The organism is Streptomyces sp. 3330, from assembly GCF_031456635.1.
GTDB lineage: Bacteria > Actinomycetota > Actinomycetes > Streptomycetales > Streptomycetaceae > Streptomyces.
In genome coordinates this window covers 170,834-228,504 of the sequence record NZ_JAVDVA010000004.1, presented here as the reverse complement: position 1 = coordinate 228,504, position 57,671 = coordinate 170,834, and the positions used below count along the sequence as shown (strand labels likewise).

General features: G+C 73.1%; 45 protein-coding genes and 3 pseudogenes (2 of these 48 running past the window's edge). 23 read left to right on the top strand and 25 right to left on the bottom strand.

Annotated features, from left to right (window positions below; all coding sequences use genetic code 11):
- The 8 genes and pseudogenes from J2X68_RS09055 to J2X68_RS09020 all read right to left on the bottom strand — a co-directional run.
- A protein-coding gene (locus tag J2X68_RS09055; protein WP_310431944.1) for an alpha-amylase family glycosyl hydrolase crosses the window boundary here: on the bottom strand, positions 1–1,030 show its 5' portion. It extends 419 nt beyond the left edge of the window; 1,030 of the gene's 1,449 nt are visible here — the first part of the coding sequence; its start codon is at positions 1,028–1,030; the stop codon falls past the left edge of the window.
- Positions 1,027–1,269 (bottom strand): hypothetical protein, encoded by a 243-nt coding sequence (locus J2X68_RS09050; protein WP_310431943.1) that lies wholly within the window; start codon positions 1,267–1,269, stop codon positions 1,027–1,029. Before J2X68_RS09050 ends, J2X68_RS09055 begins: the two co-directional genes overlap by 4 nt.
- A 26-nt stretch (positions 1,270–1,295) precedes the next feature.
- A pseudogene (locus J2X68_RS09045) lies at positions 1,296–1,670 on the bottom strand (glucosidase); the annotation flags it as partial.
- 274 nt (positions 1,671–1,944) lie between these two features.
- Positions 1,945–3,342: a cytochrome P450 gene (locus J2X68_RS09040; protein WP_310431942.1), complete on the bottom strand. Its 1,398-nt coding sequence runs from the start codon at positions 3,340–3,342 to the stop codon at positions 1,945–1,947.
- 380 nt (positions 3,343–3,722) lie between these two features.
- On the bottom strand, positions 3,723–4,163 hold the full coding sequence (locus J2X68_RS09035) for an OsmC family protein (RefSeq protein WP_310431941.1): 441 nt from the start codon (positions 4,161–4,163) through the stop codon (positions 3,723–3,725).
- 287 nt (positions 4,164–4,450) lie between these two features.
- A complete protein-coding gene (locus J2X68_RS09030) occupies positions 4,451–5,866 on the bottom strand; it encodes a DEAD/DEAH box helicase (RefSeq protein ID WP_310431940.1) in 1,416 nt (471 codons plus the stop codon).
- 191 nt (positions 5,867–6,057) lie between these two features.
- Positions 6,058–6,261 carry a cold-shock protein gene (locus J2X68_RS09025; protein WP_020125862.1) on the bottom strand — a complete coding sequence of 68 codons (204 nt, stop codon included), beginning with the start codon at positions 6,259–6,261 and terminating at the stop codon, positions 6,058–6,060.
- A gap of 269 nt (positions 6,262–6,530) precedes the next feature.
- Entirely contained in the window at positions 6,531–9,554 is a 3,024-nt protein-coding gene (locus tag J2X68_RS09020; protein ID WP_310431939.1) for an AAA family ATPase, read from the bottom strand.
- A 221-nt stretch (positions 9,555–9,775) separates the two neighbouring features.
- Between J2X68_RS09020 and J2X68_RS09015 the strand changes: the two genes are divergently transcribed.
- Positions 9,776–12,901 carry an AAA family ATPase gene (locus J2X68_RS09015; RefSeq protein ID WP_310431938.1) on the top strand — a complete coding sequence of 1,042 codons (3,126 nt, stop codon included), beginning with the start codon at positions 9,776–9,778 and terminating at the stop codon, positions 12,899–12,901.
- A 151-nt stretch (positions 12,902–13,052) separates the two neighbouring features.
- Here J2X68_RS09015 and J2X68_RS09010 read toward each other — a convergent pair whose 3' ends face one another.
- Positions 13,053–13,991: a hypothetical protein gene (locus tag J2X68_RS09010; protein WP_310431937.1), complete on the bottom strand. Its 939-nt coding sequence runs from the start codon at positions 13,989–13,991 to the stop codon at positions 13,053–13,055.
- A 390-nt stretch (positions 13,992–14,381) separates the two neighbouring features.
- Between J2X68_RS09010 and J2X68_RS09005 the strand changes: the two genes are divergently transcribed.
- From J2X68_RS09005 to J2X68_RS08980, 6 genes are all read left to right on the top strand, one after another.
- Complete coding sequence (locus J2X68_RS09005; RefSeq protein ID WP_310431936.1) at positions 14,382–15,029, top strand: response regulator transcription factor; 648 nt, start codon at positions 14,382–14,384, stop codon at positions 15,027–15,029.
- Positions 15,030–15,088: 59 nt separating this feature from the next.
- Complete coding sequence (locus J2X68_RS09000) at positions 15,089–15,829, top strand: class I SAM-dependent methyltransferase (protein ID WP_310431935.1); 741 nt, start codon at positions 15,089–15,091, stop codon at positions 15,827–15,829.
- A gap of 99 nt (positions 15,830–15,928) precedes the next feature.
- On the top strand, positions 15,929–16,144 hold the full coding sequence (locus J2X68_RS08995) for a DUF4177 domain-containing protein (protein ID WP_310431934.1): 216 nt from the start codon (positions 15,929–15,931) through the stop codon (positions 16,142–16,144).
- Positions 16,145–16,316: 172 nt separating this feature from the next.
- Positions 16,317–17,819: an APC family permease gene (locus tag J2X68_RS08990; RefSeq protein WP_310431933.1), complete on the top strand. Its 1,503-nt coding sequence runs from the start codon at positions 16,317–16,319 to the stop codon at positions 17,817–17,819.
- Between the two features lies 1 nt (position 17,820).
- Positions 17,821–18,237: a universal stress protein gene (locus J2X68_RS08985; RefSeq protein WP_310431932.1), complete on the top strand. Its 417-nt coding sequence runs from the start codon at positions 17,821–17,823 to the stop codon at positions 18,235–18,237.
- Between the two features lie 238 nt (positions 18,238–18,475).
- Complete coding sequence (locus J2X68_RS08980) at positions 18,476–24,397, top strand: Hsp70 family protein (RefSeq protein WP_310431931.1); 5,922 nt, start codon at positions 18,476–18,478, stop codon at positions 24,395–24,397.
- 114 nt (positions 24,398–24,511) lie between these two features.
- Here J2X68_RS08980 and J2X68_RS08975 read toward each other — a convergent pair whose 3' ends face one another.
- Entirely contained in the window at positions 24,512–24,934 is a 423-nt protein-coding gene (locus tag J2X68_RS08975; RefSeq protein WP_310431930.1) for a secondary thiamine-phosphate synthase enzyme YjbQ, read from the bottom strand.
- Between the two features lie 88 nt (positions 24,935–25,022).
- Between J2X68_RS08975 and J2X68_RS08970 the strand changes: the two genes are divergently transcribed.
- On the top strand, positions 25,023–26,099 hold the full coding sequence (locus tag J2X68_RS08970) for an NAD(P)-binding domain-containing protein (protein ID WP_310431929.1): 1,077 nt from the start codon (positions 25,023–25,025) through the stop codon (positions 26,097–26,099).
- A 12-nt stretch (positions 26,100–26,111) separates the two neighbouring features.
- Here the strand turns inward: J2X68_RS08970 and mltG are convergent, their stop codons facing one another.
- Together mltG and J2X68_RS08960 are read right to left on the bottom strand one after the other, a co-directional pair.
- Positions 26,112–26,975 carry an endolytic transglycosylase MltG gene (mltG, locus tag J2X68_RS08965; RefSeq protein WP_310431928.1) on the bottom strand — a complete coding sequence of 288 codons (864 nt, stop codon included), beginning with the start codon at positions 26,973–26,975 and terminating at the stop codon, positions 26,112–26,114.
- A 53-nt stretch (positions 26,976–27,028) separates the two neighbouring features.
- Positions 27,029–28,831: an ABC transporter ATP-binding protein gene (locus tag J2X68_RS08960; RefSeq protein WP_310431927.1), complete on the bottom strand. Its 1,803-nt coding sequence runs from the start codon at positions 28,829–28,831 to the stop codon at positions 27,029–27,031.
- A gap of 93 nt (positions 28,832–28,924) precedes the next feature.
- Here J2X68_RS08960 and J2X68_RS08955 point away from each other — a divergent pair, with 93 nt between their 5' ends.
- Positions 28,925–29,428, top strand: a complete 504-nt coding sequence (locus J2X68_RS08955; RefSeq protein WP_310431926.1) for a MarR family transcriptional regulator — start codon at positions 28,925–28,927, stop codon at positions 29,426–29,428.
- A 76-nt stretch (positions 29,429–29,504) separates the two neighbouring features.
- On the opposite strand, the pseudogene J2X68_RS08950 reads toward J2X68_RS08955, so the two are convergent.
- Together J2X68_RS08950 and J2X68_RS08945 are read right to left on the bottom strand one after the other, a co-directional pair.
- Positions 29,505–30,248, bottom strand: a pseudogene (locus J2X68_RS08950) (cation:dicarboxylate symporter family transporter); the annotation flags it as partial.
- Positions 30,249–30,292: 44 nt separating this feature from the next.
- A complete protein-coding gene (locus tag J2X68_RS08945) occupies positions 30,293–31,036 on the bottom strand; it encodes a L,D-transpeptidase family protein (protein WP_310431925.1) in 744 nt (247 codons plus the stop codon).
- A gap of 258 nt (positions 31,037–31,294) precedes the next feature.
- Here J2X68_RS08945 and J2X68_RS08940 point away from each other — a divergent pair, with 258 nt between their 5' ends.
- The 4 genes and pseudogenes from J2X68_RS08940 (at position 31,295) to J2X68_RS08925 (ending at position 36,339) form a co-directional block, all read left to right on the top strand.
- Positions 31,295–33,145, top strand: a complete 1,851-nt coding sequence (locus tag J2X68_RS08940; RefSeq protein WP_310431924.1) for an ABC transporter ATP-binding protein — start codon at positions 31,295–31,297, stop codon at positions 33,143–33,145.
- Positions 33,139–35,031 (top strand): annotated as a pseudogene (locus J2X68_RS08935) (ABC transporter ATP-binding protein); the annotation flags it as partial. The gene J2X68_RS08940 and the pseudogene J2X68_RS08935, both read left to right, overlap by 7 nt.
- A gap of 393 nt (positions 35,032–35,424) precedes the next feature.
- Positions 35,425–35,895: a DUF5709 domain-containing protein gene (locus tag J2X68_RS08930; protein ID WP_310431922.1), complete on the top strand. Its 471-nt coding sequence runs from the start codon at positions 35,425–35,427 to the stop codon at positions 35,893–35,895.
- Between the two features lie 186 nt (positions 35,896–36,081).
- Complete coding sequence (locus tag J2X68_RS08925; RefSeq protein ID WP_310431921.1) at positions 36,082–36,339, top strand: type B 50S ribosomal protein L31; 258 nt, start codon at positions 36,082–36,084, stop codon at positions 36,337–36,339.
- An 80-nt stretch (positions 36,340–36,419) separates the two neighbouring features.
- On the opposite strand, the gene J2X68_RS08920 is transcribed toward J2X68_RS08925, so the two are convergent.
- Positions 36,420–37,214, bottom strand: a complete 795-nt coding sequence (locus J2X68_RS08920; RefSeq protein WP_310431920.1) for a metal-dependent hydrolase — start codon at positions 37,212–37,214, stop codon at positions 36,420–36,422.
- 145 nt (positions 37,215–37,359) lie between these two features.
- Here J2X68_RS08920 and J2X68_RS08915 point away from each other — a divergent pair, with 145 nt between their 5' ends.
- The gene (locus J2X68_RS08915; RefSeq protein ID WP_310431919.1) at positions 37,360–39,873 is read left to right on the top strand and encodes a DUF3516 domain-containing protein; all 2,514 of its coding nucleotides are present in this window, start codon (positions 37,360–37,362) and stop codon (positions 39,871–39,873) included.
- A 31-nt stretch (positions 39,874–39,904) separates the two neighbouring features.
- On the top strand, positions 39,905–40,771 hold the full coding sequence (locus tag J2X68_RS08910) for an acyl-CoA thioesterase II (RefSeq protein WP_054240563.1): 867 nt from the start codon (positions 39,905–39,907) through the stop codon (positions 40,769–40,771).
- Between the two features lie 54 nt (positions 40,772–40,825).
- On the opposite strand, the gene J2X68_RS08905 is transcribed toward J2X68_RS08910, so the two are convergent.
- Positions 40,826–41,713: a DUF6397 family protein gene (locus tag J2X68_RS08905; RefSeq protein WP_310431918.1), complete on the bottom strand. Its 888-nt coding sequence runs from the start codon at positions 41,711–41,713 to the stop codon at positions 40,826–40,828.
- Positions 41,714–41,850: 137 nt separating this feature from the next.
- Entirely contained in the window at positions 41,851–42,264 is a 414-nt protein-coding gene (locus J2X68_RS08900; RefSeq protein ID WP_310431917.1) for a roadblock/LC7 domain-containing protein, read from the bottom strand.
- Between the two features lie 105 nt (positions 42,265–42,369).
- On the opposite strand from J2X68_RS08900, the gene J2X68_RS08895 reads away from it, so the two are divergent.
- A complete protein-coding gene (locus tag J2X68_RS08895) occupies positions 42,370–42,798 on the top strand; it encodes a PPOX class F420-dependent oxidoreductase (RefSeq protein WP_310431916.1) in 429 nt (142 codons plus the stop codon).
- A gap of 20 nt (positions 42,799–42,818) precedes the next feature.
- Here the strand turns inward: J2X68_RS08895 and J2X68_RS08890 are convergent, their stop codons facing one another.
- The 5 genes from J2X68_RS08890 to J2X68_RS08870 form a co-directional block, all read right to left on the bottom strand.
- Complete coding sequence (locus J2X68_RS08890; protein ID WP_310431915.1) at positions 42,819–43,424, bottom strand: ATP/GTP-binding protein; 606 nt, start codon at positions 43,422–43,424, stop codon at positions 42,819–42,821.
- A gap of 249 nt (positions 43,425–43,673) precedes the next feature.
- Positions 43,674–44,084 (bottom strand): DUF742 domain-containing protein, encoded by a 411-nt coding sequence (locus tag J2X68_RS08885; RefSeq protein WP_310431914.1) that lies wholly within the window; start codon positions 44,082–44,084, stop codon positions 43,674–43,676.
- Between the two features lie 43 nt (positions 44,085–44,127).
- On the bottom strand, positions 44,128–44,565 hold the full coding sequence (locus J2X68_RS08880) for a roadblock/LC7 domain-containing protein (RefSeq protein ID WP_310431913.1): 438 nt from the start codon (positions 44,563–44,565) through the stop codon (positions 44,128–44,130).
- Positions 44,562–47,228, bottom strand: a complete 2,667-nt coding sequence (locus J2X68_RS08875; RefSeq protein ID WP_310431912.1) for a nitrate- and nitrite sensing domain-containing protein — start codon at positions 47,226–47,228, stop codon at positions 44,562–44,564. The genes J2X68_RS08880 and J2X68_RS08875 overlap by 4 nt, the downstream gene beginning before the upstream one ends.
- Before the next feature lie 43 nt (positions 47,229–47,271).
- Entirely contained in the window at positions 47,272–48,066 is a 795-nt protein-coding gene (locus J2X68_RS08870; protein WP_310431911.1) for an MHYT domain-containing protein, read from the bottom strand.
- A gap of 152 nt (positions 48,067–48,218) precedes the next feature.
- Here J2X68_RS08870 and J2X68_RS08865 point away from each other — a divergent pair, with 152 nt between their 5' ends.
- Positions 48,219–48,818 (top strand): class I SAM-dependent methyltransferase, encoded by a 600-nt coding sequence (locus J2X68_RS08865; protein WP_310431910.1) that lies wholly within the window; start codon positions 48,219–48,221, stop codon positions 48,816–48,818.
- Positions 48,819–48,822: 4 nt separating this feature from the next.
- On the opposite strand, the gene J2X68_RS08860 is transcribed toward J2X68_RS08865, so the two are convergent.
- Positions 48,823–49,581, bottom strand: a complete 759-nt coding sequence (locus J2X68_RS08860) for an alpha/beta hydrolase (RefSeq protein ID WP_310431909.1) — start codon at positions 49,579–49,581, stop codon at positions 48,823–48,825.
- A 158-nt stretch (positions 49,582–49,739) separates the two neighbouring features.
- Between J2X68_RS08860 and J2X68_RS08855 the strand changes: the two genes are divergently transcribed.
- Positions 49,740–50,264 (top strand): PadR family transcriptional regulator, encoded by a 525-nt coding sequence (locus J2X68_RS08855; protein ID WP_310431908.1) that lies wholly within the window; start codon positions 49,740–49,742, stop codon positions 50,262–50,264.
- Here J2X68_RS08855 and J2X68_RS08850 read toward each other — a convergent pair.
- Positions 50,250–51,146: an oxygenase MpaB family protein gene (locus J2X68_RS08850; RefSeq protein ID WP_310431907.1), complete on the bottom strand. Its 897-nt coding sequence runs from the start codon at positions 51,144–51,146 to the stop codon at positions 50,250–50,252. The genes J2X68_RS08855 and J2X68_RS08850 overlap by 15 nt on opposite strands.
- A 99-nt stretch (positions 51,147–51,245) precedes the next feature.
- On the opposite strand from J2X68_RS08850, the gene J2X68_RS08845 reads away from it, so the two are divergent.
- Both J2X68_RS08845 and J2X68_RS08840 read left to right on the top strand, forming a co-directional pair.
- Positions 51,246–51,575 carry a hypothetical protein gene (locus J2X68_RS08845; RefSeq protein ID WP_310431906.1) on the top strand — a complete coding sequence of 110 codons (330 nt, stop codon included), beginning with the start codon at positions 51,246–51,248 and terminating at the stop codon, positions 51,573–51,575.
- Positions 51,576–51,714: 139 nt separating this feature from the next.
- The gene (locus J2X68_RS08840) at positions 51,715–52,650 is read left to right on the top strand and encodes a hypothetical protein (RefSeq protein ID WP_310431905.1); all 936 of its coding nucleotides are present in this window, start codon (positions 51,715–51,717) and stop codon (positions 52,648–52,650) included.
- Positions 52,651–52,777: 127 nt separating this feature from the next.
- Here the strand turns inward: J2X68_RS08840 and J2X68_RS08835 are convergent, their stop codons facing one another.
- Complete coding sequence (locus J2X68_RS08835; RefSeq protein WP_310431904.1) at positions 52,778–52,960, bottom strand: hypothetical protein; 183 nt, start codon at positions 52,958–52,960, stop codon at positions 52,778–52,780.
- 298 nt (positions 52,961–53,258) lie between these two features.
- On the opposite strand from J2X68_RS08835, the gene J2X68_RS08830 reads away from it, so the two are divergent.
- From J2X68_RS08830 to J2X68_RS08820, 3 genes are all read left to right on the top strand, one after another.
- A complete protein-coding gene (locus J2X68_RS08830; protein ID WP_399039628.1) occupies positions 53,259–56,072 on the top strand; it encodes a DEAD/DEAH box helicase in 2,814 nt (937 codons plus the stop codon).
- Positions 56,069–57,400: an SWF or SNF family helicase gene (locus J2X68_RS08825; protein WP_310431902.1), complete on the top strand. Its 1,332-nt coding sequence runs from the start codon at positions 56,069–56,071 to the stop codon at positions 57,398–57,400. Before J2X68_RS08830 ends, J2X68_RS08825 begins: the two co-directional genes overlap by 4 nt.
- A gap of 134 nt (positions 57,401–57,534) precedes the next feature.
- Positions 57,535–57,671: the start of an esterase-like activity of phytase family protein gene (locus tag J2X68_RS08820; RefSeq protein WP_310431901.1), read on the top strand. The gene runs 1,207 nt beyond the window's last position; only the first 137 of its 1,344 coding nucleotides appear in the window; its start codon is at positions 57,535–57,537; its stop codon lies off the right edge, out of view.

Genomic DNA, 57,671 nt, shown 5'->3' with positions numbered 1-57,671 from the left:
CCTCGTGCCAGAGCGTCGCGCCGGGCAGGGTGGCCACGGTCACGGCTGCCGCCCGCTCCCGCGCGCCGGGCAGGGTGGCGGCCGCCCGTGGTTCGTCGTGGTTCTCGAGGAAGCGGACGAGGCCGCGCTGATGGGCGAGGCCGGCCCGCAGGTGGGCGCGGACGGAGCCGGCGTCCTCGTGCAGGAGACGGTCGTACAGCCGCTTGTCGTAGCAGTGGTCGAACCCCTGCACGAGCAGGGCGTGTTCGAGGTCCCAGTACGTCTCCGCGACGAAGAGGAGGCCGGGGTGGCGCTCGCGGACCCGCGGCAGGACGGACGGCCAGAAGTCCTCGGCGGGCGCCGGTCCGGCCCGCTCGCCCCACGTCTTCGCGAAGACGTCGTTCATCAGCAGCATCGCCATGTCGCAGCGCACGCCGTCCGCCTGGTCGCCGATCGAGACGAGGGTGTCCACGGCCGCCGCGCGCAGCGCGTCGCCGAAGGCGTTCAGCTGGACGACGTCGGGCCAGGGCGGGAAGAACGGATCGCGTCCCCGGGCGAGGATCCGGCCGCCGGACTCGATGAAGTCGCCCGGGGCCCGGGCCAGGTCGTCGGCGGTGCCCCCGATCAACCGGTCGGGGTGCCCGGTGACCCAGGGGTGGTCGGGGGCCACATGGTTGGGGACGAAGTCGAGGAGCAGCCGCAGTCCGCGGTCGGCCAGCCGGGCCCGGGCCTCGGCCAGTCCCGCCGGTCCGCCGAACGAGGCGTCGACGACGTAGTCCCGTACGCAGTAGGGGGACCCCGCGATGTCGGCCTCGGTGACGTCGGGCAGCGCGGCGCGCAGCGACGCCCGCAGGGCCTCGTCGCGCAGCGCGATCCGCAGCCCGGCCGGGCTGCGTTCCCAGACGCCCATCAGCCAGACGGTGTCGACGCCGGGCAGGGCGATCTCGTCCCAGGCCTCGCCCGGCACGTCCCCCAGCGTGACCCGGCGCCCGTACCGGCCGCTCAACTCATCCAGCCAGACAACCGTGTTGATCTCGTAGAGCACCGTCATGACAGAGGCTCCTCCCGGTCGCCGTCGCTCGTGGGCCGCAGCGACTCACGGCCGCCGCGGTGCCACTCGTCGGCGGTGAGCGTGTGGAACAGCGTTGTGGTAGCCGCCACCAGGCCCGTCCAGCCGGTCTGGTGGGAGGCGCCGAGGCCCGCTCCGTTGTCGCCGTGGAAGTACTCGTAGAAGAGGATCAGGTCCTTCCAGTGCGGGTCCTTGGCGAACTGGGGCTGCGCGCCGTGCACCGGGCGGTGGCCGTCGGCGTCCGGCGGGATGGCGGGTTGTCGAGGTGGAAGTAGTACTCCTTCACGTCCTCGCCGTGGTTGCCCTCGGTGTTGGTGAGCCCGAACATCCGCTCCTTGAGGATCGGGTCGCGGCCGTTCCACAGGGCCAGGGCGAGGCACAGCCGCTGCTTGTCGTCGCTGACGCCGGCGATGCCGTCCTCGCCCCAGCGACAGGCGCGGCTGCGGGCCTGGTCATGGGTGAAGTGCGACCAGGCGTCGCCGTCGGCGCTGTAGTCCTCGCGGACCGTGCCCCACTGCCGCTCGCTCAGATACGGCCCCCAGCGCCGCCAGGGCGCCGCACCCTCGTCGGCCTCCGCCAGCCGCCGCCGTTCGGCGTCCGCCGTGCCGTCGCCGTCCGTCATCGCCGTCCTCCTCGCCACCGCCCGCCGCCTGGCTCCACCCTCGGGCGTCCGGCAGGGGGCCGCAATGACCGGGCGCGCGCACGGTCACGACTTGGGCCGAACGGCTGACGTGCGGCCGGCGGGCCCTGCTCCCCGGCCGGCCCCCGTCGACCTGCGCGAGGGCGCCGACACGGTGACCTTCCGCAACGCCACGGGCGGGCCCCGCGCATCGGCCGCATCGCGCTGGGCCGGGTGTTCCCACCGTCGTAGTCCGGCGCGCGCCGGGGCGCCGGGGTCAGCGGCCCACGCCGATCAGGCCCGTCAGATAGCGCCGCAGCGACGAGCGCTGCCGGACCGCCGGATCGGGCGGTCCGGTCCCGGCCGGTTCCTCGGCCGGGGTCCGCGGGGACGGCGGCTCCGGCGCCGTGGCGAGTTCGTACCGTACGGGCAGCGAGCGCAGTCCCCGCATGAAGGGCGAGGAGCGCCAGGGCAGTTGATCGACGGGAAGGGCGAGGTCCAGGTGGGTGAACCGCTCGAAGAGCCGGTTCACGCCGACCGCCGCGACCGTCGAGGCGAACTCGCGCGCCGGGCACTGACGACGGCCCGCGCCCCAGGCCAGGTGCGCCCTGGTGCTGACGGTCGCCGACTCGACGTGGTCGGCGAAGAGCGGGTCGGCGTGCGCCGCCGCGGAGGAGACCCACACCGGGTCGCCGGCCCGGATCGTGTAGTTCCCGAGCCGGGTGTCCTCGGCGGCGAAGCGCGGCACGAAGTTCACCAGCGGCGGCTTGCGCATGGCCACCCGGTTCATGCTCTCCCTGACCATCCCGGCGGACAGGCTGGCCCGCGCGCCGCCCTCCCCCGCGATGACCTCGACCACCGTGTTGGAGATGAGGATGCCGACATGGTCGGAGGTCATGCCCAGCAGCATGAACAGCTCGCGGGCGAGCTGGTCGAGCGAGAGTCCGGGATGCGCGGCCAGCAGGTACGAGGGGAAGTCCTCGCCCGGCTTCTCCAGCTTGCCCGCCGCCAGTTCGGCCAGCGCCGCCAGCAGCCTCTCCAGGGCGGGCTCCGCGTCCGGTCCCGCGTCCAGGACCCGCCACATGTCCATCAGCGCGTCGTCGCCCTGCGAACCGGGGAAGCCGAGCAGATGGCTGGCCACCATGAGCGGCAGCGGCCGGGAGAACTGGGCGGACAGATCCGCCCAGCCCGTGCCGCCGGCCTGTCCCACCAGGCTGATCAGTTCGTCGGCGTAGGCGCCGACGGCCGTCTTCAGCCTCTTGGCCTGCGGGTGGCGCGGGTCCTGGAACGGCTTGAGGGCCGCGTCCCACGCCGTCCGCAGCGGCCGGTAGCCGGGGCCGCCCTGGATCAGCACATGGTTGACCTCGAGGGACGGTCCGAGCGGCCAGTCGGCCGGCACCCTGCCCTCCGAGCGGGCCCGCCACTTCTCCAGTCCCTTGGGCCATCCGGCGTCGTCCTGGAGCACTTCGAGCGACTCGCGGTAGCCGAGGACCAGCCAGGCGGGCACCCCCAGCAGGTCCACCGGCGCGACCGGACCGTGCTGCTGCCTGAGCCGCTCGTACACGAGCGAGGGGCGCGTCTCGTAGTCCCGGGTCAGCAGCGGTTGCGGAGTCATCGTCTCCAGCCGCGCGCCGTCGAGGTCCACGGATCTGCCGTCGCCCACCTGCGATTCCATCGCTCTGCCGCCCTCCGACACTCCCCGTACCGGCGCGTCGTCGATCGGTGGCCGGAACCGGTGGGACCCTATCCCAGGCCCCGCCCGCGGAGAAGGACGGGGGCGGCGCGACGGACGACCCCGGGGCCGCAGCCCACCGGCGCGGCGGTGTCCCGACTCGGGCGGGCGACGGCGTGGCCGACCAACTCCGGTGCGGCGCCCGGCCTCCGAGGTCCTTGTCACGCCAGGACGAACCCGCGCCCCCGAGGACTCGACGCACGCGAACAGAGAGGGGATCCCTCGGGTTCGCCGCGCATCGCTGCCGTACACCGTCGGGTTCAGCGCCACCGGTCACCCCATCTGCGAGAACGGCGGCGACGATCGGCGCCGCCGTGGCGCGTTCAGGCGTCCGTGACGTTCACGGTGACGGGCGTGCCGATCTCGATGGTGCGGCTGACGGTGCACAGCCGGTCGTGGGAGACCGCGACCGCACGGGGCAGGATCGTGCGGGCCCGGTCACCCGGGGCGCCGTCGGGGAAGCTGACGGTGAAGGTGACCGCGAGGTCGGTCATCCGGTTGCCGAAGTCGTCGCCGACCTTCTGGCCGGTCACGGTGACGGTGAACGCGTCGGGCTCGGCGTGCCGGCCGGTGGCGACGTCGACGTCGGCGGCGGAGCAGCCGCCGATCGCCGCGAGCAGGAGTTCCACCGGGGTGAAGTGGGTGCCGCCGTCGGAACCGGAGCCGGTGCCGAAGTCGATGGTGCCGCCGCGGACGTTCGTCGCGGTGAACCGGCCGGCGCCGGTCCGCTCGATGGTGACGAGGCGCTGGGAGTCTTCGCTCATGCCGACGACACTAGTGCCGCGCCACCGGCACGCCACGCGGACCGAACGCCGTCCCGGTGCTGTCCCGCCCAGCCGGGTGGCGACGGCGTCCCGGGTCGTGGCCGCGCATCCCGCACGGCTCAGGACGACCGGCGGCCCGGCTCGCCACGTTGCCGGGAGCGCCCCTGCGCACCCGCGGCGCAGAGCGAAGGTCAGCCGTGCGCTCGCACGCGGACGCCGCGATCCGGTCCTCCGGTCGGACGGCGGCGCGGTGCGGGCCCGCCCGGGATCGACCGTCCGGCCGTGGGTCAGGCGCCCCGGCGAACCCGGGCGGCCGCGCGGGCCTCGGCGGCCTTGCGGGCTTCGGCGGCCTTGCGGGACTCACCGCCGCGGCCGGGCCGCCCCGGGCGGGTGCCCATGCCGCGGAAGGGCGCGCCGCCGCGCGCCGGACGCTCGGCGGGGACGGTCCCGCTGCCTCCGACGGGCACGCCGGAGGGGGCCTGGGCGCCGGTGATGCGGCTCAGCTCGGCCTCACCGGAGCGGACCGGCGTGATCTGCGCCCGGATGCCCGCTTCGGTCAGCAGCCGGGCCATGTCGCGGCGCTGGCCGTGCGTGACCAGCGTGACGACGCTGCCGGACTCGCCGGCGCGTGCCGTACGGCCGCCGCGGTGCAGGTAGTCCTTGTGGTCCGCGGGCGGGTCGACGTTGACGACGAGGTCGAGGTCGTCGATGTGGATGCCGCGGGCCGCGACGTTGGTCGCCACCAGCACCGTGACGCGGCCGTCCTTGAACCGGGCCAGGGTGTGGTTGCGCTGGGGCTGCGACTTGCCGCCGTGCAGCGCGGCGGCCCTGACACCGCTGCCCAGCAGGTGCCGGGTGAACTGGTCCACGGCGTGCTTGGTGTCCAGGAACATGAGCACGCGCCCTTCGCGGGCGGCGATCTCGGTGGCGGTGGCGTACTTGTCGGCGCCGTGCACCTGGAGGACGTGATGCTCCATCGTGGTGACCGCGGCCGCCGACGGGTCGACCGAATGGACCACCGGGTCATGGAGGTAGCGGCGGACCAGGAGGTCGATGTTGCTGTCGAGCGTGGCCGAGAACAGCATGCGCTGGCCGTCGGGGCGCACCTGGTCGAGCAGTTCGGTGACCTGCGGCATGAAGCCCATGTCGGCCATCTGGTCGGCCTCGTCCAGAACGGTGATGTCCACCCGGTCCAGGCGGCAGTCCTTGCGCTCGACGAGATCCATGAGGCGGCCCGGAGTCGCGACCACCACGTCGGCCCCGGCCCGCAGCGCGCCGGCCTGCCTGCCGATCGGCATGCCGCCGACCACGGTGGCCAGGCGCAGCTTCAGCAGCCCGGCGTACGGGGTGAGCGCCTCGCTGACCTGCTGGGCGAGCTCGCGGGTGGGCACGAGGACCAGGGCCAGCGGCTTCCGCGGCTCCGCGCGCCGGCCGGCCGTCCGCACCAGCAGCGCGAGGCCGAAGGCGAGCGTCTTGCCCGAGCCGGTGCGTCCGCGGCCCAGGACGTCGCGGCCCGCGAGCGAGTTCGGCAGCGTGGCGGCCTGGATCGGGAACGGCTCGTCGAGGCCGTGCCCGGCGAGCATCTCCAGCAACTCGGCGGGCATGTCCAGTTCGCCGAAGGTCGCGACGGCCGGAAGTGCGGGGGTGACGGTGACCGGGAGCGCGAACTCGGAACGGTCATTCGTGCGAGCTGAACGGTTCAACGGAGAACCTTCCTCGAGGGGCACGCATCGAGGAATTCCCGGCAGCAGCGACGATGAGCCGGATGAATTGCAAGCACGAGCCGAAAATGAGACTGAAAGAATTCCATGAGAATCTTCGGAATCCTGCAAAAGCAGCAAGCTGGGGCCCGCACCACGAGGTGCGGACCCCAGCTGCCTCATACGCTTTCGCGTCAGGCGGGCGTGATGTTCTCCGCCTGCGGGCCCTTCTGGCCCTGCGTGACGTCGAAGTTCACCTTCTGGCCTTCCTGAAGCTCACGGAAGCCCTGGGTGGCGATGTTCGAGTAGTGAGCGAAAACGTCGGGGCCGCCGCCGTCCTGCTCGATGAAACCGAATCCCTTTTCCGAGTTGAACCACTTGACGGTGCCAGTAGCCATGTCACATCTCCTTCGGGGCAGTGCCCAGAGTCCACACCGTGTGGACCCATGCGTTGCCACAATGAACCCCGTCCGGATAAGCACCGGAGATACAAAAATGCCCGGCGACAGACTGTCGCCGAGGCACTTGAAGTTTCGGGAACCACAACTGCAACTAGCTTGAAGCCTAGCACGGTACATACAACCGCACTACCTTTCGCCCACGCGACCCCGGATCGGGCGCGCAAGCCTGTACGAAGTCAAATACACGCGAAAGGTTAATTTTCAGATTACACAAGGTGCGCCCCAGGAGAACTCGACCACGGCTCGGGCGCGAGCCCGCGGTCGGGCCGGCCGGTGAGCACGGCCGTGACCACCTCGGTGCGGGACCGCAGCCCGGTGCGGGCGAACAGCCGGGACAGCCGGTTGGCCACCGCGTCCTCGCTGAGCCGCAGCACCGTGGCGATCTGGCGGTTGGTGAGCCCCTCGGCGATCAGCGTCGCCAGCAGCCGCTCGTTCTCGGCGGTGGCCCGGGCGCGTCCCGGGACGGTGATGCCGGCCTCCCGCATGGCCGCCCTGGTCCGGAAGCGCGACAGCGCCGAACCGGTTGTCCCGAACAGTTCGTACGCCTCGTGCAGCAGCGCGGGCGGCCCCGCGCCCGCCTCGGCCGCGGCGACGAGGGCGACGGCCGTCTCGAACGGCTGGCTGCGCGAGCGCGCCAGGTCGACCGCCTCCCACAGGGCGTCCCGTGCCGCGCCGGGTGACTCCCGCCGCAGCACGCGGGCCGACGCGAGCAGAAACGTCAGCCTCGTCCGTCCGCCGCCCGTCCGGTCGCGGATCCGTTCCAGGCGCTCCAGGCAGGTCACGGCCTCGGCGGTGTGGCCCGTCTCCGCGTACACCTCGGCGAGCGCGGCCCACAGCTCGTCGACGCCGGCGACGTGTCCGTGGGCGTCCGCCGCGTCCAGGCCGCGCCGCAGCGTCTTCTCGGCCCCGTCCGGATCGCCGAGGGTCCGCAGCGCCTCGGCCTCGACCGCGTCCAGCGAGTACTCCGGACGGCCCCCCTCGCCCCGGTCGCGCGCACTGTCGACGAGGCGGCGGGCGCTGGTGACGCGGCCCCGGGCGAGGAGAACGGCCGCGGTGCGGGCGGGGACCAGGCAGCTGTCCGCCGCGGGCGTGTGGATCCGGTCGTTCGCCAGCATCCAGCGGGCCGGCTCCAGCGCCTCGTCCCAGCGGCCCTGCAGATGCCGCCAGAGGAACACGCTGTGCGGCTGCAGCGTCTCGGGGTTCAGTCCCTGGGCGGCCAGCAGGTCTTCCGCCGCCCGCAGGTCCCGGCCGCTGAGCAGCTCGTCGAACATGGTGGTGGCGAGCGCGTACACGTGCTCGGCGCCGAGGTGCGGGGCCTCGGAGAGGTCCAGTGCGCGTCGGAACCGCTCCGGACGGCCCAGCACCAGCTCCGCCACGGCCCGGAAGTAGCCGGGCTTCACCCGGCCCCGGACGTCGGTGGCCCACACCTGTTCCGTCCGGGCCAGCAGGTCCAGCGCCTCCTGCCACCTCGCCAGCCCGCACAGGGCGAGCGCCCGCCCGGTCACCGGTACCAGGGCGGGCAGCCGCAGTTCGTCCCACCACTGCGCAGTGGCCAGCCGGGAGAGCGCCCGCCAGTCCGCGTCGTGGGCGGTCGCCGCCGTGAACAGGTTCGCGGTGTCCTGCAGCGCGACGGGGCCGAGGACGTCGGCCAGGTTGCGCAGGATCGACTCGGCGATGGTCCGCGTGGTCCGGTAGTCCCCCGCCTGGTAGGCGGCCTTGGCGTACCGCTGAAGGGCCGGGACGCGGTCCGCGGGCCGCTCGACGAGGTTGCCGACGGCCCGGCGCCACCGGAGCACTCCCCTGCCCTCGGCGTCGGGGCGCAGCCGCTCGGCGGCGGCCGTCAGCTCCGTCACCGCGCGATCGCGGTCGACCAGGTGTCCGGCGTCCGCGACCCGGTCCGCCAGGTAGGCCACCGCGTCCGCCTCGTCGGGCAGCCCCGGCACCGCCGGCGCCGCCCCGTCCGCGCCGCCCGCCTCGTCCCGGTCGGCCCACAGGGCCTCCACCGCCGTGGCGGACAGCCTGCTGCGTTCCAGCGGCCCCAGCCGCTCGCGGAGGGTGTGCGCCGTCAACGCGACGGCGAACGCCCAGCCGCCCGCCCCGTCGCCGTCCGGCCCGGGCACGACGTCGACGATCTCCGCGTCGGCCAGTTCACGGATCCCGTCGGCGACCGCCCCGGACGACAGTCCGCTCGACCTCGCGATCAGCTCCGCGGCCCGCCCGCCGAGCGGCCACAGGACGCTCAGCGCCCCGGCCACCGCGCGGCCCGGCCCGCTCAGCGTGTCCAGCGCTCCGACGAACCGGTCGCCGTCCGGCAGCACCGGCGTCGGGGTCCGCGTCCCGATGAAGGCGTGGCCGTCGGCGACCCTGATCGCCCCGTCCCGCGTCCACGCGGTGAGCAGGGCGTCGATCGCGCCGGGGACCCCGTGCGTCAGCTCCCGCACCCGCCGGGACAGTCCGCTGTCGGGTGTCGCCCGCAACCGCCGTGCCACCACCGCGGTCGTCTCCGCCGGCCCGAGCCGGGACAGCACGACGGTGTGCGCCCACGGCACGTCTCCCCGCCGGTCCGGGACTCCGGCGGCACCGTGCCGCGAGGGCCTCCGGCCCGGGTCGTCCGGGGTGCTCCGGTTCGCGGACGTCGCCCGGTCCCCGTCCCGGCCGAGGGCGCCGCGGTCACCGCGTCCCGCCGCGGACGCCAGCAGCCGGACCGGGGACGGCACGCGCGCGAAGTCGCCCCCGCGGAGCACCGCCAGCGAATCGGCGTCGGCGAGGTGAAGGTCGTCCACCGCCACGACGACGGGCGTGGACCGCGCCGCAACGGCGCACAGCAGGCCGGCCATCGCGGTCCCGTCGCGCCGCTCGGCCGCCTGCAGCGCCTCGCCGGCCGGCTTCGCCGCGCGCCGGTGCGGCGGGCCGGAGAGGTGCTCCTCCAACGCCATGATCAGCCGCAGCGCGAGCAGCAGCGGCCGTGCGTCGTCGCCCGGCACGCAGCCCAGCGCGAGCACGGGTGTCCCTTCGGCGCGCAGCCGTTCGCCGAGTGCGTGCAGGAACGCGCTGCGCCCGGCTCCTCGTTCGCCCCGGACGAGCACCGTGCGCGGCCCTGCCGGATCCCCGAGCCGGTCCCGGACCTCGTCCGACTCCCGCTCGCGGCCGACCGGGCACCCGGTCGCGCGGTCGAGACTCGCGGCCGTGCCCCCGTGGACCAGCCAGGGGCCTTCGGACGGAGCAGTCATGGTCCACCGCGTTCTCTTCGACGACATGGGCGAGGCGCGGCGCCGGACCCGACCGCGTCGAGCGGCTCCCGCGGCCCCGCGGCCGGGCTGTCAACACCGCGCACCATTATGGCCATTTCCGTATAATCATGTTCCGTCGGGCGGTGGGCTCCGAAAGCACCGCGCCGCGAACGTTCCTGCTCCGGGCGGCCGTTCACACGCGCAGTACCGGACCAGGAGGGGTGGGCGTGCTGAAGTGCGGGCCTGTCGTCGGCAGGGACGGCGAGATCCGGGAAGTGGCCGGCACTTTCCTGTCCACCGGCGCCCCGGCGCACACCCTGCTGCTCGTCGGCGCCGCCGGTACGGGCAAGACCGCCGTGCTGGAACAGGCCCGGCGCGGGGTGGCCGAGCAGGGCGCCAGGGTCCTGCGCCTGCGCTGCGACGACAGTGCGCACCCGCCCGGCGCGGCCGCCCTGGCCGACGGCATCCATCAGGTGCTCGCCAAGGTCCACGACCGCCGGAGCCCGGCCCGCACCGGCGCGCTCCGCCGGATCCGGCTGCGGAACACCGGCCGGGACGGCGAGTTGACCCTGCTGGCCACGCTCGGCGAGGTGCTCGCGGACGCGGCCCGTCACCTTCCCTTCGCGCTGGTGATCGACGACGTCGAGCGGTTGCCGTCGCCGACGTCGGCCGCCCTCGGGCTGCTGCTGCGCGTCTTCCGCCCGGCCGGCGTGCCGGTGGTGATGGCCGGGCGGCCCGCACACCCGGGAGACACCGGCGCCCGGCAGCTCGGCGCGGCGGCCGACCGGCTGCTCGCACTGCCGCAGCTCGGCCCCGCGGGTGTCGAGGCCCTGGTGGTGCGGCGCCTCGGCCGTCCGGTCGAACCGGCGCTGGTGACGGCGGTGGTGCGGGCGTTGGGCCCGATGGCGGGCATCCCCGAGGCCGTCCTGTCGGTGCTCGACGCGATGGCGGAGCACGGCGACCTCCTGGAACTCGACGGTCATGTGTGCCTGACCGAGCCGGAACAGGCGCTGCGGCTCACCACGGACGTGGCGCGACTCGGCCGGCTCTGCTGGCCGGCCGGTCCCCCGGACGACGCGGCCCTGGACGCGGCGGCCGCGGTGGCCCGCAATCTCGAGCACGCCGAGATACGGCTGGACGACCTGCACCGGTTGAAGCCGGGCGGACCCCGCCGGGCCGGCCTCGTCGACCGCACGCTGACCCCGCTGGTCGCGGACGGGATCCTCACCGTGGACGAGGACCGCCGGATCGCGTTCGCCGTCCCGGCCCTCGCGGCGGCGCTGCGTGCGCTGCCCACCCGGCACGCCGTGTCGTCACTGCACGCCCTGATCACCAGATCGCTGACCGATCGGCTGGGCGCGGAGACGGCCGGGGGCGGTCACCCCCGGCTGGCCGATCACGTGGCCGCCGCCGGCGCCGAGCTGGACGACGGCCTCGCGGTGGACGTACTGCTGGCGGCGGCCCGCACGGACGCCCGATCCGACTGGTCGCGATCGGTCCGCGCCTACTCCTGGGCGCTCCGACGCCTGGCGCCGCACGACCACCGGACCCCCGATGTGCTGCGCGAGTGGGCCGAACTGAGCCTGCGCCACGCCGATCACTCCGGTGCGCTGGCTCTCGGCGCGCCGCTGCTCGCCCTGCTGAACACGCCGTCCTCCGACCAGGACTCGGCCCGCGTCACCGGGATGGAGGACCGGGTTGGCTCGGCCCCGGTCACCGGGTTGCAGGCCCGCCACCGCTCGGCCCCGGTCACCGGGGGGCGGGACCCGGAGGGTCCGGCACGCGACGCCGGTGCGCGCGCCCCGGGAGGGCTGACGTGCATCGCCCCTGGGCGGGACCCGCAAGAGCCGCAGCACGCCCCGGCGCACGGCCAGGAGAGCCTGCAGCACACCGCCGACGCCCGGCGCCCGGAAGCGTCGGCGCTGGAGTACGTCGCCGGGGTGTGGGCCCTGGCGGCTCTGCACGAGCATCGGTTGCCGGGCGACCTCGGCACCTGGACGCCGGCCAGCCGTCCGGGGGAACGGGCGCCCGCCCTGGCCGGCTTCCTGGCGCTCGGCGGCGCCTACGGGATCGGCCCGGTGACGTGCCGTCCGGATGCGGAGGTCCACCGCGGGCCTGACGCCGACGACCGGCGGCCCGGGTCCGGGCCACTGCCCTCGGCGGCGGAACTGCGGCTGCTGGCCGGGGCCGCGGGCGGCCGGGCCGGGCTGCCGGACGTCCTGCCGCCCGGTCCCGACGGCGCGCGGAGCCTGGACCGGCTCCGCAACGCGACCGCTCACGCGGACCTCGCGGGCGCCCTGGCCGCCGTGCTCGGGGATCGCTACACGGGGGCGGGAGAGAGCACCGCCGGGCGCTGTCACGCCATGGTGCGCGCGTATCTGGACGGGGACTGGGACTCGGCGCTGGAGTCCGCGCGCCGGATCGAGGCGCGCAGCCGGACCCGGGGCACCACGGCCGGTCCCGCTCAGACAGCCCGGGCGCTCGCGGCAGACATCCACTGCGTGCGCGGGGAGTTGGGGCACGCGCGGGCATGGCTGGAGCTGATCCCCGGCACCGTGACGCACCCGCTCGTGGGCTGGGCGAGGCTCGGGGTGCGGTACTGGTCGGGCCAGGTGGACGAGGCGCTGGACGGGGCGCTCGACGAGGTGCGGCGGGCCCGGCGGAGCGGTCTGCTCTCGGGCCTGGAGAAGGTGCTGGTGCGGTACCTGTCGTTCGCTCTGCTGGAGGCAGTGCCGCAGGCCATGGAGCAGGCGCTGGCCGAACTGGAGACGCTGGACGAGGAGGTGGGCTCCCCCATGACGCGCGAGGCGGTGCTCCTCGGCCGGGGCCTGGTGCGGCGGGACACGGACAGCGCGCTGGCCGCTCTGCGGGCGGTGCGCCGACGGGGCGACGTCTACCTGGAACTGCTCTGCCACCTGGGCCTGGCGGAGATCGGCGACGACTCCGAACGATGGCTGGCCGAGGCAACACGCGGCGCCCGGGCACTGGGCATCGGGCGCGCCACCCGTACGTCCCTCGGCCATATGACGCGGCGGCGGACCCTCGTCCTGCCGAGGGCGCGTCCGGCCGGGGACGCGTTGAGCGAGGAGGACGTCGAGCTGACCGCGATGGTGAGCCACGGGGCGACCAACCGCCAGATCGCGGCACGGCTCGTGTGGAGCGAGAAGACCGTGGAGCGGCGGTTGACGCGGTTGTTCCAGCGCACCGGCTGCCGCTCCCGGGTGGAGCTGGCGGCGGCCTGGCTGGACGGCAGCCTCGTCCGCCGCCGTCTGGTGCCGGACGGCGGGCGCGGGGCCGGGCGTTCGTTCCCCGCCCCTGGCCCCGGGACGCCGCCGGGCCGACGCTGACGTGCGGTGCCGTGCGCCCGCCGCGGCACACCGGCCGGTCATCCGGCGGGGGTGGGCGGGCGCGTGCGTCACGGGCCTCACGCGCCGGGCACGGCCGCTCCCGGCCGGCGGGTCGGGAGCGGCGGGTCGCCAGCGGCGGTGGAGCGGCGGGTCAGGAGAGGCGCGCGGTGTGGGTGTCGACGGGCAGGCCGAGACGGCCGGTGTCCAGGGAGCCGTCGGCGTTCACCTGGAAGTTCCAGTCGGCGTCGCCGATGTAGCCGAGCACCAGCAGCGCGTCGGTGTCGTGCAGGGCGGCGTCCCGCCAGTTCTCGTCGCGGTACTGGGCGGCGGTCACCACGAAGAGGCGGCGGGCGTGCGTCCTGGCGGCGACCAGGGCGACGCTGTCCGCCTGCGAGGGGTGCGGGGCCGACGACCGGCGGCCGGAACCCGACGGCACGTGGTCCCGGCAGGCCAGAGCCTCGTCACGGGTGACCGCGGTGCGCAGCCGGGCCGACCGCGCGCCCAGCCCGTCGGTGACCGAAGCGGTGGCCGCCGAGCCGACCAGGACGACGGTGGCGAGCGATCCGACCGGTCCCGAGACGAGTTCGGTGATGAGGGCCTGCGCGAGACGCAGGACATCGTTGTCCTCACCCGTCAGGACGATCGCCCCGGACAGCCGCGAGAGGTCGACGAGCACCCTGTCGCCCCGGCTGCGGCCGAGGGTGACCGTCAGGGAGTAGGGATGCGGGGCTTCGGCGCCCGCGCTTCCCGGACTCGTCAGCTCCTTCGCGTCCACCCACCATTCCTTGCCCGAGAGGTCCGCGGTCCAGGGCGCGGTCGCGGGGGCGTCGGCGGCGGCGAGCAGCAGCGTCAGCCGGGCACCGGAGTGGATGACCGCGTGCACCTCGGGCAGCGCGCGTGCGTCGCGCGCCCGTCCCTCGGCCACGGCCCGCAGGCCCGCGGCGACGGCCTCGAGTTCCCTGCGGTGGTCGCCGGGTCTCGCGGTACGGACCTGTCCGGGCAAGGAACCGCGTCTGCGCAGGGTCCATGCGGCGGCGGCCCCCAGCGCCACCAGAAGAAGCACGACGGACAGGACAATGGACGCGATCATGCGGCCACCTTTGTTACTAGAAGTTGCCAGGACTGGTCACCGGCTCTGCGGCGACACCGCTCGCGGTACTCCGCGGCCGCATCGCCAGGGGCCCGGTCGCACCCGGGGGAACGCGCCGCCGCCGATCGACGGGCAGCCGCGGGAGGCGTCGAAACGCGTTTCCCGCGTCATCAGCGCGTGGCCCACGCCATCGTGGTGCCTGATCCGCTTCCGGTGGAAGGCGCGAACGCGAACCTTGCCGGTCTGTACAGGGGGAACACGCCCGGCCGCTCGCGCCAGGTTTCCCTCGGTCGGCGGCCCTCGGGCCCTCGGCACGGAGTTCCGGCCCTCCCGGGTGACAGCATCGCCCTTCCGAACCTCGTGGAACACCTGTGTGAGTTGGGGGGGCGCATGCCTCAGCGAGTACTCGGCGAGACCGTGCGTGTGGCGATTCACGCGCCCGCCCCCTTGGTCCGGGCCGGACTGGCCGGCTTCGTCGCGCTGGACCCGCGTCTGCGCGAACTGCCGCAGGACAGGATCGGGGAGGCCGACGCGATCGTGGTCGCGGTGGACGTGGCGGACGCCTCCGCCCTGGACCTGCTCCACCGCCTGTGCGACAAGCCGGGCGCACGCTTTCTCGTGGTGGTGGGCAGGAAGTGGCGGGCCGACCTGTCGGCCGCGCGCAGACGGGGCGTGCGCGCCGTGGTGTGGTGGGACTTCTGCAGCCCGGACGTGTTCGCCCGATCGGTGCGCGCGGTGGCCGGCAGCGAGGAGAGCGCCCTCCCCTCCCCGCTCCCTCCCGGCCGTCCGGCGTGCGACCCCGAGCGGGCGGAACACCACGGCCCGGCCTCCCGGGGCCGGGCCGTGCCGAGACTGGACGCTCGCGAGGTGGACGTGCTGCGCCTCATCGCCGAGGGAAAGCAGTGCGACGAGATCGCGATCGAGCTCTCCTATTCCGAACGCACGGTGCGCTACATCCTGTACGGAGCGATGAAGCGGCTGCGGACGCGCAACCGTGCCCACGCCGTCTCCTGCGCCATCCGGGCCGGGCTGATCTGAACCTGCGGCGCGGGAAATCGCGTCGACAGCGGCCGCCGCGCCCGGCAGAGTGGGCGCCCGTGACGAGCAGCGAACTGTGGAGCCGCGCGACCGCCGACCGCTACGACGCCGAGGAGGGCGAGATGTCCTCGGCCGCCGTCCTCGGACCGACTCTCGACTTCCTCGCCGGACTCGCGGGCGACGGCCGGGCCCTGGAATTCGCCATCGGCACCGGACGCGTGGGGGTCCCGCTCCGGAGACGCGGCGTGCCCGTGGCGGGCGTCGAGCTGTCCGAGCACATGGCGGCGGTCCTGCGGCGCAAGGTCGACGAGGACACGCTCCCGGTCGTCCTCGGCGACATGGCGACGACCGTCGTGCCGGGCGAGTTCACCCTCGTGTACCTCGTGTACAACACCATCACCAATCTGCTCACGCAGGACGAGCAGGTCGAGTGTTTCCGCAACGCCGCACGGCACCTGGCGCCGGGGGGCCGCTTCGTCATCGAGCTGGGGGTGCCGCCGTTGCGGTTCCTGCCGCCCGGTCAGGTCGCGGTGCCGTTCGACGTCTCCGAGGGGCATCTCGGCTTCGACACCTTCGACCTGGTCGAACAGATCCTCGTCTCGCACCACTTCACCCGTGACGCCGAGGACGGCCGTTACCGCCGCGGAAGCTCCCGGCACCGGTACGCGTGGCCGGCGGAACTCGACCTCATGGCCCGGATCGCCGGTCTCGGACTGGAACGGCGTGTCGCGGACTGGGACGGCGCCCCGTTCACCGAGGACTCCACGAAGCACGTCTCCGTCTGGCGCAAGCCCGCCTGACACGCCCGCCCGGACCCGCCCCCGCCGTGCGCGACGGCGCCGACCGGTGATTGGCTGTCTCCCGTTCCGGCTGCCGTTCCAGGCCCAGGAGGCCCCGTCATGAGCGATTTCCCCGCACTCGAGTACAAGGTCGTCACCTTCCGCGAGTCACTGATCGGCGACGCGCTGGACAGCGACAAGCTGGAGAAGGTGCTCAACAAGCACGCGGAGGACGGCTGGGCGCTCAAGGCGATCACGTCCGCCGACGTCAAGGGCCGGATCGGGCCCGGTGCGGTCGAGGGCCTGCTCCTCACGCTGGAGCGCCCGCGCCGCTGACCCCCTGCGGTCCTGCCCGCCGGCGCCGCTCCGCGGAAGTCCGTGGAGCGGCGCCGGCCCGGGCGTCCCCGGCCGTCAGGCGATGACACCTCTCGCCGACGAGCCCTCAATGACACGAAAAGTCGTGAACCTCCCTGTTGTATGGCTTCACGTACAACCGGAGCGAGGGAACATGGCGGACCGGACCACCGACACACGTCCACCCGACGGGTTGAAGGCCAACGCGATCGGATTCGTCGACGCCCTCGTCATCGGGCTCAACGCCACCTCACCGGCGTACTCGCTGGCGGCGGTCATCGGCCCGATCGTGGCGCTCGTGGGCATCTACGCCCCCGGCGTGCTGGTCGCCTCCTTCGTGCCGATGCTGCTGATCGCGTCGGCGTTCTACTACCTCAACAAGGTCGACCAGGACTGCGGCACCACCTTCTCCTGGGTCACCCGGGCCATGGGGCCGTGGGCCGGCTGGCTGGGCGGCTGGGCCATCACCATGACCGGGGTGCTGGTCGTCGGGTCGCTGGCGGACGTCTCGGTGAGTTTCGCGCTCCTCGCCTTCGGCCTCGACAGCTGGGTCGACAACGACTTCCTGCGCCAACTGCTCGCGGTGCTGCTCATCCTCGTGATGACCGCCGTGTGCGTCGTCGGCACCGAGGTGTCCGCCAAGGTGCAGAACGTCCTCATCCTCGCGCAGGTCGTCTGTCTGCTCGCCTTCGTCGTCGTGGCGCTCTACCGCGTCTACGCGGGCACCAGCACCTTCGACTCCGTGAAACCGGCGGTCGGGTGGCTCAACCCCTTCGGCGCCGGCGGAGCGACGCTGACCGGGGCCCTGCTGCTCGGTGTGTTCATCTACTGGGGCTGGGAGTCCGCGGTCAACCTCACCGAGGAGGTCGAGGACTCCGCGACGGCCCCCGGCAAGGCGGGCGTCTGGTCGACCGTCATCCTGCTGGTGACCTACGTGTCGGTGGGTTTCGCCGTCGTCGCCTACGCCGGAACCGCCTTCCTGGCCGAGAACGCCGACGAGGAGGAGTTCATCTTCGCCCTGCTCGCCGGCAAGGTGATGGGCGGCTGGGACTGGGTCGTGCTGCTGGCGGTCTCGACCTCCGCGCTGGCCTCGACGCAGACGACGATCATCCCGGCGTCCCGCACGGCGCTGTCGATGGCCCGCCGTCGGGCGCTGCCCGCGCACTTCGCCCACATCCATCCGCGGTTCCGCACGCCCGACGTGAGCACCTGGTGGGTCGCCGCCATCGCCATCGCCTGGTACCTCGTCCTGAACCAGATCAGCACCAACGCCCTGTTCGACTCGCTCACCGCGCTGTCGCTGCTGATCGCCTTCTACTACGCCCTCACCGGTGTGGCCTGCGCCGTCTACTACCGCCGCCATCTGACGGAGAGCGTGCGGCACTTCCTGCTCATCGGCCTCGGCCCGCTCGTCGGCGCCGGGCTGCTGGCGTGGCTCCTCGTGGAATCGGTCTCCGACATGTCCGACCCCGCCAACTCCTACACGGGCGCGTCATGGCTCGGGGTCGGCCCGCCGCTCGTCATCGGGGTCGGCATCGCCCTCACCGGTGTGGTGCTCATGGTGCTGTGGCGGCTGAGGTCGGCCGCCTTCTGGTCGGAACGCGCGGGCGTGGCCGACCCCGATCTCGTCCACGGTGTTTCCGGCAAGGAGTCCTGAGATGGCGATCGTCCTCGGGTACGACGACTCTCCCGGCGCGGTACGCGCCCTGCGCATCGCGATCCAGACGGCGGCCGCGTTCGGCGAACGCCTCGTGCTGGTCTACGGCGCGGCGGCCCCGGGGGCGAGGGGCGAGGAGTACCGGGCCCACCACGAAGCCGTCCGCGAGGCCGGACGCGTCGCCCTCGAACACGCCGTCACGGCGGCCGAGGCGGCGGGCGTGCCCACGACCGTCGAGATCATCGACCAGAAGCCGGCGCAGGCGCTGCTCGACGCCGTGTCACGCCACGACGCGAGGTTCATCGTGGTGGGCAGCTGGGGCGAGAGCCCGATGCGCGGCGCCCTCCTCGGCTCGACCCCCCACAAACTCCTGCACCTGTCCCCCGTCCCGGTCCTCTGCGTCCCGACCGAGCAGTGAGCCGGGGCGCGGCACGGTGACCGCCGATCCGGAACGTCCCCGCTCACGGGCGGGCGCGGGATCACGGTGTGCATGCTCCGGAGCCGCGCCCGCACCAGTGGGACGTCGGGGCGGCCGTGAATGACGCGTTCCCCTTGTGCAGAGTGCAGTGAGTTTCGCATGAACAGCGCACTTGATGTGAATAGTCACTCTATCGTGGCAACTCGCTCCCCTTGTCCGCTCGTTCGAATGCGAGTCGATGCCGAAGAACAACGCCCTCATCGTCATCCTCACCGCCCTTCCGGTGGAGTACGAGGCGGTGAAGGCCGAGCTCCTCTCCGTCCGGACGTTCAAACACGACAGCGGCACCCGTTTCGAGGAGGGTTTCCTCAGAGGCACGCCCTGGCGGATCGTCATCGCCGAGGTCGGTCCCGGCAACGAGAACGCCGCGGTCATCGCCGAACGGGCCGCCCACATGTTCCGGCCACGCGCGGTGCTGTTCGCCGGGATCGCCGGCAGCCTCAAGCCCGACGTACTGCCGGGTCATGTCGTCGTCGCCACCCGCGTGCACGCCTATCAGGGCGCCCGGCAGACCGAGGACGGGCTGTTGGCCCGGCCCGAGAGCTGGGAGGCGGACCACGAACTGCTGCAGGCCGCCCGGACAGCGCTGCGTCCCCGTTCGGGAACCTGCCACTTCAAGCCGGTCGCCGCGGGCGATGTGGTCCTCGACACCGCCCGTACCTCACTGCGGCAGTGGCTGAACGAGAAGTACAACGACGCCGTGGCCATCGAGATGGAGGGCGCCGGAGTCGCCCGCGCGGCCCACCTCGGCGGCGGACGCCCCGCCCTCGTCATCCGTGGGATCAGCGACCGGGCCGACGGGAGCAAGAACGCGTCCGACGCGACGGGTGGCCAGCGGACGGCCGCGCGCTCCGCGGCACAGGCGGCGATGTCCGTGCTGCGGGTGCTCGCCGACGAGCTGGACCGGTGGGACTACTGCGTCTCCTACGTGGCACAGGACCGCTCGTGGGCGGAGTGGGCCGCCTGGGAACTGCGCAAGGCCGAGGGCGAGGGGTGCCGGGTGCTGCTCAGGGAGTGCCCCGGCACGGAAAGCGCCTACCGGGCGTTCCCGCTCTGGGACGGAGTGGCGCGTGCCGACCGGATCCTGGCCGTCATGTCGGGCAGGTATCTGCGCTCGGCCTTCGGACAGCGGGAATGGCAGGCCGCCATGCAGGCCGACGCGGAGGGACTGTTCCGCAAGGTGATCCCGGTGCGGACGGACGCCGAGGAGCCGCCCTCCGTGCTGGGCCTGGTGAAGCCGGTCGACCTGCGCGACCTGCCGGTGGACGAGGCACGCGAGGCGCTTCTGGCGGGGGTCAGGGAGGCCGAGGCCGGGGCGCCCACCATGAAGCTCGCCTGGTTCGACGGCGGGGCACCGTCCGCTCCGGCTCCGGGAGACGGCCCGCTGCCCGAGTTCCCTGGCTTCCCGGGGCAGGCCCTGACGCCGATACCGGCCCCGGAAGGTCCCGTCGCCGCGCCTGCGCGAGCTCCGATGGCCGTTCCCGGCCGAGGACACGGCCTGCTGGTCCGGGGCACAGCCGTACTCGCGGACGGACTCAGGGGAGGCGGCCGGCGGCGGCTGCGCCGGGCCGTCGACCGCGTCGGCGCCACGCTGGCGTTCTCCCTGCTGAGCGGCACGGAACTCGACCGGGCCGCACGGTACTACCGCCGAGCGCTCCGGCTGGCGCTCCGCCTGGCGCCCGGGAAGGCGCTCGAGCTGTTCGAGCTGTACGACCGGCGCGTCCCCGACACCTCCTGGGCACTCGCCTTCCGGCCGCAGGACGAGGCATGGCTGACCGCCGTCGCCGCCCGCGGGGACCGCGACGCGCTGACCGTGGTGTTCGAACTGGCGGGCCGGCTGCGGCTGTCCGGCCTGCAACGCCTGGCGAGGGACCTCTCGATCGGGCACCTCGCCCGCAGCCATGACCCGCGGCTGCTGGTCCGGCACTTCGACCGGTGGCGGGAACTGGCCCTCCTGGAGGGCGACGGCTGGGTCTGGGCGCTCCAGCAGCACGCCGGCCGCGTGCCGCTGGAACGTCACGCGCAGGTGTGGCGAAGCTTTCTCGACGAGCTGCCGGAGCCCCTCCTGCCCCGGATGTTCACCGTCCATCTGCTCCTCGGCCGGGGAGCGGACGCGGCCTCCCTCGCCGTCACCCCCGAGCAGCAGCGGCAGGCTCTCGACTGCTGCCTGCGGTCGAAGGGCGTCCTCCGGGACCTCCGCGAAGGTCTTCGTACGGCGCGTGCGCTGCGCGACGGCAAGGCGGCGCGCATCCTGCACGAGCGCCTCGGTGACCTCCTGTTCGCCGCGGGGCGCTACCGCGAGGCGCTTCCGCACTACCAGGACGCGGGCCTGCTGGAGCCGGCCGGCCGGTGCCATGAGCTGCTGGGCCGGCCTTTCGAGGCGCTCGCCGGATGCCCGGACGACCGGCCCGACCGTCTGCTCGCGCTGGTCGACGCCTGTGTGCCTCTCCTCGGAGACCTGGTCGCGCGACGCGCCTACGCCGAGGCGGCGCGGCGGACGCGGCAACTGACGGAAGCCCTGTGGCGGGTGAGGGACTCGGCGCCCGCGGTCGCGGCCTGCCGGGAGGATGTCGCGCGGCGCCGTGACGCCGTGCTGAAGGAGGGTCGCGGCGCCTTCGAGGCGCGGTTGCGCGATGAGGCCGGGCACGACCGGCCCGGCCTCCACACCGAGTGGTGCGATTTCGAGGAAGCCGCCGGAGAACTGGTGGCGGCCGCGGCGCAGGCCGAGGCCGCGGGCACGCCGTACCGGGCCCATGAGCTGTACCGCCGGGCGGGGCGGTACGACGAGGCCGACCGCGTCCTGCACGGTGACCTCACGGGCAGGGGGCTCAAGGCCCGTGCTGCCGCGCTGACCGCCGCGGGCGATCTGCCCCGTGCCGCCCAGATCCGCGAGGAGGCGGGCGACTGGGAGGACGCCATCACCCTCCTGCTGGCGGAGAAGGACCTGGGCGGCGCCATCCGCTGCCTGCGCCGGAAACTGGGCGACGACGCCGTGGAGGACTCCCGGCTCGCCACCTGGCTCCGGGCCACCGGCGAACTCGAGACCCTGGCCGGGCTCTGTCTGGCCGCGGTGCACCGCAAGGGGTCCGGCACCCGGGCCGTTGCCGAACTGCGCGATCTGGCTGGTCGGCCGAACGACACGGTCGACGGGTACGGCCTGACGCCGAAGACGGCCGCCCGGGTCCGCGACACGCTCGACCTGCTCGACAGCCTCGCGCGCAAGGAGTTCGAGCAGCAGGTGCCCGCCTGGATCGCCCGGGCCCGCCGGGAGATCGACGAGCGGTTCGCGAACATCTGGGGACTGGACCTGGGCACCTCGCAGTGCGCGGCGGCCATCTACGACACGGTCGACCGCAGGCCCGTCGCATGTGACTGGAAGGGCCGGGAGCAGTTTCCCTCGACGCTGTGCGTGGACAAGGACGGCAACGAGCTGGTCGGCCTGACGATGGAGCAGATCCAGGCCGGCCGGGCCATGGCCCTCATCCGCGACACGAAGCGCGCCATGGGCACGGCCGTCACCTACCGGGCCTACGAAGGCCGCTACCGGCCGGAAGAGGTCGCCGCTCACCTCGTGCGTCAGGCCCGCCAGATCGTGGAGCAGTTCCTCGCCGCCCGGGTGCGGGAACGGGTCGCCGAACAGGCCCGGGCCGTGCTGCACCATGTGCCGCAGGAGTGGCTCAACCTGGCCGAGCAGCAGCACAGTTACCTCCTGTCCCGGCCCCGGGTGGTCGTCACCATCCCGGCGCACTTCCCCAGCAAGGCCCGCAGCGCCACGCGTGATGCCTGCAGGATCGCCGGTGTCGACCTGGTCCGGATGATCCACGAGCCCACCGCCGCCTGCGTCGCGGCGAACTTCGAGCGGAAGGGGCAACTGCAGGACTCGGTGGTCGTCGTCGACCTCGGGGCCGGCACCCTCGACATCAGCCATCTGGACGTCGGTGACGGGATCTACCGGGTCGAGCGGGTCTTCGGGGACAACTTCTGCGGGAGCCGGGACTTCGACCCGCTGATCAGGCAGGCCCTCGCCCAGCAGATCGAGAGCCGGGGCCTGCGGGTGCCTCCGACCTCCGCGGCACGCCGGCGGCTGGAGGTGGCCGCCGAGGAGATCAAGATCGCTCTCTCGATGGGCCAGAAGGCCGATTACCTCCTTCCGGGCTTCATCGACGGCCAGGACGTCCGCGTGTCGCTGACCCGGGCAGAGCTCGCCCAGATCGTGGCCGAACCCCTGGCCGCGCTGCGCCGGTTCTGCGACCAAGCCCGCGGCGACCTCCCCGGGAAGCCGGATCGTCTCGTCCTCATCGGCGGCCCCGTCCTGTCCCCGCTCGTGAGCGAGCTGTTCGAGCAGGCCTTCGGCCGGCCCCGGACCGGCCCCGGAGACCCGCGCGCCGCCGTGTCGTGCGGAGCCGCCCTGGTGGCCGCCCAACGCGACGAGAAGCTGGACGGCGCCGTGATCGTCGACATCACGCCGTTCGCCCTGGGGATCAAGACGCAGGGGCCGAACGGCGAGGACGAGTTCACCATCCTGATCGAACCCAACACCACGATCCCGACCAGGCACTCGAAGATCTTCACCACCCGCAGGGACGACCAGACCAGCGTCTGGGTCAAGATCTTCAGCGGTGTGGTCAGCGCGGACACCGCGATCGGTGACTTCCTGCTCGACGGGATCGAGCCCGCTCCCGCGGGCACACCCCGGATCGAGGTGTCCTTCGAGCTGGACGCCGGAGGCGGGCTCCACGTCACCGCGCGTGATCTCGACACCGGCAACAGCCGGTCGATCCAGGTGCACGACTCCACGCTGCTCACCCCCGAGCAGGTCGCCGAGATGACCGACCGCCTCCGGCAGCGGGCGGCCCGCGAGCGGCTCCGCCGGGACCGCGACGAGGTCTGCGACCGGCTCGACGAGCTGGTCACGGCCGCCGAGGCGGACGACAGCACCGCCGAGTGGCGGGAGTTCCGGCACCGCCTGGCGACCTTCCGCACTCCGCCGGAACTGCTGGACGCACCCACGCAGCACTCGCTCGCCACGATGCATGCCGAGGCCGCGTCGGCGGAGCTGGACTGCGCCGCGACCCGCGACCGGCTGCGGCGGCAGGTGACGGCCGCCCGTTCCCTTCTCGGCACTCTCCGGAGCGGCGACATCACCGCCGCGGCGGTGACACAGGCCGGCGATCTCTGCTCCGGGACAGCGCACACCCTCCGCGAACTCGCCGCCCAGACGGCCACGGTGAGCGCCTGGAACGCCGAACTCATCCGCTCGGCGGTGAGCCGGCAGACGCTTCTCACCCGGTTCCGGGACCGCCACGCGGAGGGTGACCTCTCCGGGGCGCTGTCCGTCCTCGAGGGACTCTCCCTACGCCTCGACCAGAGCGACGACGTGGAGCGCCTGCTGCACTGCATCGCCGAGACCGGTGACGTCCGCACCCGCGCCGACCGCTACCGCACGGCTCTCCTCGGTCATGCCGACCGCCTGTCCGTCCGCCCCGTGCCGCCGACGCGCCCGGAGGAGTTTCCGCGGGCCGTCCTCTCCGCCCTCGTGCGCGTCCTCACCCGGGACGCCGAGGGGATCCGGACCGTGCGCACCGGTTTCCTCGTCAGCGACCGGTTGGTCGCGACCATCTGGCAGCACCCGGCACCCCCGGATCGCATCGCGGTGTACGGCGAGGGCTTCGCGTCCCGGGTCGACGACGTCTTCCCGCACGGTCCTGAGTCCGCCCTCGTAGCGGTCCTGCGACTGGGCGCCGCCGTCCCGGGCGCTCCCCTGCGTATCGGCCACCCCGCGCTCACCCGACTCGGCGAATCCGTCTGGAGCCCGGCCCCCGCCGCGCATACCGCCGATCGGGCCGCGGAGCTCACGTCGTCGACCGTCAACGGCCTGGAGAACGTCCCGGAACGACATCTGCGCCTCATCAGGACGAGCCTGCGGCCGTCGCCCACCCAGGTCGGGGCGCCGCTCCTCAACGGCCTCGGCGAGGTCATCGCCCTGCTCTGCGCCGGTGACCACGCCCCGAGCGCTCGCGACGGTTTCGCCGTGAGCGCCGACGCGCTGGCTCCTCTGCTGGCCCGGGCGGGCTTTCACCGGTACCGCTCAGGCCGGTGACGCGATCATGAGCGGCGTCTCCCGGGGCGCCGCTCCCGCACGAGTCCGCGGGCGGGGCCGCGTGCGGTTCCTGGCGGCCGCCGGACAGCGCGGTCGCGGTCGTCGCGTCCGGCCTCAGCCGAGGAACGACAACCGGACCTTCCGCTCCGCGTTGTCCTTGTTCGTGTCCACCAGGCACACCGACTGCCAGGTCCCCAGCTCCAGCCTTCCGTCCACGACCGGCAGGGTCGCGTGCGGCGGGACCAGGGCCGGGAGGACGTGGTCGCGGCCGTGGCCGGGGCTGCCGTGCCGGTGCTGCCAGCGGTCGTCGGCGGGCAGGAGAGTGTGCAGGGCGGCCAGGAGGTCGTCGTCGCTGCCGGCGCCCGTCTCGATGATCGCGATCCCGGCCGTGGCGTGCGGGACGAAGACGTTCAGCAGGCCGCCGCGACCGGCGGCCACCTCACGCAGGAACGTCTCGCAGTCCCCGGTGAGGTCGACGACCCTCTCCCGGGAGCCTGAGGAGATGTGCAGAACTCGGGTGGTGAACGCGTCTGACATACCTCCATCCTGACCCATGCGCCGGGTCCGTACCCCATCTCACAGCCCCGACGGGAAGATCCACGCCGCCCTCCTGGTTGGCACCGGCGTGAACGACGTGCGTGAGGTCGAGGTGGTCGTCATCGGCGCCGGCCAGGCGGGCCTGGCGGCCGCCTACCACCTGAGGCGCACCGGTCTCGAGCCGGAGCGCGACTTCGTGGTGCTCGACCACGCGCCCGCCGCCGGGGGCGCCTGGCAGTTCCGGTGGCCCTCGCTGACGTACGGCAAGGTGCACGGTATGCACGCGCTGCCCGGCATGGAGCTGACGGGCGCTGACCCCGCCCGGCCGTCGTCCGAGGTCGTCGCCGAGTACTTCGACGCCTACGAGCGTGCCTTCGACCTGCGCGTGCGGCGGCCGGTCGATGTGCGGGCGGTGCGGGAGGGCGCGGGCGGGCGGCTGCTCGTCGAGTCCTCCGACGGCACGTGGTCCACCCGGGCCCTGATCAACGCCACCGGCACCTGGGACCGGCCGTTCTGGCCCCGTTGCCCGGGGCAGGAGACCTTCCGCGGCCGGCAGCTGCACACCGCGGGGTATCCGGGTCCCGAGGCGTTCGCCGGGTCGCGGGTGGTCGTGGTGGGCGGCGGCGCGTCCGGCACCCAGCACCTGCTGGAGATCGCCCCGTACGCGGCGCGGACCACGTGGGTGACGCGACGGCCCCCCGTCTTCCGGGAGGGGCCTTTCGACGAGGACGCGGGCCGCGCCGCCGTCGCGCTCGTGGCGGAGCGGGTGCGGCAGGGGCTTCCGCCGAAGAGCGTGGTCTCCGTGACGGGGCTGCCGCTCAACGACGCCGTCCGGCAGGGACTCGCCGACGGGGTGCTCGACCGGCTGCCCATGTTCGACCGGATCACTCCGGACGGCGTGGAGTGGGACGACGGACGCCGGGTCGACGCCGATGTCATCCTGTGGGCGACCGGCTTCCGGGCCGCCGTCGGCCATCTCGCGCCGCTGCGCCTGCGTGAGCCGGGCGGCGGTATCCGGGTCGAGGGCACGCGCGTCCTCGCCGATCCGCGCATCCATCTCGTCGGCTACGGGCCGTCGGCCAGCACCATCGGCGCCAACCGGGCCGGCCGCGCGGCCGTACGGGACATCGGACGCCTCCTCGCGGGGGAACCGGTCGCGGCCTGACGCCGCGCCCGGTCAGCCGGCGGCCGCCGACCGGCTCAGCGGACTCTTCGAGCTCTGCTGATTCCGGTTGAACTCGGCGACGTTGCGCTGGTGTTCCGCGTAGCTCGCCGTGAAACGCGTGTCGCCCGGCTTGACCGTGACGAAGTACAGCCAGTCGCCCGGGGTGGGGCTGACGGCCGCGCGCAGGGCCTCCTCACCGGGGTTGTCGATCGGCGTCGGCGGCAGGCCCATGCGCTGATAGGAGTTGTAGGGGCTCTCGACCCGGGTGTCGCTCTCCGTCGTCCTCAGCGTGAAGCGGTTCAGCGCGTAGTTGATGGTGGAGTCCATCTGCAACGGCATCCCGCGCTCCAGGCGGTTGAACACGACCCGGGCCACCTTGCCCATGTCCGCCTTGGTGGCCGCCTCCGCCTGCACGAGGCTGGCGATGGTGACCGCCTGATAGACGTTCAGGGCGTTGCGCTGGGCGCCGGCCGCCGTGGGCGCCGCGTTGAACTTCTTGTTGGCGGTGTCGACCATGTACGAGAGCAGCGTCTGCGGCGTCGCCTTCCTGTCCAGCGGGTACGTCGCCGGGAAGAGGTAGCCCTCCGGATTGCCCTCGGCGTCGTTCGGCAGCTTCAGCCCGGCCTTCGGCAGCGCCCTCCGGGTGGTGCCCGCGGGCAGGGCGAGGGCCTTGTCGACGGCCTCGTAGACCTGGCTCGCGCGCCAGCCTTCCGGGATGACCAGGGTCGCCGGTTTCGGCTTCTCCTCGGGACTCTCGAGGCTCAGCAGCGGCACCGCCACGGCGGTGCCGGCCACGACGGCTCCGGTCGCGATGAGGACGAGACGGCCCCGGCGCGTCAGTCGAATCGTGCTCGGTGGCGGAGTGTTCATCTGCATGCGGGCACGCTAACCCCCATATCGCCACAAACCCGGCACAACTTGCCATACTGTCATCTTGTCGGCTCCAGGCGGGCGTCCCGTCGCACCAGCGCCGCGTACCGTCCGTCCTGCTCCAACAGCTCCTCGTGCGTGCCGCGTTCGGCCACCTGACCGGAGTCGAGCACCACGATCTGGTCGGCACCCCGAATGGTGGACAGCCGATGCGCGATGGTGAGGGTGGTGCGGTTGACCGAGAGCGCGTCGATGGCGTCCTGAACGGCCTGTTCCGTGCGCGTGTCGAGGGCGCTGGTCGCCTCGTCGAGGATCAGCACCGGCGGGTCGCGCAGGATGGTGCGGGCGATGGCGAGCCGCTGCTTCTCACCGCCGGAGAACCGGTGGCCGCGCTCGCCGACCACCGTGTCGTAGCCGCCGGGCAGCGCGGCGATGTGATCGTGGATCTGCGCCGCCCGCGCGGCCTCGTGCAGTTCCTCGTCGGTGGCGTCCGGCTTGGCGAAGCGCAGGTTGTCGGCGACCGTGGCGTGGAAGAGGTACGTCTCCTGCGAGACGACGCCGACCGCGCGCGCGAGCGTGTCGAAGTCGAGGTCGCGGACGTCGACGCCGTCGAGGGTGACCCGGCCGCCCGTCACGTCGTACAGGCGCGGCACCAGGTAGCCCAGCGTGGACTTGCCGGCGCCGGTCGGGCCGACCACCGCGAGGCTGCCGCCGGCGGGGACGTCGATGTCGACGCCGTCGAGGACGGGGCCGCCCTTGTCGTCGTACCGGAAGGAGACGTCCTCGAAGCGGACCTCGCCCTTGATCCGGTCGAGACGCACCGGGTTGTCGCGTTCGGTGATGTCGACGGGGAGGTCGAGGTACTCGAAGATGCGCTGGAAGAGGGCGAGGGAGGTCTGGATCTGCACGCCGGTCGACAGAAGGCCGACGGCCGGGCGGAACAGGCCCTGCTGGAGCGAGACGAAGGCGACGATCGTGCCGAGGGAGACGTCGGGGCCGCCGAACTGGAGGGCCAGGCCCGCGGTCCAGTAGATGAACGCCGGCATGGCGGACATGACGATCCCGATCACGGCCATGCGCCAGCGCCCGGCCATGTTCGACCGCACCTCCAGGTCGACCAGCTGCTCGGACTCGTCGGCGAAGGACCGCGTGAGGGAGTCGGAGCGGCCCATGGTGCGGCCGAGCAGGATGCCGCTGACCGACAGCGACTCGGTGACCGTGGCGGCCATCGCGGCCATCTGCTTCTGGCGCTGGGTGGTGATCTTCTTGCGCTCGTTGCCGACGCGCCGGCTGATCCACACGAACACCGGCAGCAGGAGCAGCGAGACGACGGTCAGCCGCCAGTCGAGGGCGACCATCGCGATGATGGTGGCGACCACGCTGGTGAAGTTGGAGACCAGCGAGGTGGCGGTGGAGGTGACGGTGGCCTGCATGCCGCCGATGTCGTTGGCGATGCGGGACTGGACCTCGCCGGTGCGCGTGCGCGTGAAGAAGGCGAGGGACATCCGCTGCAGGCGGTCGTAGACGGCCGTCCGCAGGTCGTGCATGACGCGCTGGCCGACGGTCGTGGAGATCAGCGTCTGCAGGACGCCGAAGACACCGCTCAGAACGGCGCTGAGGATCATGCCCAGGGCGAGGAGCGTCAGCAGGCCGGTGCGTCCCTCGGGGATCGCGACGTCCAGCGTCTCCTTCAGCAGGAACGGCGTGGCGACGGTGACCAGCGAGGCGGCGGCGACCAGCAGGCCGACGACGGCGAGCCGGGCACGGTAGGGCTTGAAGAGGGCGAGGATGCGGCGCACCTGCCGGGGCTGTTCGGTCGAGGTGCCGGGCGAGGGGGTCCAGTCGATGTGATCGCGGGGCATGGCTCCTACGGAGGGTGAGACGATGAGGACTGACGGAGCATAGCTCATTGTTACCTATACTCACAATGAACGGCGTCCTGATATTGTTCCCGTATGACCACCCCCGATTCCGACAGTCTGCTCGCCGAGCAACTGCTGCGGCTCACGCGCCGGGTGCACCGCATCCAGAAGCACCATCTGGAGCGGAGCGGGCTCGACGTCACCCCGGCCCAGGCCCGGCTGCTGCGCACCCTGGCGCACTGCGACTCGCCGCCGCGCATGGCCGACCTCGCCGAGCGGCTCGAGGTGGTGCCCCGGGCCGTGACGACGCTGGTCGACGGGCTGGAGGGGAGCGGCATGGTGCGGCGGGTGCCGGACCCCACCAACCGGCGGGTGATCCGGATCGAGCTCACGGAGGACGGCCGCAAGGCCCTGCGACAGCTGCGGGGGGCGCGGGTGTCGGCCGCGGAGGAGATCCTCGACCCGCTGACGGATCTCGAGCGCCAGGTGCTGAGCGGCTTGCTGGACGCGCTGGTGGACGGGTCCCCGGACCGGACCCCGAAACGCGCACCGGGGCGCGACCAGGAGCGGGCACCGGGCCAGGAGCACCGCTGCTGAACCTCGTGAGAACGGGCCGGGGCCGCTCCTCCGCGGTGGAGGGGCGGCCCCGGCCCGGTGCGGCGGCGCCGTTCGTTCAACCGGTCTCGGCGGCGTTCTCCCTGGCGGGTCCGGCGGAGACCACCGCCGCCATTGCGGCCGCCGCCTCCGGGCTCTCCGAAACCTCGGACCGCCCGGAGCCCACCGGCTGCCCGCAGTCCGCCGGCCGCTCGGAGCCCTTCGACCGTTCGGAGCCCTCCGGCAGCTCGGAGCCTTGCGGCAGCTCGGAGCCTTGCGGCTTCGCGGGACCGGCCGGCTCCTCGTGCGGCAGGGGGACCGTCTCGCCGTTCAGGACCTTCCTGGCCCGCTCCAGGTCCAGCGCGCCCTCCCCGCGGGAGACGGCGAAGACCGCCACACAGTTGCCGAGGAGGTTGGTGACGACCCGCATCGAGTCCATGATGCGGTCCACGCCCAGCAGCAGGGCCACGGCTCCGGCGGGTACGGCCCCCAGCGAGGAGGCCGTCGCGGACAGCGCGAGGAAGGCCGAACCGGGGATACCGGCCATGCCCTTGCTGGTGAGCATGAGCACCAGGATCACCGTGATCTGCTGGCCGAGGCCGAGATCCGCGCCCACCGCCTGGGCGATGAACAGGGTGCCGATGGACAGGTAGAGCGAGGCGCCGTCGAGGTTGAAGGAGTATCCGGTGGGAAGCACCAGGCCCACGGCGTCGTCGCGGGCACCGGCCCTGCGCAGCTTCTGCATCACACGCGGCATGACGGACTCGGTCGAGGCGGTGCCGAGCGCGAGGAGCATCTCCTCGCGGATGTAGCGCAGGAACTTCGGGGACTCGGCCGCCGCCCGCAATGAGGCCTCCGCCGCGGCGGCTAGGCCTTCAGCGCGTCCCTGTCCCCCATGACCACCACCGGATGCCGATCGGGGTCGAGGGTGCGCAGCAGGTAGCGCATCGCCGCCCCGGACACGCTGACGCAGGCGGACGTACCGCTGCCGTGGTCCATGTGCAGCCAGATCCCCCCGCCCTTCTCCTCGCCCTCGGGCCGCGTCGGGTCGTCGGGCGGGACACCGATGACGCGGTTGTAGTCGATGGCGATGACGTAGTCGAAGTCGTGCCGGTGCGACCTCGCCCACCAGCGCGGCGCCGCGAAGGAGGCGGACCGCGTGTACGGCAGCCTGCTGCCGGGATCGGCCAGCCTGCCGCCCGCGTCGGTGAGCGTGAACACGCCGACCGGACTGCGGTGGTCGCCGGCGTGGTGCGCGGCGGTCCAGCCCTTCTTGCCGTTGTGCCCCTGCCAGCTCCGGACGCGCTCCCAGGACGATCCGCTTCCGGCGTAGAGCACGACGGTCGCGTCCGCGGAGTCCTTCCCGTCGCCGTACACGGCCACAACCTGGCGTGAAAGTGCGGGGATCCGTCCCCGTAGGCGGTCGCCGACCCCCGGGATCCCGCTCGTCGGGGCCGCGTCCGGCGAGGCCGCGTCTCTTCTGCCGCCCGCTCCCGACGTACCGTCACTCCCGTGCTGCCCGGCGGCCCCACCGCACGCGGACAGGGCCGCGAGCAGGAGGCCGAGGATCAGCGGGGCGGCTCCCGCGCGCCGCGCACAGCCTTGTCGCATCGGCCCATGCTCGCACCACTGTCCGGGCGGCAGCGGCAGGTTCCGGACATCCGGGCCGTGTCGGACAGCTGCCGGATCCGGCCGCCGCCATGGAAAACCGGTTGATTCTGACCACGCCACGACGCGAACCTTGCACGGTTTGCTGCCGCTCCCCGCGGACCTTCCCGTATGTCCCCTCCCCTCCCCCTCCCTTCCCCCTCCCCCTCCTCGTCGCTTACGCCCTCTCCCCCTATCCCTGACTCGAGCCACTGGGACGTCATGCAGATCCAAGACCTTCCGTACCCCGACCCGGGTGTGCCGGACGCACGCTCGGGACCCCGCTTCCTGTGGTGGCTCGGCCGCAACCAGCTAGGCGGCCAGCTCAAGTCCCTGGCCTGGGGACTGCTGCACTTCGTCGCCGTCTCGGCACAGCCGTTCTGCGTCGGGTTCGCCATCGAGGCCGTCGTGGACCGTTCCGGTGCCCGACTCGCCCTCACCGGCGCGGTGATGGCCCTGTGCGGGGCCGCCACCGCGATCGGGGACACCTTCCTGCACCGCGCCGCGGTCACCAACTGGATCACCGCCGCCGCCAGGGTCCAGCAACTGCTCGCCCGCAAGGCCTCGCAGCTCGGCTCCGCGCTCACCCGGCGGGTCGCGGCCGGTGAGGTCGTCGCCGTCTCCACGGGCGACGTCGAGAAGATCGGCTGGCTCGTGGAGGCCGTGTCCCGCTTCACCGCCGCGGCCCTCACGGTCCTGCTGGTCTGCGTCGGCCTGGTCGTCTACCAGCCTGCGCTCGGCCTGGTCGTCGCCGTCGGCCTGCCCGTACTCGCGCTCGCGGTGCTGCCCCTGCTGCCCCCGGCGACGCGACGGGCCGACGTCCAGCGCGAGAAGGCCGGACGCGCCACCGAACTCGCCTCGGACACCGTGGCCGGACTCAGGGTGCTGCGCGGGATCGGCGGCGAGGAACTGTTCCTCGACCGCTACCGCAGCGCCTCGCAGGAGGTCCGGCACGCGGCCGTGCGCAGCGCCCGCATGTGGTCGTTGATCAGCGCCATCCAGGTGCTGCTGCCCGGCCTGCTGCTGATCACGGTCGTCTGCTACGGCGTCCACCTCGCCCGCGAGGGCCGCATCACCGTCGGCGAACTGGTCACGGTCTACAGCTCCGTCATGGTCCTGGCCTATCCCCTCAGGCACTTCGAGGAGATCGCGATGGCCTACTCCTTCTCGCGCCCGTCGGCCAGACGCGCCGCCCGGGTGCTGTCCCTGGAGCGGGTCACCGACATCGGCGGCTCGCGCGCCGCCGACGCTCCCTCGGGTGATCTGTACGACCCCGCCACCGGGCTGCTCGCCCCGACCGCGCGGCTCACCGCCGTGGTGTGCGGCGACCCGGACGCGGCCGGACGACTGGCGGAGCGGCTGGGCGGGCACCCCCCGGAGGACAGCCCGTCGGTGCTGCTCGGCGGAGTCCCGCTGAACGAGCTCCCGCTGGACTCCGCGCGCACCTCGGTCCTCGTCCAGGACAAGGACCCGGTGCTGCTGTCCGGTTCCCTGCGCGACCTGCTCGACGTCCCCGCCTCGGGTGCGGTCGACGCCGGTGCGGCGCTGGCGGCCGCCCAGTGCGCGGACGTCCTCGACGCCCTCGTGCAGGGTTCGCTGGACGCCGACGACCCGATGGACGCCCGGATCACCGAGCGCGGCCGGTCCCTCTCCGGCGGCCAGCGGCAACGGCTCGCGCTCGCCCGCTCCCTGTACACGGACCCCGAGGTCCTCGTCCTGGACGAGCCCACCTCCGCCGTCGACTCGCACACCGAGGCGCGGATCGCCGAGGGGCTGCGCGAACTGCGGGAAGGGCGCACCACGGTGGTGTTCACCTCGTCGCCCCTGCTGCTGGACCGCGCCGACCGGGTCGTGCTGGTGCACGAGGGCGAGGCCGTCGCGGTGGGCGCGCACCGCGAACTGCTGCGCTCCGAGCCCCGGTACCGGGCCGTGGTGACCAGGGAGACCGAGGAGGAAGCCGCGCTGGTCGAGGCCCGCAAGGCCGAAGAGGCCTCCCTGAGCGATGTGTTGCAGGACCTGGAAGACGACCGGCTCGAAGAGATCGAACGCGAAGAGATCGAGGAGACCGCATGATCGGCGTGGCGCCGCCCGCGTACGACCCGGCGGCACCGACGACGGCGAACACGCTGCCCGTCGGCGCCCCCGCGACCGTCCGCGCCTACGTGGCCGAACTCCTGCGCCGGCACCGCCGCGCCTTTCTGCTCCTCCTGCTCGTCAACACGGTCGCCACGGTCGCCTCGATGGTGGGTCCCTGGCTGCTCGGTGACCTGGTGGAGCGGCTGTCGGACGGCGCCCGCGAGCTCCACCTCGGGCTCGTCGCCACCCTGTTCGTGCTCGCCCTGGTCGTCCAGGCCGTCTTCGTCCGGCAGGTGCGGCTGCGCGGCGCGATGCTCGGCGAGCGGATGCTGGCCGACCTGCGCGAGGACTTCCTCGTGCGCTCGGTGCGGCTGCCGCCCGGCGTGCTGGAGCGGGCCGGGACGGGTGACCTGCTCTCCCGCATCACCACGGACATCGACCGGCTGGCCAACGCCATGCGCGAGGCCGTGCCCCAGCTGACGATCGGCGTGATGTGGGCTCTGCTGCTGCTCGGCGGGCTCGTCGTCACCGCGCCACCGCTGGCGCCGGCCGTCCTGGTCGCGGTGCCGCTCCTGGTGGCGGGGTGCCGCTGGTACTTCAGGCGCGCCCCGGCCGGCTACCGCTCGGAGGCCGCCGGCTACGCCTCCGTGGCCGCCGCCCTCGCCGAAACCGTGGACGCCGGGCGCACCGTGGAGGCCCATCGGCTGGGCGACCGCCGCATCGCGCTCTCCGAGGAGCGCATCCGGCAGTGGACCGCCTGGGAGCGCTACACGCTGTGGCTGCGGTCGGTGCTGTTCCCGGTCATCAACCTGGTGCACGTCACCGTGCTCGGGTCGGTCCTCATGCTCGGCGGGGCGTTCGTGCTGCAGGGCTGGATCGGGGTCGGCCAGCTGACGACGGGCGCGCTGCTGGCGCAGATGCTCGTCGACCCGGTGAACCTCATCCTGCGCTGGTACGACGAGCTCCAGGTGGCCCAGGTGTCGCTCGCCCGCCTCGTCGGAGTGCGCGACATCGAGCCGGACGGCGGGGACGCCGAGCTCGTGCCGGACGGGCGCGACGTGCACGCCGACCGGGTTCACTTCGGCTACCGGGAGGGCGTCGACGTCCTGCGCCAGGTGACCCTGGAGGTCTCCCCCGGCACCCGGCTGGCCCTGGTCGGCCCCTCGGGTGCGGGCAAGTCCACCCTGGGACGGCTGCTCGCCGGGATCTACGCGCCGCGCGACGGCCGGATCACCCTCGGCGGCGCCGAGCTGTCGCACATGACCGCGGAACGGGTCCGCTCCCACGTGGCGCTCGTCAACCAGGAGCACCACGTCTTCGTAGGGTCCCTGCGCGACAACCTCCGGCTCGCCCTCCCCCCTGCGCGACTCCGCCCGAGCGAGGAAGCGCCCGCGGCGTCCATGGCCCCCGCGATCTCCGCGATCTCCAAGACCTCGACGCCTGTGGAAGTCACCGAGGCCACCGAGGACACCGAGGACGCCGAGCTGTGGGCGGCCCTGGGCGCGGTCGACGCGGACGGCTGGGCCCGGGCCCTGGACGACGGCCTGGACACCGAGGTCGGCTCCGGCGGCGTCTCGCTCACCCCGGCGCAGGCCCAGCAGATCGCCCTGGCCCGGCTGGTCCTGGCCGACCCCCACACGCTGGTCCTGGACGAGGCGACCTCGCTGCTCGACCCCCGTGCCGCCCGCCACCTGGAACGGTCCCTCGCCCGGGTCCTGGACGGGCGCACCGTCGTCGCCATCGCCCACCGTCTGCACACCGCCCATGACGCGGACGTGATCGCCGTCGTCGAGAACGGCCGCATCAGCGAGCTGGGCAGCCACACCGAGCTGGTCGCGGCGGACGGCGCGTACGCCGCACTCTGGCGGTCCTGGCACGGCTGAGCACCGAACCGACGGTGCCGGCCGAGCGACGCCGGTGAGGGGCGTGGGGGGCGCCGAAGCTCGGACCGACACGAGTGTCGGCGCCCGGCTCGGCCCGGTGCCGGCCTCGGCGTCCTCGGGCGCCCCCTCGCGGGGCGGCCACCTGCGTGCTCCGGGGTCGTGGGCGGTCTCGTGCCGCGGCCCCCGCGCCCGGGCGAAGGCCGCCCGGCCCGGCCGTCGCGCGTCCTCTGGCGTTGCGCGGTCCCGAAGCGGAGTGGAACGCTGGATACCGGCACCCGTGCGGAAGGCAGTCTGGATCCGTCCGGAACACACCGCGCTCGACCGGTGCCCCGTGCGGCGGCACCCTGCCGCCGACCGCGAAGAGTACGGGGCCGTCACCCCCTGGAGGTACCCGTGAACAGTGCCGACGGATGGGGGGACGACGTCTACCAGCCCGACGCGTCCGACATCCAGGAAGACTCGGGACTGCTGGATGCCGAGGACACACTGGAGAACGACGGCGTCGAGGACCCCCTCGACCGCGGTTGGTCCCCTCCGGAACGCCCCTGGGCCGTGGAGCACGACGGGGTGACCGCCGCGGAGCGCCGGCAGGGCGAGACCCTGGACCAGCGGCTCGCCGAAGAGGTCCCGGAGACGGGTGCGCCGGACGGCGACGGCCTCGGCGATTGCGACGGCACGGACGGGGAACTCCTCGACAACGAGGTCGGCTCCGCGCGCTCCGGCAGGCTCGTGGCACCGGACGAGGGAGCCCACGAGGACGAGGAGAGCGCACTGATCGCCACGGACGTGGGCATCGACGGCGCTGCGGCCTCCGCAGAGGAAGCCGCGATGCACATCGTCGACGAAGACGCCCTGTCCGGCTGAACCGGCCACGGCCGCCCCGACCGCCCCCGGGCCCTGGCCGTCGCCGCACGTTCCGCCGCCGTCGGCACCGCCGGAGTCGACACAGCCGCCGCTGACGTCGCCGTTGCCTTCGGTACCGCCGTCGGCGGCCCCAACGGCAGCGTCATCGCCATCGCCATCGCCATCGCCATCGCACGAGGAGCGCTCATGCAGAAGGACAAGCAGCCCGACTACCACGCGGTCGTGTTCCGCGACCGGACCGCCGGTTACGCCTTCCTGACCCGGTCCACCGCCACCAGCGATCGGACCATCGAGTGGGACGACGGCGAGACCTACCCGGTCGTGGACGTGGAGATCTCCTCCGAGAGCCACCCGTTCTTCACCGGCAAGGCGCGCACGGTGGACACCGAGGGCCGGGTCGCGCGCTTCGAGCGGCGCTACGGCGACGGCGGGGCGATGACCTGAGCCGGTGCGCTCGCCACTGCTACTGCCCCTGCCACTGCCACCGACGCCGCCACCGCCGAAGGCACCCGCCGGGTCGCTCGTCAGATGTAGTTGAGGGCGGCCGCGCCGCCCACTCCCCCGAGCAGCATGAACACGGGCATCAGTACCTTCAGCTCGACCCAGCTGCCGGCCCGGAAGCGCATCGCCTTGGGCGGACCGATCGGGTACCAGCGCTTGCGCCCGATCGGGATGGGCCACAGGACCGGGCAGCCCGAGACGGTCAGGGCGTCGCCGATGTCGTGGACCAGGGCGCCCAGCACGATCGGCAGCCCCAGCCACAGGTACTGCTGACCCGGGTCCGTGAACAGCCAGTCCGAGCCGTTGCCGGGCTTGTCCAGGACACCGGCGAGGATCCAGGCGCTGGTGGCGGCCAGCAGCCACACCAGCACATCGCTGCTGGATCCCCGGGCCGCCCGCCACAGCAGCCCTTCGATCGCCAGCACCATGTGCACGAAGAGCAGCGCCAGGACCGCCCAGCGGCCGCCGGTGATCGCCAGGGCGGAGGCGCCTCCGCCGATCATGACGGCCCACAGCCAGGTGTGCGTCAGGGTCCGGTGACCGCCGGAGCGGCGCGGGTCGCCCTGCTTCCTGGTGCTCTTGTAGACGGCGTAGGAGAGCTTGTCGACGATCTCGCACAGCCAGCGCGAGATCGGTCCGAAGGCCCGCGAGATGGTGGCTGCCTTGTGGTCGAGGTCCGGAGCGAGCGCGGCTCCCGCGCAGATCAGCGCACCCGCCAGCAGGACCGGCCAGGGCATCGTGTGCCCGGCCGCGGCGGCGGTCGCACCGACGCCGAGCCAGGCGGCCGCGCCCGACAGTGAGTGTGCTGGTCCCATCATGGCCGCTGCCCGCCCTATTCCTCGAATGCCGCTGTCCAGTTGACCGGGTGCGTTGACGCTCCGTCGGCGACACAGCGTATCGGTCGTGATCTTCGAGCAGGCATCCGATTCCCCCCTCAGGGGCGAGGGCAGGCAAGATGGGGGCGTGACCCTCATCGATCAGTTGCCGCCGACCGCAGATCCCGACGCCCTGTACGAAGCCTTCGAGTCCTGGGCGCAGGAGCGTGGTCTGACGCTCTACCCCCACCAGGAGGAGGCGCTGATCGAGGTGGTCTCCGGGGCGAACGTGATCGTGTCGACGCCCACCGGCTCCGGCAAGAGCATGATCGCGGCGGCCGCGCACTTCGCGGCGCTCGCCCGCGACGAGGTCACCTTCTACACCGCTCCGATCAAGGCGCTGGTGTCGGAGAAGTTCTTCGAGCTGTGCAAGATCTTCGGCACGGAGAACGTCGGCATGCTGACCGGCGACGCGTCCGTGAACTCCGACGCCCCGGTCATCTGCTGCACCGCCGAGGTGCTGGCCTCGATCGCGTTGCGTGACGGCAGGAACGCCGATGTCGGCCAGGTCGTCATGGACGAGTTCCACTTCTACGCGGAGGGCGACCGCGGCTGGGCGTGGCAGATCCCGATCCTGGAACTGCCCCAGGCCCAGTTCGTGCTCATGTCGGCCACGCTCGGCGACGTGTCGTTCTTCGAGAAGGACCTCGCCCGCCGGACCGGCCGCCCCACGTCGGTGGTCCGCTCGGCGACGCGGCCGGTTCCCCTCTCCTACGAGTACCGGTTCACGCCGATGACGGAGACGCTCAGCGACCTCCTGGTCACGAAGCAGGCACCCGTCTACATCGTGCACTTCACGCAGGCGCAGGCGGTGGAGCGGGCGCAGGCGCTGATGAGCATCAACATGTGCTCGCGCGAGGAGAAGGAACGGATCGCCGACCTGATCGGCAACTTCCGCTTCACCACGAAGTTCGGCCAGAACCTCTCGCGCTACGTGCGGCACGGCATCGGCGTCCACCACGCCGGCATGCTCCCCAAGTACCGGCGTCTGGTGGAGAAGCTCGCCCAGGCCGGCCTGTTGAAGGTGATCTGCGGTACGGACACCCTCGGCGTGGGCGTCAACGTGCCCATCAGGACCGTGCTGTTCACGGCGCTGACCAAGTACGACGGCAACCGGGTGCGGACCCTGCGGGCCCGTGAGTTCCACCAGATCGCGGGCCGGGCCGGCCGGGCCGGCTTCGACACGGCGGGTCTGGTGGTGGCGCAGGCCCCCGAGCACGTCATCGAGAACGAGAAGGCCCTGAACAAGGCCGGCGACGACCCGAAGAAGCGTCGCAAGGTGGTGCGCAAGAAGGCGCCCGAGGGATTCGTGGGCTGGACGGAGAACACCTTCGACAAGCTCATCGAGTCCGAGCCGGAGCCGCTGACGTCGCGCTTCCGGGTCACGCACACGATGCTGCTGTCGGTGATCGCGCGGCCCGGCAACGCCTTCGAGGCGATGCGGCATCTGCTCGAGGACAACCACGAGCCGCGCAAGCAGCAGATCCGGCACATCCGGCGCGCGATCGCGATCTACCGCTCGCTGCTGGACGGCGGGATCGTCGAGAAGCTCGACGAACCGGACGCCACCGGCCGCATCGTCCGCCTCACCGTGGACCTCCAGCAGGACTTCGCGCTGAACCAGCCGCTGTCCACCTTCGCGCTGGCCGCGTTCGAGCTCCTCGACCCGGACTCGCCCTCCTACGCCCTCGACATGGTCTCCGTCGTGGAGTCCACGCTGGACGACCCGCGTCAGATCCTGGCCGCCCAGCAGAACAAGGCGCGCGGCGAGGCGGTGGCCGCGATGAAGGCGGACGGCGTCGAGTACGAGGAGCGGATGGAGCGCCTCCAGGACGTCACCTACCCGAAGCCCCTGGAGGAGCTCCTCTTCCACGCGTACGACACCTACCGCAAGAGCCACCCGTGGGTCGGCGACCATCCGCTGTCGCCGAAGTCCGTCATCCGCGACATGTACGAGCGGGCGATGTCCTTCACCGAGCTGGTCTCCCATTACGAGCTGGCCCGTACCGAGGGCATCGTGCTGCGTTACCTGGCCGGCGCCTACAAGGCCCTCGACCACACCGTCCCGGACGACCTCAAGTCGGAGGATCTCCAGGACCTGGTGGAGTGGCTGGGCGAGATGGTGCGCCAGGTGGACTCGAGCCTGCTGGACGAGTGGGAGCAGCTCGCCAACCCCGCGGAGATGACCGCCGAGGAGGCCCAGGAGAAGGCCGACGAGGTCAAGCCGGTCACGGCGAACGCGCGTGCCTTCCGGGTCCTGGTCCGCAACGCGATGTTCCGCCGTGTCGAGCTCGCCGCTCTCGACCGCGTCGACGAACTCGGCGAGCTGGACGGCGAGTCCGGCTGGGACGCCGACGCCTGGGGCGAGGCGATGGACAAGTACTGGGACGAGTACGACGATCTCGGCACCGGTCCGGACGCGCGGGGCCCCAAGCTGCTCGTCATCACGGAGGAGCCGCAGAACGCCCTGTGGCGCGTCCGCCAGATCTTCGACGACCCGAACGACGACCACGACTGGGGCATCAGCGCGGAGGTCGACCTCACGGCCTCCGACGCCGAGGGCCGCGCGGTCGTCCGCGTCACCGCCGTCGGCCAGTTGTGAGTACCGGACAGGGCACAGGAGAACCACACCGATGACGAATCCGGCCGAGAGGCTTGTCGACCTGCTCGACCTCGAGCAGATCGAGGTCAACATCTTCCGCGGTCGCAGCCCGCAGGAGTCCTTGCAGCGGGTCTTCGGCGGCCAGGTGGCGGGCCAGGCGCTGGTCGCGGCGGGCCGGACCACCGAAGGGGACCGGCCCGTGCACTCGCTGCACGCGTACTTCCTGCGTCCGGGCCGGCCGGGTGTGCCGATCGTGTACCAGGTCGAGCGGGTGCGGGACGGGCGGTCCTTCACGACCCGCCGGGTGACCGCCGTGCAGCAGGGGCGCACGATCTTCAATCTCACCGCCTCCTTTCACAAGCCTGAGGAAGGTCCTTTCGAACACCAGCTGCCGCCGGCTCGTGAGGTCCCGGACCCGGAGTCCCTGCCGACGGTCGTCGAGGAGATCCGGAAGCATCTGGGCGAGTTGCCCGAGCAGTTGGAGCGGATGGCGCGCCGTCAGCCCTTCGACATCCGGTACGCGGACCGGTTGCGCTGGAGCGCCGAGGACGTCAAGGAGGCGGAGCCGCGCAGCGCGGTGTGGATGCGCGCGGTCGGCCCGCTCGGTGACGACCCGCTCGTCCACACCTGCGCGCTCACGTACGCCAGCGACATGACCCTCCTGGACGCCGTCCGCCTGCCGGTCGAGCCCTTGTGGGGTCCGCGGAACTTCGACATGGCGTCGCTGGACCACGCGATGTGGTTCCATCGGCCGTTCCGCGCGGACGAGTGGTTCCTCTACGACCAGGAGTCGCCGATCGCCACCGGCGGACGCGGGCTGGCCCGCGGGCGGATCTACGACCTGGAGGGGCGCCTGCTGGTGTCCGTCGTCCAGGAGGGTCTGTTCCGGGCGCTGTAGGTCCGCCGCGTCACCCGTCCCGGTCCGGTTCCTCACCCGTCCCGGTCCGGCTCGTCACCCTTCCCGGCGGCGCAGCCAGTTCAGCAGTCCGCGGGTCTGCCGGTCGGGCTCGCCGGGCGGGTCCGGCGGTCCGGTCGGCGGCGTCGGGGCCCGTGTCGGGAAGGGCCGTGGGGCGGGCTGCTCGGCGCGGGCCTCGCCCAGGGTTCGCTCCAGGTCGTGCTTCAGCCAGTCGATCTCGTCGGGATCGTCGGCCGTCATGATCTTCTCGACCAGGCGCGCGGCGGGTGTGCCGGGCGTGCAGTGGGCCGGCGGTCCCGGCCGGAACCTGTTCAGGTGGGAGCGTTCGTAGGCGTCCTCGACGATCTCCGCGACCTGGAGGGGGTCGAGGAACCCGGCCAGGACCCCGGCGCGCTGCCAGGGGCTCTCGGCCTGCCGGTGCAGGAAGCCCAGGTGGCGTCCCCGCCAGTTCCGGGGTCGCAGGTCGACACCCGCGGCCAGCCGGCTCCGCAGCACCTCGGGGGTGCGGCCGGTCAGCAGGAAGGCGTTGGTCCCGTCCGTGGCGAACTGCTTGAGCTCGTCGGCGAGATAGAGCCAGACCACGACCCGATAGCGGTTCAGATAGAACCTGACCGGTACCACCAGTCCCAGCCGCGCGAGGCGGGTGAACCGGGCCGCGGGCACGCCCACGATGGCGGCGCCTTCGCCGGTCCCCACGGCCAGCGCGCTCGCGCGCAGCGCCTCGGGGAATCCTGGGTCGGAGCGCAGACGTTCGATCTCCGCCCGGGCCACCCGGCGGCCGCCCCCGCCTTCGTCGGGCATGGTCCTGATGCGTCCGAGGTGCACGGCGAGGTCGAACTCGCTGCGCTTCAGCTCCAGTTCCTTCGCCGCCCGGCTCGGCGCGCAGGAAGCGGAGCGTGGTCGTGTGACAGTGTCGCCGGACATGGTGGTCTCCCCCGTGGAGTGAAGTGAGTGGATCAGGCCCGCACGGTCGGCGGTGGCCTCGGAAAAAACCGTAGCCGGAATCCCCGACATCGGGGCGAGCCTGTGGATAACTCCACGAGGGAAGGCGAAAGTGCAGGTCAGAGGTCTTCGAGGGGAGCCCGGTCGGGATGCCGGGCGTCCACGGTGAGGTGCTCTCCGACCCGGTTGACGAGCAGAGTCATCTCGTAGGCGATCTGGCCCATGTCGGCCTCCGCCTCGCTGAGCACGCACAGACAGCTTCCGGTGCCCGCGGCGGTGACGAACAGGACGGCGTCGTCGAACTCGATCATCGTCTGGCGCACCCCGCCCGCGCCGAAGTGCCGCCCCGATCCCTTGGCCAGGCTGTGCAGTCCCGACGAGACGGCGGCGAGATGCTCCGCGTCCTCCTGGAGCAGTCCCGTGCTCGCCCCCGCCACCAGCCCGTCGTTGGACAGGACGAGCGCGTGGCGTACGTGGTCGACGCGCTCCGTCAGATCGTCCAACAGCCAGCCCAGTCCCTGGTTCTGTGCCATGTCCCGCTCCCCGTGCGACGTTCCCCGTGTGATCCTCCGCCTCGCCGGAGAATCTGCCCGCCAGCCTTCCCCAGGAGCGGCCGCGGGAGCAAGGAGGATGGCGGCATGGCACAGAAGATGACCGATGACGAATGGCGGGCCTTCGTCTCGTACGGAACCCGCACCGCGAAGCTGTCCACCGTACGGGCCGACGGGAGTCCGCACGTGGCGCCGATCTGGTTCCTGCTGGACGGGGACGAGGTGGTGTTCAACACCGGCAAGGCCACGGTGAAGGGGCGCAATCTGGTGCGGGACGGCCGGGTCGCCCTGTGCGTGGACGACGACCGGCCGCCCTTCGGGTACGTGGTGCTGCGGGGCCGGGCCCGTATCTCCGAGGAACCGGCCGACGTCCGGCACTGGGCGGCTCGGATCGCGGCGCGGTACATGGGCGAGGAGCGGGCCGAGGAGTTCGGCGCCCGTAACGGCGTCCCGGGCGAGCTGCTCGTCCGTGTCGCCGTCGACAAGGTCCTGGCGCAGCAGGGCATCGCGGACTGACCTGGTCGGCGTGGGCGGTGTCAGCTCACGGAGTCGAGCAGCCGGGCGGTGTGCATCCGCCCGGCGTACTCGACCAGCCGGATCAGCACCTCCTTTCCCGAGTCGCGGTCGCGGGCGTCGCACAGGACGACGGGGGTGCCGGGGTCGAGGTCGAGGGCCCGTGAGACGTCCTGGGCGCCGTACGTCCGCGTGCCCACGAAGCAGTTGACGGCCACCACGAAGGGGATGTGCCGGTGCTCGAAGTAGTCGACGGCGGGGAAGCAGTCCTCCAGCCGCCGGGTGTCGGCGAGGACCACCGCGCCCAGGGCTCCCTGGGACAGTTCGTCCCACAGGAACCAGAAGCGGTCCTGCCCCGGGGTGCCGAACAGGTAGAGGGAGAGGCCGGAGCGGATGGTGATCCGGCCGAAGTCCATGGCGACGGTCGTGGTGACCTTCTGGTCCACGCCGTCGGTGTCGTCCACCGACTGTCCGGCCTCGCTGAGCAGTTCCTCCGTGCGCAGCGGCTTGATCTCGCTGACCGCGCCCACCATGGTGGTCTTGCCCACGCCGAATCCGCCGGCGACCAGGATCTTCAACGCCAGGGGAGCCGTGTCGCCGCCCGTGGTGTCGGAGTGTTCGGAGACCATGGATCACTTCTCTCGGGAGTGTCGGCAACGGTCGGGGCCGGTACGGGGGTGCCGTGGCCCGGCGCGGCGGTCGCGCGGGGCTTCGGCGCCGGAGTGCGAAGTCAGCATCATGACAACCGCGGCCTCTTCCCGAGGGGTTCGACCGCTATCTGACCGATGTGACCGACTCTTGCGTGTTCGGTGTCCGAAGGCGCGCGCGAGTCGGTGTGCGGTGGGTCCGTACGCGTCCGGGTCCGTCCGGGGTTTCGTCTAGAGCGCTCGCAGCCCCTCGATCACCTCGCGCAGAATCCGTTCGTCGGGCAGCTGCGCGGGCGGGACCGGGCGGCTGACGGTGACGCAGCCGAGTTCCAGCAGGTCGCCGAGGAGCACCCGGACCACGCCCACGGGAAGGTCCGCGCCCGCGGAGAGCTCGGCGACGGACTGGGTCTCCGTGCGGCAGAGTCCGATGAGGGCGCGGTGCTCCGGTCCGAGCGCCATGCCGTCCGTGCTCGGTGCGCCCGGATCCAGGGTGACCAGGGCGATCAGGTCGAAGCGCACTCCGGTGGGTCCCGGTTTCGTGCGCCCGCCCGTCATGGCGTACGGGCGGACGAGGGGCCCGGCCTCGTTGTCGTACCACTGGCTGCCCGGTTCGCGCGGGGGGCCGGTCATGTCCTCGGTCATCTGCGTGGGTCGCTCTCTGGCCACATGCGGTCGTTCTCCGGGCTCATCCGGCGGCGGGCGGGCGCGCGGCGAGCCGTGGCGCCGTGTAGAGGTGCTCCCCGACCCGCTTGACGAGCCGCGCCATCTCGTACGCGACGAGGCCGATGTCGGCCGTCACGGCGGTGAGGACGGCCAGGCAGGATCCGTCGCCCGCGGCGGCCACGAACAGGAAGCCTTCGTCCATCTCGACCATGGTCTGGCGCACGCCGCCGGCGCCGAAGTGGCGGCCCGCGCCCTTGGCGAGACTGTGGAAGCCGGAGGCGACGGCGGCGAGGTGTTCGGCGTCCTCCCTCCTCAGGTCGGTCGACGCGCCGACGGCGAGTCCGTCGTTGGACAGCACCACGGCGTGCCGTACCTCGCTCACGCGCATCACCAAGTCGTCCAGCAGCCAGTCGAGTTCGCCGGACCGCTGGGCCGACCTCGTGCTCGGGTCCTGGATCATCTGGGGTCTCCTTCGCTGCTGTCGCCGCCCGCTTCGGGTTCCGGGGCGGCTCCGTGGCCGGGCTGCCTGCCGCCGCCGCGCGCCCAGCCCTCCCGGTACGCGGACATCCGGTCCCGTACGAGTTCGGGGGTGCGCCCTTCGTGCTCGCGCGGGTCGGGCCGGCCGGGCGGCCCGGCCGGTTCTTCGGCGTGCGACCTGCGCAGTTGGGGGGCGAGGTTGGCCTGCCGTACCCGGCGTGGGAGGTCGTCCGATCCGGCGTCGTCCGGGGGGCGGTGCAGGCGCAGGGCGGTGACTCCGGGGGGCGGGGGGTCGGCGGCCGCGGGTTCGGCGGCGGCCCGTTCGGGGACGGTTCGTTCGTGGGCGGTTCGTTCGTGGGCCGCTCGTTCGTGGGCCGCTCGTTCGGGGGCGGCCTGTTCGGGGGCGGCTCGAACCGGGGCCACCAGCGCGGGGCGGTCGGCGGAGGCGGCGACGGCCTCCTGGTGCCGGTCGGCAGAGGCGGCGACCGCTTCCCGGCGCCGGTCGGCGGTGTGCCGGTCCGCGGCGGACAGGCGCGCGTAGAGGCGTTCCGCGGGCTGCGGCCCGACCCCCGCGACCTCACGGGCGGAACGTTCCGGCTTGCCGCTGTGCAGGAGCGCCGTCGGTAGGAGGACCACCGCGGTGGTACCGCCGTAGGGCGAGGTCCGCAGATGGACCTTGATGCCGTGGCGGGCGGCGAGCCTGCTGACCACGAACAGGCCGAGCTGGTCGCTGTCGAACAGGTCGAGCGCCTCCGACTGCGCGATGCGCCGGTTGGCCTCGGTGAGGGTCTCCTTGCCCATGCCGAGGCCACGGTCCTCGACCTCGACGGCGTACCCGTTGCCCACGGGTTCGCCGGTGACCCGCACACGCGTGTGCGGCGGCGAGAACTGGGCTGCGTTCTCGACGAGTTCGGCGAGCAGGTGGGTGAGGTCCGCGACGGCGGTGCCGATGACGGCTGCCTCCGGGAGCTGCCGTACCTCCACGCGCGCGTAGTCCTCGACCTCGGAGACGGCGGCACGGACCACGTCGGTGAGGGACACCGGCATGCGCCAGGCCCTCCCGGGCGCCGCCCCCGAGAGGATGATCAGGCTCTCCGCGTGGCGCCGCATACGGGTGGTGAGGTGGTCGAGCCGGAACAGGTCGCTCAGCTCGTTCGGGTCGTCGGAGCGCCGTTCCATGCTGTCCAGAAGGCTCAGCTGGCGGTGGACCAGGACCTGGCTGCGGCGGGCGAGGTTGACGAACACCCCGGAGATGCCGCTGGCGAGTTCGGCGCGTTCCACGGCGGCCCGCAGTGCCGCGCGGTGCACGGTGCCCAGGGCCTGGGCGACCTGGCCGGTCTCGTCCTCCGACGGAGGTCCCGGCGGCGCTTCGGCGCGGACGTCGATCTCCTCCCCCGCGCGGAGTTTGCGCATGGCCTCCGGAAGTTTGCGCCGGGCGATCTCCAGGGCGCTGTTGCGCAGGCTGACCAGCTCGACGACGAGTCCGCGGCCGATGCGCACGGAGATGACGAGCGAGGCGATGACGGCGGCGAGGCCCAGCAGGACGGCGGCGCCTGCGGAGGTGAGCAGACCGCGGGTGAACGGGTCGGCCCGGTCGGCGACCCCGCGCCCGGCGTCCGCCTCGATCGTCCGCATCCCGCTCTGCACGCGCGCGTGGGCCTTGTCCCAGACGCTCGAGGGGGCGGCGGCGAGCGCCTTCGCGCCGGGCCCGGTGGCGAGGGCCCCGTCCTCGGCGGCGTACAAGGCCGCGTAGGCACTGCCCGCGGCGAGGCGTTCCCAGGCGGTGCGCTCGGGTCCGCGCAGGTCCGCGACGGCCGATTCCGTGAAGGTGCGGCGGGTGTCGACGGCACCGGTGAAAAGTCGCAGGCGCGCTGCGTCGAGACGTCCGTCGAGGCGTGCCCCGGCTAGCACGACGCCTTCCTGGGCCAGGGCCTCTCCCGCGCGGGAGAACTCGAGCAGCACGCGCGCGTCCGAGCCTAGTTCGGCGTCCTGCACGCCGGAGAGGGCACCGCCGACCGAGAAGGCCGCCGAGATCGTGCGCGTGTACCGGCCGTACGTCTCCTCCCAGCCGGCGCGGCCGTCGAGGACGGCGGCGCGCAGCGAGGGGAGTTCCTCGGCCCCGGAGACGAACGCCTCGAGCCGCTGGGCCACTCCCGTGGGCAGTTCCTGGCCGTCGGCGACGGTGCTGTCGTCGCCCAGCCGCAGCCGGCCCACCGCGCGGTCCGTGTCCTCCGCGAGCGTCCTCAGGTCCCCGGACTGCCCGGGAGCGGGCCGGGTCGCGTAGCGCACGGCGGCCGCCCGCTCGGTCTGCAGAGCGGCCACCGCGGCTGCCACGGGGGCGCGCACCTCGGAGTCCACGCGCTGCAACTGGCGCAGCCCGGACACGTCCTGGGCGGTGGTGACGGTGGCGTACGCCCACAGGGCGAGCAGCGAGACGACCGGCACCATGAGCAGACAGACGATCTTCGCGCGTACGGTGCGCGGCCTGATGCGCCAGCGCTCCGCGCGCGCGGGTATCGCGTCCGCCGGTGCGTCGCTCTGCTCGTCCGGGCCCTCGTCGGCGGGAGGTCCGGCGTGGGCGCGGCGCCCGCGTGTGGGGGGCGGCGCGTCGGCGCCTGCCGTGGGGGTCCTACGGGGTGTACGCATGGCCTCCTCGCTCGGAAAGGGTTCGGGGGGCGGGCCGGTCGCGTCAGACGGGCCGGGCCTGCTGCCGCACGGGGCGGCTGTCCGGTGGCTGCTGGGCCGAGGCGGACGCCTCACGCTCCCCCGTGGTGGGCGACAGCGCGACGAAGGCCGAGGTCAGGAAGAGGTAGGAGCCGAGGCCGACGGCGAGGGGGAAGATGAACTGCATCGCCGACGCCCCCGGCAGCGCCTCGCCCGAGGGCGTGACCTGGACGCTCACCGCGAACATCGCGGTGTAGTGCATGCTGCTCACCGCCGCGCCCATGACGAGGGAGGCGAGGGTGACCGCGACCGGCGACCTGATGTTGAGCGCCGCCCAGAGGGCCGCGGTGGCCGCGACGACGGCGATCAGGACGGACAGTCCCACCCGCACGGGGTCATAGCTGACGTCGGCGTGCAGCCGGACGGCCGCCATGCCCAGGTAGTGCATGCTGGCCACCCCGAGGCCGGTGGTGAGGCCGCCGATCAGCAACGCGCGCGTGCGGTCACGGCTGTACCCGACGGCGAAGACGCCGGCGCAGACGACGGCCATGGCGACGAGCAGGCTGAGCACGGTCAGCGGCACGTCGTAGCGGATGTCGGTGCCGCTGACGGCGAAGCCGAGCATGGCCACGAAGTGCATGGTCCAGATTCCGGTGCCGATCGCCGAGGCGGCGGTGATCAGCCAGTTGCGGCGCGAGCGTCCGGTGGCCCCGAGCGCCCGCACGGTGCAGCGCAGCCCGAGGGCGGCGCCGACGCAGGCCATCACGTACGACAGCGCGGGGGTCAGCCAGCCGAAGGCGGCGTGGTCCAGGTGTCCCATGGCCACGGGAGGCTAGTCGGGGCACGGGAGCACAAAGGGGGCGCATTTCGAAAGGTGCTGCAATGTGGCGCAACAGTGCGCCGGAACGATCGGGTCACGGTCGAACGTGTGCACCGCGGTGTCGTCCGTGTCGGTGAGAGATCATGCGGAGTATGAGCGACGACCACACACACGTTCAGGAGTTCTTCGGCGCACGGGCCGCGCACTGGGACAGCCGGTTCCCGGACGACGGTCCCGCCTACACCGCCGCGGTCGGCGGCCTCGGTCTGCGCGCGGGCGACCGTGTGCTGGACGCGGGCTGCGGCACCGGGAGGGCGCTGACGCCGCTGCGTGCGGCCGTGGGACCGTCCGGAGTGGTCGTCGGGGCGGACCTGACCCCGGACATGCTGGCGGCCGCCGTACGGGCCGGACGCGATCGTGCCGGACTGCTGATGCTCGCCGACGTGACCGCGCTCCCCTTCCGCTCCGCGTCGCTGGACGCGGTGTTCGCGGCGGGCCTCGTCGCCCACCTGCCCCGGCCGCAGGAGAACCTGCGGGAGCTGGCACGGGTGGTGCGCCCCGGCGGCACGCTGGCGCTGTTCCATCCGATCGGGCGGGCGGCGCTCGCGGCCCGTCAGGGAAGGCGGCTCACGCCGGAGGACCTCCGCGCGGAAGCCAACCTCCGCCCGCTGCTGGCCTGTTCGGGCTGGCGCATGACGTCGTACGCCGACGAGGACGCCCGCTTCCTGGCGCTGGCCGTCCGCGAGGGCTGAGAGCTCAACGCCCGCCGGCGACCGCCCGCACGAAGGCGTCGGGGTCGTCGAACATGACGTTGTGACCGGCGCCCGGCACCGTCACCACCCGCACGCCCGCCGCCTCCAGGGCGTCCGCCCCGTCGAGTGCACCGGACAGCCCGCCCTGGAGGTAGACACGCTCCACCCCGTCGAGCCCGGCCAGGATCTCGCGCATGACCGGGTCGGACCCGCGCCTCAGTCCGACGGCGGTGCGGTGCAGAGCCCGCGGGTCGGCCAGCCGCATGGTCGCGGCCCAGATCGGCCCGACCTTGTCCAGCACGCGCGCGTACCCGCCGTCGACGAACTCCTCCTCGGTGTAGGAGGCGATCCCGCTGCTCCCCGCGGAGGACGGCGGAAAGGCGTCCAGATTGGCCTCCGTGAGCACGAGCCGGGCGACGAGGTCGGGCCTGCGGTGGGCGAGCACGACGGCCACGGAGCCCCCCATGCTGTGGGCGACCAGCTCGGCGCCGGTCACCCCCGCAGCGTCAAGCGCGGCCGCGAGAGCGTCGGCGTGGTCGTCCAGCGTGTAGCCGAAGTCCGCGGGGCGGTCGCTGATGCCGTGTCCGGGCAGGTCGACGAAGAGGCTGCGCCGACCGGCGAGTTCGGGACGGGCGGCCACATGCGCGTGGTAGACGGCCGACGCCGCGCCCAGTCCGTGCACATACACCCGCGCGGGTTCCGCACCCCGCGTCTCGGTCCAGCGGACCTGGCTGCCCGCCCCGTCGAACTCCGTCTGCTGCATCGTCTCCCCCTCGGGTGGTCACCGCCGTCCGTCCCGGCGAACCGCCAACATACATCGTTCCGGAGGTATTAAGTCAACGATGCATAAGGGAAGCGATGTACCTGAGGATTGATGTATAACTGTCACGATGTACCACCGGCATGCGGCAGAATGCGGGCATGCTGGAGCTCGCCATCCTCGGTTTCCTGTACGACGCCCCGCTGCACGGCTACGAGCTGCGCAAGCGCATCACCGCGCTGACGGGACACGTCCGACCGGTGGCCGAGAGCACCCTCTATCCGACGATCAAGCGGCTGGAGAAGTCGGGGCTCCTGGTGCGCGCCACCGAGCCCGGCGCCGTCGCCGCGCCGCGCCATGTCCTCAGCCTCACCGCGGCCGGCCGGAGCGAACTGCGTCGGCTGCTCGCGGAACCCGCCCAGCGCGACATCACCGACGAGAACCGCTGGTTCACGGTGCTCGCCTTCCTCCGGCACCTGGACGACGCCGACGCCCAGGCGTCCGTGCTGCGCCGCAGGCTGGCCTTCCTGGAGGAGCCGGCGAGCTTCTTCTACGAGGGTGACCGGCCGTTGCGGGCGGAGGAGCTGGAGGACCCGTTCCGGCGCGGCGTGCTGACCATCGCGCGTGCCACCTCCCGGGCCGAGCTCAGCTGGCTGCGCGAGACGCTCACCTCACTCGGCGGCTGACCCGCCCGTGCGCCGGACCGGGCAGCCGCGGACGCCGGGCACCGGGCGGGTGCCCAGCTCAGCCAGCCGGTAGCCGTTCGGGTATCCCTTGATCTCCCGGTTCTGTCGTGCGTGGTGGGGTGCCCGGCGCGGCGGCAGCAGCCGCACGACGCGTCCACGCGCCCGCACCGCCGCCCGCACCAGCGCGCGTACCGCGGGGCCCGGAGGGGGGTAGCGGAACGCCTCCAGAAGGTGTCCGTCCAGCAGGGCGAGAGTGGCGTGGCGCAGGACCGGCGCCAGCGGCCTCGGGTACCAGGAGGCCATCAGGTCGAGCGTGGCGTCCGAGACACGCCGCGCCCCCTCGTCCCAGGCGTAGTGGGCCTTCTCGTAGGCATCGAGACAGGCCTCGAACTCCTCATAGGTCTCCGGGATGTCCTTGATGCCCATGCGCTGCCCCAGGGTGCGGTAGTACACCGCACAGGCGACGGTCTCGTGGCGTGACAGCCCGCGCCATCCGTAGGCGTCGATCCACCGCTTCGGCATCACGACGAAGGTGCAGAGCACGTACCGCATGTCGTCATTGCTGATGTCGTAGGCGCGGTGCATCCGGTTGATGCTCCGGACGGCCGTCCGGCCCCGCTCGCTGTCGAAGCCGTGCTCGACGACGGCGTCCAGCAGCAGCGAGGTGTCGTCGTAGCGCTTCTGCGCGCGGTCCGTGAGTTCCGCCGTCTCGTCGAGCAGACGCCCGATGCTCGGCACCGCGTAGGTGCGGTAGAGGGCCAGTTCCAGAGCGCGGGTGACGTCCCAGGGGAACTCGTACGCCGCGATGAGCCGGTAGATCTCGTACGCGTCCTCGTACGGGTCCAACCGCTGGATCTGCCTGAGCCGGTCGAAGCGCTTCACCGCACCGTCCCCCTTCTGCCGCCGGAACTCCAACTCTAGGTTGAACAGGAGGAGATGAACGATCGGACGGGGCAACCACGCAGGGGGAAGGCGGTCGGCATGTTCGACAGGATCCGCACGGCCTACGGGAGATTCCGCGACGTGTCGCGGGCGCGGTCGCATTCGGGCGGGGAGGGGGCCTCGGGGAAGGAAGCGCGCGGCGGCGGGAAACGCGCCCACAACCTGTTCGAGGCGGCCGCCGCGTACGTCACGGCGTGCGCGGAGGACGATCAGGACCGGATCGACGAGGCGGCGGGCTGGGTGTCGCCGGAGGCGCTGTCCTTCGGGGTCAACGAACTGGCATGCCGGGCGGTCATCGCGCTCGCCCGGGAGCGCGACGAGTCTCCCCGTACCGTGGCCCGCGAGCTCCTCGGGCTGCCGCCGACGTGACGCATCCGACGGCCGGAGGTGGTCGATTCGCCCCGTCCGACCGGAAAACCGCAGCTCCGGGTGTGTCGGGCGGTCGTGACAAGGGCCTTCCCGCCGCACTAGGGTGCGCGCCGTCGGACAAACCTATGGGGAGGCTGGGATGGCTGGGACGGACGAGGACGCCGTCGCCGCCGCGGACGATGCGCTCTATGTGCTCACGGCGGTACTGCTGACGCCGGCGAAGTTCCCGAGCGCGTTGGGCGACGACTACCCGGAGGCCTGTGCGGCGCTCGGCCTCCCGCCGCTCGCGGACGGGTACGGACTGGTGCTGGGCCAGGACGGCGAGGGCGCGCGGTGGACCGTCGTCATCGACGACGTGTCGCTGGTCGCGGTCGCCATCGCGTCGTGGGACTGCGGCATGGAGTACGACCTGTCGCCCGGCGAGCGGACGGTCGTCGCCGCCCTGCCCGGCTGGCCGCTGGCGGTCGCCGTCGCGGCTCCCGGCGTTCCGGCGCCGCACGACCCCGCCGCCGACCTCGCGGACGGCCCCGCGCTGTCGCCTCCGGACACGAGCACCTGGGGTCCGGCCCAGCGACGGCTGGGCGCCGACGAGATCGCGCTCCAGTGGGCCCTGTGGCGGGAGCAGATCGACGACGCGGAGTTCGCCCGCCCCCAGGAGGGCGCCGCCGCCGCTGCCGGCGCCGCCGACGGCTCAGGGGCCCGGGGCGACGGGACGGGCCCGGCCGACACCGCCGACCGGGCCGACGGTGCGGACGGAGCCGACCGGGCGGACGGACCCCAGGAGGCCGGGAAGGGCACGACTCAGGGCCACAGCGGCATCCGACGTGTCCTCGCCGAGGTACGCGCCTACGTGGAGGCGCCGCCTCCGCTCGGCCGCGTCCGCTCGTCGTTCGCGCCCGGTGACGCGCGCACGCTGCGCGCCGACGGCCCCGGCTGGTCGCTGGTGGCCAGGACCGACGACATCGCCTTCGTCCTGCTCGACGAAGTGCCGGGCGAGGTGCTGCCGGTCGGCCGCGGACCCGAACTGCCCGGGCTCCTCGAAGCGCTCGACAAGATGGCCGTACGGCCGCTCTGAGGGGCGGCGATCCCGCCGAGGCCGGTCCGGCGGCCACGCCACGGGGTCCGGAAGCCCGGATGCGCCGGGTGACGGGGACCGCGACGCGGGCCCCGTCACCCGGCGGCCACGGCGCAGCGGCCAGGACTCAGCGGCCGAGTTCCTTGCGGGTGACGCGGCGCAGCCGGCGCCGCTGATCGGGATCCAGGGTGAGGTAGGCAGCCGCCGGAACCCCCAGCACGATCAGCAGGGCGGCCCACCAGGGCAGCCAGATCAACAACAGCAGTCCGACCGCCACACCCCCTGCGGCGATCTTCGCGTTTCTCGACATGTGCGTCGCCTCCTTCGCGGCCACTGCCGCTCTCTGCCATGAAAACGGCTCCAGGCCGCCCGCGGTTCCGGATTCGACCCTGAGACGCCCCTGAGGTACAGCCCCGAGACACCCCTGAGAGTTCCCGTCCAGGTCGGCGGACCGGACCGGATCGAGACGGCGCGCGTTTCCCGCCGAAGTGCTGTACCCTCGGCGACCCCGTCCTTGGTAGTCAAGTTTGAGGAGTAGCTTCATCGCTGCGCAGAAGGTCCCCGTGGCAACACCGTTCGAGAATGTCAGACCGGCAGGCTGCTCCGCCGTGTTCGTGCCCGGCACCCCGGCCCGAACCGGCCGCGTCGCCTTCTGGCGACCTGACGACGACACACGTCCCGCCGTGGCGGACCGGCCCGTGGAGGATCTGACCGTCGTCCGGCCCGCCGGCTCCGGCGTGGTCCTCGCGCGCGTACCCGCCGTCCTGGTCCCGGTGGAGGACGCCTTGCCTCTCCTCACACGCGCGCGTGCCGTGCCGGACGCCCACCGGGCCGCCGCCTTCTGGGGTGCGGCCGCCCTGCTGGCCCTGCGGTGCGTGGCGCGCGGTCTCCTGCTGCCCGGTCTGTCGCCCGGGGACCACGACGCCTGGCGGATCGGTCCGCTGGCTCCGGAGGACATCGATCAGGTGCGCCGACTGGCCGCCTCGATGCCGCCCGAAGCGCACGCCGTCCCGGTGGACGGGACCCCGCCGCTGCGCCTTCCCGAGCCCGAGGGACTGCTGCGCTCCTTCCTGGACGCCGTGGCGGACGCGCTGCCCCGCACGCCCGCGGCGCCGCTCATGACCGGAGGTCCGGCCTACGCGGCCCCGGAGCCTCGGCGTCTGCCGGAGCTGCGCGCGTGGGCGGCCGACGTGGCCGCGGGCCACGACGCCGGCGTCCGGATCTCACTGCGGATCGAGGTCGTGGGTCTCGACCCGGCCGGACCCGACCGTCCCGGGATCGGCGCGCCCACGTTCCGCGCCGTGCCGCAGGTGCACAGCGTGAGCGACCCCGCGCTGGTCGCGGACGCCGCCGACGTGTGGGCGGACTCCGACGTCACGCGGGGGGCGTTCGGCCCCCGCGCGCGGATGGACGCCCTGCTGGCCCTGCGCCGCGCCGCCCGCGCCTGGCCGGCGCTGACGCCCCTGCTGTCGGCCGCCGTCCCGAAGGCCGTCGAGCTTCTCGACGAGGAGGTGTCCGAGCTGCTGGGCGAGGGCTCGCGGGCCCTGGCGGGCGCGGGGATCGAGGTGCACTGGCCGAGGGAACTGGCCCGCACCCTGACCGCCCGCGCGATCGTGGGCCCGCCGGACGGGGAAGGCCGGTCCGACCGGCCCGGCGCGGACACGCCGTCCTTCCTATCGGCGGACTCGCTCCTGACGTTCACCTGGTGGTTCGGGCTGGGCGACCGGCAGCTGACCCGGGAGGAACTGGACCGGCTGGCCGAGGCCGGTCGGCCTCTGGTGCGGCTGCGCGACCGGTGGGTCCTGATCGACCCGCGGGAACTGCGCCGGGCGCGCGCCCAGCAGGACCGCAAGATGACACCCGTGGACGCGCTGGGCGCGGCTCTGACGGGCTCGACGGAGGTGGACGGCCGACGGATCGACGTGCGGCCCACCGGGTGGCTGGCGGCCCTGCGGGACCGGCTGACGCACCCCGGCACGCAGGGGCCCATGGAGCAGCCGGCGGCCCTGGACGCCACGCTGCGCGACTACCAGCGGCGCGGCCTGGACTGGCTGGCCCGGACCACGGCCCTGGGCCTGGGGTGCTGCCTGGCGGACGACATGGGGCTCGGCAAGACCGTCACGCTGATCGCCCTGCATCTCCATCGCCAGACGGACGCCGCGGCGGCCGGCCCCACCCTCGTCGTCTGTCCGACGTCCCTGATGGGCAACTGGCAACGGGAGATCGAGAGGTTCGCGCCAGGCACACCGGTGCGCCGCTTCCACGGTCCGCGCCGCGATCTGGAGTCCCTGGCCGACGGAGAGTTCGTCCTCACCACCTACGGCACACTGCGCCTGGACGCGGGACGGCTCGGCGAGGTGCCGTGGGGCCTGGTCGTGGCGGACGAGGCGCAGCACGTGAAGAACCCGTACTCGGCGACCGCGCGGGCGCTGCGCACCATCGGCGCACGCGCGCGGGTGGCGCTCACCGGCACCCCGGTGGAGAACAACCTCTCGGAGCTGTGGGCGATCCTGGACTGGACGACACCCGGCCTGCTGGGCCGCCTCGGCGCCTTCCGGACGCGGTACGCGCGAGCCGTCGAGAGCGGCGGGGACCCGGCCGCGGCGGAGCGGCTCGCCCGGCTCGTGGGACCGTTCCTGCTGCGCCGGCGCAAGTCGGACCCGGGGATCGCACCCGAACTGCCGCCCAAGACCGAGACCGATCGGCCCGTGGCCCTCACGACGGAGCAGATCGGCCTGTACGAGGCCGTGGTGCGCGAGACGCTCGCCGCGATCGCCGAAGCCGACGACATGGCGCGCCGCGGTCTGATCGTGAAGCTCCTCACCGGCCTCAAGCAGATCTGCAACCACCCGGCGCAGTACCTGAAGGAGGAGCGGCCGACGACCGCCGGACGCTCCGGGAAACTCGAACTCCTGGACGAACTGCTCGACACCCTCCTCGCCGAGGGGTCGAGCGTGCTGGTCTTCACGCAGTACGTGCGCCTGGCCCGGATCCTCGAACAGCACTTGGCGGCGCGGGGCGTCCCCACCCGGTTCCTGCACGGCGGCACGCCGATCGACGAGCGCGAGGAGATGGTGCGGCGCTTCCAGGACGGCGAGGTCCCCGTGTTCCTGCTGTCGCTCAGGGCCGCGGGCACGGGTCTCAACCTCACGCGCGCGGAGCACGTCGTGCACTACGACCGCTGGTGGAATCCGGCCGTCGAGGCGCAGGCCACGGACCGGGCGTACCGGATCGGTCAGACACGGCCCGTGCAGGTGCACCGGCTGATCGCCGAGGGCACGATCGAGGACCGCATCGCCGACATGCTGCGCCGCAAGCAGGCGCTCGCGGACGCCGTGCTCGGGGCAGGCGAGGCGGCGCTCACGGAACTGACGGACGCCGAGCTGGCCGATCTGGTGGAGCTGCGAGGGGACGCGCGATGAACCGGCACGACCGTGATGACGAGGAGCGGATCTTCGCCGCGTCGCCTCCCGCGCGCGGCGGGGGGTTCGCCCGGACGTGGTGGGGACGGGCGTGGCTGGCCGCGCTCGAGGACGGCGCGCTGGACGGCGAACAGGTCAGGACGGGCCGCCGGCTCGCGCGCGCGGGGGCCGTGGGCGCGGTGTCGGTGCGACCGGGGCGCATCACGGCCGTCGTCCGGGACCGCGATCACACGCAGCACCGGGCCGACGTGCTGCTCGACAGGCTCCCGGACCATCAGTGGGACCGTCTTCTGGACCTCGCGGTGGAGCGGGCGGGGCACGTCGCCGCGCTGCTCGACGGGGAGATGCCGACCGATCTGGTCGAGGACGCGGCGTCGGCCGGCATCGACCTGCTGCCGGGGCTGGGCGAACTGGAGGCGCGATGCGACTGCGGCGCCTGGGATCACTGCGGTCACACGGCGGCGGTCTGCTATCAGGTGGCGAAGCTGCTCGACCAGGATCCCTTCGTCCTCCTGCTGCTCCGCGGACGCGCCGAACAGGGCCTGCTGGACGGCCTCCAGGGGCGCCGCTCCGCCGCGCGGCCCGAGGCGGAGCCGCGGCGCGGCGAGGGCGTGGACGCGGCCGAGGCGTTCGCGGCGGGGCACATCCTGCCCCCGCTGCCCGCTGTGCCCGGAATCCCGCCGGAGCCGGGGGTGCCGCCCGCGCTGGACACCGGTGCCCCGCCGCCGGCCGGGGTCGATCCGGCGGCGCTGGAGGCGCTGGCCGCCCGGACGGCCGCCGCGGCGCACCTGCTGCTCGCGGAGGTGCTCCGCGAAGGTGCGCAACGGCCTGCGCCGACGGCACGGCCGACCGTGGGCCAGGACGCCGTACGGCTGGCCGAGGGCGTTCCGGACGAGGGCGGTGCGGCGGATCGCCCCGGCGGGGCCGTGCTGGACCGTCTCGCCGCCGGGTCGGGCCGCGACCGCGCGGAACTCGCCGCCGCCGTCCGGGCCTGGCGGCACGGCGGGGCGGCCGCGCTGGCCGTGCTCGAGGAGGAGTGGGCCGTGGAGGGCGAGGCGCTCGCACGCGCGTGTACCGCGCTGGACGCGGCCTGGGAGGAGGACGAGCGGCCGGTGCTGCGGGTGCGGGACAACCGGTGGACGGTCGTCGGGACGACCTGCCAACTGCGGCTGGGGCGGGACGGCAGATGGTGGCCGTACCGCAAGGAGGGCGGCCGCTGGCTGCCCGCCGGGGACGCGGCCCACGACCCGGCGACGGCTCTGGCGGTGGCCCGGTCCGACGGTGAGGAAGCGCTTTCCCGGGCCCATGCGCCGACCCCGGGATCCTGACGGTGCCGCGGGGGGCGTCGGCCCGACGGACGGCCGACGCCCCCTGTTCACCCGGAGGTCGTACGGCGTTCGGCGCGTGCCCCAACTCTGGCCGCTGTCAGCGAACTTGTCGCACCTTTCCCCCAGGAGGCCTGATGTCCCCGCACGCCACCGGCCGGCGCCGCGTCCACCGTATCGCCGCGGCGGGCGCACCGCTCGCGGTGCTGGCCGCGCTCGCCACCGCCGGACCGGCCGCCGCGGGCACGCCGGCCCCGGCGGCGCACGTCACACG

Coding starts and splice junctions, on each gene's coding strand:
- J2X68_RS09040 (WP_310431942.1), bottom strand. CDS start 3,342: ATGGAATCGCAGGTGGGCGACGGCAGATCCGTGGACCTCGACGGCGCG.
- J2X68_RS09035 (WP_310431941.1), bottom strand. CDS start 4,163: ATGAGCGAAGACTCCCAGCGCCTCGTCACCATCGAGCGGACCGGCGCC.
- J2X68_RS09025 (WP_020125862.1), bottom strand. CDS start 6,261: ATGGCTACTGGCACCGTCAAGTGGTTCAACTCGGAAAAGGGATTCGGT.
- J2X68_RS09020 (WP_310431939.1), bottom strand. CDS start 9,554: ATGACTGCTCCGTCCGAAGGCCCCTGGCTGGTCCACGGGGGCACGGCC.
- J2X68_RS09010 (WP_310431937.1), bottom strand. CDS start 13,991: ATGATCGCGTCCATTGTCCTGTCCGTCGTGCTTCTTCTGGTGGCGCTG.
- J2X68_RS09005 (WP_310431936.1), top strand. CDS start 14,382: ATGCCTCAGCGAGTACTCGGCGAGACCGTGCGTGTGGCGATTCACGCG.
- J2X68_RS08995 (WP_310431934.1), top strand. CDS start 15,929: ATGAGCGATTTCCCCGCACTCGAGTACAAGGTCGTCACCTTCCGCGAG.
- J2X68_RS08990 (WP_310431933.1), top strand. CDS start 16,317: ATGGCGGACCGGACCACCGACACACGTCCACCCGACGGGTTGAAGGCC.
- J2X68_RS08985 (WP_310431932.1), top strand. CDS start 17,821: ATGGCGATCGTCCTCGGGTACGACGACTCTCCCGGCGCGGTACGCGCC.
- J2X68_RS08980 (WP_310431931.1), top strand. CDS start 18,476: ATGCCGAAGAACAACGCCCTCATCGTCATCCTCACCGCCCTTCCGGTG.
- J2X68_RS08975 (WP_310431930.1), bottom strand. CDS start 24,934: ATGTCAGACGCGTTCACCACCCGAGTTCTGCACATCTCCTCAGGCTCC.
- mltG (WP_310431928.1), bottom strand. CDS start 26,975: ATGCAGATGAACACTCCGCCACCGAGCACGATTCGACTGACGCGCCGG.
- J2X68_RS08960 (WP_310431927.1), bottom strand. CDS start 28,831: ATGCCCCGCGATCACATCGACTGGACCCCCTCGCCCGGCACCTCGACC.
- J2X68_RS08955 (WP_310431926.1), top strand. CDS start 28,925: ATGACCACCCCCGATTCCGACAGTCTGCTCGCCGAGCAACTGCTGCGG.
- J2X68_RS08945 (WP_310431925.1), bottom strand. CDS start 31,036: ATGCGACAAGGCTGTGCGCGGCGCGCGGGAGCCGCCCCGCTGATCCTC.
- J2X68_RS08940 (WP_310431924.1), top strand. CDS start 31,295: ATGCAGATCCAAGACCTTCCGTACCCCGACCCGGGTGTGCCGGACGCA.
- J2X68_RS08925 (WP_310431921.1), top strand. CDS start 36,082: ATGCAGAAGGACAAGCAGCCCGACTACCACGCGGTCGTGTTCCGCGAC.
- J2X68_RS08920 (WP_310431920.1), bottom strand. CDS start 37,214: ATGATGGGACCAGCACACTCACTGTCGGGCGCGGCCGCCTGGCTCGGC.
- J2X68_RS08910 (WP_054240563.1), top strand. CDS start 39,905: ATGACGAATCCGGCCGAGAGGCTTGTCGACCTGCTCGACCTCGAGCAG.
- J2X68_RS08905 (WP_310431918.1), bottom strand. CDS start 41,713: ATGTCCGGCGACACTGTCACACGACCACGCTCCGCTTCCTGCGCGCCG.
- J2X68_RS08900 (WP_310431917.1), bottom strand. CDS start 42,264: ATGGCACAGAACCAGGGACTGGGCTGGCTGTTGGACGATCTGACGGAG.
- J2X68_RS08895 (WP_310431916.1), top strand. CDS start 42,370: ATGGCACAGAAGATGACCGATGACGAATGGCGGGCCTTCGTCTCGTAC.
- J2X68_RS08890 (WP_310431915.1), bottom strand. CDS start 43,424: ATGGTCTCCGAACACTCCGACACCACGGGCGGCGACACGGCTCCCCTG.
- J2X68_RS08885 (WP_310431914.1), bottom strand. CDS start 44,084: ATGACCGAGGACATGACCGGCCCCCCGCGCGAACCGGGCAGCCAGTGG.
- J2X68_RS08880 (WP_310431913.1), bottom strand. CDS start 44,565: ATGATCCAGGACCCGAGCACGAGGTCGGCCCAGCGGTCCGGCGAACTC.
- J2X68_RS08875 (WP_310431912.1), bottom strand. CDS start 47,228: ATGCGTACACCCCGTAGGACCCCCACGGCAGGCGCCGACGCGCCGCCC.
- J2X68_RS08870 (WP_310431911.1), bottom strand. CDS start 48,066: ATGGGACACCTGGACCACGCCGCCTTCGGCTGGCTGACCCCCGCGCTG.
- J2X68_RS08865 (WP_310431910.1), top strand. CDS start 48,219: ATGAGCGACGACCACACACACGTTCAGGAGTTCTTCGGCGCACGGGCC.
- J2X68_RS08860 (WP_310431909.1), bottom strand. CDS start 49,581: ATGCAGCAGACGGAGTTCGACGGGGCGGGCAGCCAGGTCCGCTGGACC.
- J2X68_RS08855 (WP_310431908.1), top strand. CDS start 49,740: ATGCTGGAGCTCGCCATCCTCGGTTTCCTGTACGACGCCCCGCTGCAC.
- J2X68_RS08845 (WP_310431906.1), top strand. CDS start 51,246: ATGTTCGACAGGATCCGCACGGCCTACGGGAGATTCCGCGACGTGTCG.
- J2X68_RS08840 (WP_310431905.1), top strand. CDS start 51,715: ATGGCTGGGACGGACGAGGACGCCGTCGCCGCCGCGGACGATGCGCTC.
- J2X68_RS08835 (WP_310431904.1), bottom strand. CDS start 52,960: ATGTCGAGAAACGCGAAGATCGCCGCAGGGGGTGTGGCGGTCGGACTG.
- J2X68_RS08825 (WP_310431902.1), top strand. CDS start 56,069: ATGAACCGGCACGACCGTGATGACGAGGAGCGGATCTTCGCCGCGTCG.